We start from the raw sequence: 57,003 nt of genomic DNA, 5'->3' as shown, positions 1-57,003 counted from the left end.
ATACATCGACATCAACATCAAGGACACGCCGGAAATGAAAGGCGTGTTCTCCCGTGTGAAAATCGGCAGCGAAATGCCGCGTAAAGAAATGCTGCTGATTGCCCTGATGTCCTCGGAAAACCGCGCAGCTGCCAGCCTGGCTCACCACTACCCGGGCGGCTACCCCGCGTTTATCGCGGCAATGAACGCCAAGGCCAAGGCGCTGGGCATGACCAGCACCCACTATGTGGAACCCACCGGCCTGTCGATTCACAACGTGTCCACCGCCCGTGACTTGAGCAAGCTGCTGGCCTATGCACGCAAGTTTCCAATGCTCAGCCAGCTCAGCACCACCAAAGAAAAGACCGTGTCGTTCCGCAAACCCAACTACACCTTGGGCTTCTCCAACACCGACCACCTGATCAACCGCGCCAACTGGGATATCAAGCTGACCAAGACTGGCTTTACCAACCAGGCCGGCCACTGCCTGGTGCTGGTGACGAGCATGGGCAACCGCCCGGTTTCATTGGTGATCCTGGACGCCTTCGGCAAATTCACCCACTTCGCAGATGCCGGTCGTATTCGCAACTGGGTCGAGACCGGCAAGAGCACGTCGGTGCCGGACGTCGCGTTGCGCTACAAGGCCGACAAAAACCTCAAGAACCGCCCGATTGCCGCAGAGGTGCGCCGCTAAGCCCCCCGGTAACCACAACCGAACTCTTGTAGTGAGCGGGCTCGCCCCGCGCTGGGTGGCGCAGCCGCCCCCAACAAGAACGCCGCGGTGTTTCAGGAATACCGAGGTGACCGGATTTGGGGCGGCTGCGCCGCCCAGCGCGGGGCAAGCCCGATCACTACAATCGCGCCTTGGGCGCGGTTTTATTTGCGCTCCGCCAGCACCTTGAGCGCCTGCGCCGCCGCCCTCTCCTGCCCAGCCTGCGCCGTGGCGTTGGCCGCATCGCGCCAGCGCTGTGCGTCCACATTGGCGGGCAACTGGCTCGGACGCTGGGTCAGGATGGCCCAGTGGCCGGCGCTCTTCCACGCTGACTCAAAGTCGCTGAAGCTCATCGACAGCCGTCGTTCCATGCCCGAGCGCAGCAACACCGTGCTCTTTTGCTGATTGAACCCCACCACCACGACATAGCGGGTGCCCGACCAGAAACTCGGGTTGAGCCGCGCCATCACCGGGTAACCCGCGGCGACCTGCGCCAGCACCGCCGTCAGTTGGCTGTCCAGCGGATACACCATCAGCCCGTATTCGCGAGCCAGCACCTGCATGTTGCGCTCAAGGTCTGCCTCCGCGCCGGGTAGATGCAGTGGCTTATCCAGCAAGCCAGGTGTCATGACAATGCCTTGTTGCGACAGCATGCTGGCCAAAGCACTGGGGCCACTCAGGTAGGCCTCGCTGCGAAAGGTCGGCACACCATTGAGTTCGACGCGCTCCGGCAGGCCCGGCAGTTTCGACGGCTGCCCGGAACACGCCGCAAGCCCCAAGGTACATGCCAGCAACAGGGTGGTTTTAACGTTCGACCGTAACCGCAATTTTTTACTCTCTTGATCAACTGCCGGTGAGGCTCCAGATCATAGGGTGCTCTGCCACGTCGGTATAGCCTTGAGTCTCAGTAAAACGCCGGGGATAGAGCAAACAAGTTGGACAGACTCGACCATTGGTCAATAGCAGGCAACCGCCCGGTAGCTAGACTGTCCATAAAGAAGTGTGTGTGTGCCCCAAGGGGCGAAAGGAGGCCAGAATGAGCCTTGCAACAACGATTTTCCTGTTGATCTGCGGTTGGCTGGCTGTCGCCAGTGCCATGTTGTGGGGCGTGATGCGCGTAACCCGTCGCCATCATCACCCCCACGTCAAACCCGCCAAGCCACCAGAGGCGTCGGCGGCACGTCACGCTTAGCCTGGCATGCAATTGAAGTCCTGGGTCGCGGCAACTTCCTTGCCGTGACGATCCTTGAGCACGGCGCGCACGGTAGTGCCGAGGCTCGACTCCACCAGGGTGTAATGCTCACCCGCCTTGAAGTGCTTGTACTCGACCCGCCCCTGGCAGTCCTGCTGATTGTCGTCGCCTGGCTCTTCTTCAAACAGGGTCACATCCAGGCGATGGTCGCCTGGCGGTACTTCAAAAAAACGCCCGTCATCCACGCGCTTGCCGTCGACGCGTTCGGCCATCAGGTCATTCGGGGCTTCTTCTTTCAAACCAATCCACGCCTCGCTTGGGTCCGCCTTGGGGATCGGGCCGGCACACGCCGACAACAGCAGCACAGCACCGAGGGCAGGAATCAAAAGCACAGGTTTAAGTGACATGGCAGGGCTCCATAGGACATGAGTAAAAAGACGCAGCGAAAAGTGTCGCGTCCGATGGATGACAAGCTTGGGGAGCAGCCCTTTGTAGAACAAATGAATACACATGAAAGGTTCTTAAGCGCTTAACTAAATGTTCCTTCATTTGGCTGAAAGGTGCGTGTTAGGTGGGTCGGGCAAGACTGCCGGGGTTTGCAATCCTGCTCCCTCGGAGGTTCACGCATGCTCGGGCTGGTAAAGACCGCACTGCAAAAGCCGTATACGTTTATCGTGTTGGCCATATTCATTTGCATCATCGGGCCGATGGCGGCCCTGCGAACCCCTACGGATGTGTTTCCCGATATCGGCATCCCCGTAGTCGCCGTGGTCTGGCAGTACAACGGCCTGTCACCGGACGCCATGGCCGGCCGGGTGATCTACACCTACGAACGCTCCCTGAGCACCACCGTCAACGACATCGAACATATCGAATCGCAATCGCTGCCCGGCATGGGCATCGTGAAAATCTTCTTCCAGCCCGGCGTGGATATCCGTACCGCCAACGCCCAGGTGACCGCTGTTTCACAAACCGTGCTCAAGCAGATGCCGCCCGGCATCACGCCGCCACTGATCCTCAACTACAGCGCCTCCACGGTACCGATCCTGCAAATGGCGTTCTCCAGCCCCAGCCTCTCGGAAGCCAAGATCCGCGACCTGGTGCAGAACAACATTCGCCTGCCTTTAAGTGCCCTGCCCGGCCTGGCCATGCCTACGCCCATGGGCGGCAAGCAGCGGCAAATCACCCTCGACCTCGACCCCCAGGCACTCGCCGCCAAAGGCCTGTCGGCGCAGGACGTGGGCAATGCCCTGGCGCTGCAAAACCAGATCATCCCGGTGGGCACCGCCAAGCTCGGCCCCAACGAATACACGATCCTGCTCAACAACAGCCCCAAGGCCATCGATGAGCTTAACGACCTGCCGATCAAGACCGTCGACGGCGCGCTGATCACCATCGGCCAAGTCGCCCACGTGCGTGACGGCTCGCCACCGCAGACCAATATCGTGCGGGTCGACGGCCACCGCGCCGTACTGATGCCGGCGCTGAAAAACGGCAGCATTTCCACCCTGTCGATCATCGACGGTATTCGCCAGATGCTGCCGCGCATCAACGAAACCCTGCCACCTTCGCTGAAGACCTCGCTGCTCGGTGACGCCTCGGTGTTCGTCAAGCAATCGGTCGGTAGCGTAGCCCAGGAAGGCATCATCGCCGCGCTGCTGACCAGTGCAATGATACTGCTGTTCCTCGGCAGTTGGCGCTCCACCCTGATCATTGCCGCCTCGATCCCCCTGGCGGTGCTGTCAGCCATCGCGCTGCTGGCTGTCAGCGGGCAAACCCTCAACGTGATGACCCTCGGCGGGTTGGCGTTGGCGGTCGGGATCCTGGTGGACGACGCCACGGTGACCATCGAGAACATCAACTGGCACCTGGAACAAGGCAAGGCGGTGAAAACCGCGATCCTCGACGGCGCCGCGCAGATCGTCGGCCCCGCATTCGTCTCGCTGCTGTGTATCTGCATCGTGTTCGTGCCGATGTTCCTGCTGAACGGGATTGCCGGCTACCTGTTCCGGCCGATGGCCCTGGCGGTGATCTTTGCCATGGCCAGCTCGTTCATCCTCTCGCGCACACTGGTGCCGACCCTGGCAATGTTCCTGCTCAAGCCACATACGCCGGAGCAAGGCGCAGGGCATCACCCCGAAGATGAGTTCATCAACCACCATGAGGGCGAGCAGCACCAGAAACCGCGCAATCGCCTGCTGCAATCGGTGCTGAATTTTCAGCAAGGCTTCGAGCGTCACTTCTCGAACATCCGCGACACCTACCACGGCCTGCTGACCTTGGCGCTGGGCAACCGCAAACGCTTTATCGCAGGTTTCCTGGTGTGCGTGCTCGCCTCGTTCCTGCTGCTGCCGAGCCTGGGCCAGGATTTCTTTCCGGCCACCGACGCCGGCGCCCTGGCCCTGCACGTACGCTTGCCGCTGGGCACGCGTATCGAAGAAAGCGCGGCGGCGTTCGACCGCATTGAAGCGCGGATTCGCGAAGTGATCCCGGCGCAAGAACTGGACACCATCGTCGACAACATCGGCATTCCGCTGAGCGGCATCGACATGGCCTACAGCAGCAGCGGCACCATCGGTCCGCAGGATGGCGACATCCAGGTCAGCCTGAAAAAGGACCATGCGCCCACCGCCGACTACGTGAAAAAACTGCGTGAAGCCTTGCCGCAGAGTTTCCCCGGCAGCCACTTCGCGTTCCTGCCGGCCGACATCAGCAGCCAGATCCTCAACTTCGGCGCTCCTGCACCACTGGATGTGAAAATCTCCGGGCGCAGCGATGCAGAAAACCGCGCCTACGCCGTGGAACTGGAACGTCGCCTGTCGCACATCCCAGGCATCGCCGACTTGCGTATCCAGCAGTCCACCGGCTACCCGTCGCTGCAAGTCAACGTCGACCGCCTGCGTGCCAATGGCCTGGGGATTACCGAGAAGGACGTGACCAACAGCATGGTCGCCTCCCTCGCGGGCAGCTCGCAAACCGCGCCGACCTTCTGGCTGAACCCGGCGAATGGCGTGTCGTACTCCATCGTCGCTGCAACGCCGCAATACCGCCTGGACAGCTTGCCGTCACTCGAAGCCCTGCCGGTCACAGGGGCTGATGGGCAGTCGCAAATCCTCGGCGGCGTGGCAACCATCTCCCGCGTGCAAAGCCCGGCGGTGGTGACTCACTACAATATCCAACCGACCCTGGACCTGTACGCCAACGTGCAAGGCCGTGACCTGGGGGGCGTGGCCCGTGACGTGCAAAAAGTGCTCGACGACACCGCCTCCATGCGCCCCAAAGGCGCGGTGATCAGCCTGCATGGGCAAATCGACGCGTTGCACGAAGCCTTCAGCGGTTTGAGCTTCGGCCTGCTCGGTGCGGTCGTGCTGATCTACCTGCTGATCGTGGTCAACTTCCAGTCGTGGGTCGACCCGTTCGTGATCATCACCGCCCTGCCGGCTGCCTTGGCGGGCATCGTGTGGATGCTGTTCCTCAGCGGCACCTCGCTGTCGGTGCCGGCGCTCACCGGCGCCATCCTGTGCATGGGCGTGGCCACCGCCAACTCGATCCTGGTGGTGAGCTTCTGCCGCGAACGCCTGGCCGAACATGGCGATGCGCTAAAGGCAGCGCTGGAAGCCGGCTACACACGCTTTCGCCCGGTGTGCATGACCGCCCTGGCGATGATCATCGGCATGTTGCCGCTGGCCCTTTCCGAAGAGCAGAACGCGCCTCTGGGCCGGGCGGTGATCGGCGGCTTGATCCTCGCCACCACTGCCACTTTGTTGTTTGTTCCCGTGGTCTTCAGCCTGGTCCACGGTCGTCACTCTACTCGCGCTGTTGCTGGAGAAACTTCACATGTCGTCTGATCACAAACCCTCGCGCAAGCGCTTGATGCTCATGGGTGTCGGCGGCCTGACTGTGGCCGCCCTGTTGGTCGCCAACGGCCTGCACGCCCGCACACTGCACGAGCAATCGGTTACCGCCTGGACGGAAACCGCCGCCATCCCACAAGTGATGGTGTTCCAACCCCAACAGAACGCCGCCGGCGATACCCTGCGTTTGCCCGCACACCTGGAAGCCTGGAGCAAGGCACCGATCCACGCCCGGGTGAGTGGCTACTTGAAGGACTGGAAAGTCGACATCGGCAGCCCGGTGAAAGCCGGCCAGGTGCTCGCCGAAATCGACAGCCCGGACCTTGATCAGCAGGTGGCACAAGCCCACGCCCGGCTGATTCAGCAACAGGCTGATGCACGCCTGGCGCAAACCACCGCCACACGCTGGCAAAACCTGCTGGCCAGCCACTCGGTGTCGCGTCAGGAGGCCGATGAAAAAACCTCCAATGCCGCCGCCGCCAAGGCCAACGCCGAAGCCGCCGCTGCCGATTACGCACGCCTGTCGGCGCTGGAGAGCTACAAGACCCTGCGCGCGCCCTTCAACGGCACCATCACCGCACGCAACACCGATATCGGCCAGTTGATCAAGGCCGATACCGACAGCGACCCGGAACTGTTCGATATCGCCGACACGCATCAGTTGCGCCTCTACGTGCCGGTGCCACAGAACTATGCGGCGGTGATCCGCCCGGGCCTTGAAGCCGAGCTGACGGTGCCCGAGCATCCCGGCGAATACTTCAAGGCGCGCCTGATCGGCGACTCCACCGCCATCGATCGCCGCTCCGGCACCCTGCTCGCCCAGTTCGTCGCCGATAACCCCAAGGGCGAGTTGCTGCCGGGTGACTATGCCGAAGCCACCCTGCCGATTCCGGCAGACACCCACGGCGTCAGCATTCCGGCCAGCGCGTTGATCTTTCGCGCCCAGGGCACCCAAGTCGCGGTGCTGGATGCGCAGAACCACGTGCACCTGCGGGACATCCACATCGGCCTCGACCTCGGCGAGCGCCTGGTCGTCGACCAAGGTTTGAAACCCGCCGACCGCGTGGTCGACAACCCACCCGACGCCCTGCGCGAAGGTGACCCGGTACAACTGGCCGATGCCTCCGGAGGTGCGCATGCGCCCAAGGCTTAAACCCCTCGCCGCATTGATGCTGCTGATGCTGCAAGGCTGCTCGATGGCCCCCGCCTACCAGGTGCCGGCGGTGGACCTGCCGGCCGGCTACCGTGAACAGACCAGCGACGGTCCGTGGCACAGCGCGCAACCGTCCGATCACCTGGCTCCCCAATGGTGGACGCTCTACCACGACTCGCGCCTCAATGACCTGCAACAACAACTGCTCAAGGCCAACCCGGACCTGGCTGCGGCGCTGGCACACTTCGATGCGTCGCAGGCCTACGCCAGCCAACTGCACGCGGGACTGTTCCCGCAGATCACCGCCAGCGCGCAAACCTTGCGTCAGCGCCAGTCGGATTCACGGCCACTGCGCGGCGCCACGCAGCCGTCGGTGTACAACAGCAATAGCGCCGGGTTTGCCCTGAGCTACGACCTGGACCTATGGGGCAAGATCCGTAATCAGGTCGCCGCCGGGGATGCCCAGGCGCAGGCGTCCGGGGACGACCTGGCGGTGGCACGCCTGAGCCTGCAACACCAGTTGGCGACCCTGTATGTGCAACTCAATGGGCTGGATGCGCAAGCGCGGATCCTCAACCGCTCGCTGGATGATTTCACCCAGGCATTGCAACTGACCCGTAGCCGCTATGAAGGTCAGATTGCTTCTGAGCTGGACCTGACCCGCGCCCAAAACCAACTGGCCGAAGCCAAGGCACAATGGGATGAAGTGCGTGGACAACGCAACCTGACCGAACATGCCATCGGCGAATTGGTCGGCGTAGCGGCCAGCGACTTCACCTTGCCGGCAAGTCAGCAACTGATCGCCTTGCCAGGAATGCCTTCACAACTGCCCAGCCAGCTGCTGCAACGTCGCCCCGACATCGCGGCGGCGGAACGCCGAGTGTTTGCCGCCAATGCCAATATTGGCGTGGCCAAGGCGGCCTGGTATCCGGATTTCAGCCTGACCGGCTTGATTGGCGGGCAGACCCAAGGCGTCGGCAACCTGCTGTCGGCCGGCAACCGTTACTGGGCGCTGGGGCCGTTGGTAAACCTGCCGATCTTTGATGGCGGCCGCTTGAGCGCCAATGAGCGCCAGGCCAAAGCCGAGTTTGAAGAAGCCTCTGCGCAATACCGCAGCCAGGTGTTGAAGGCCGTGCGGGAGGTGGAAGATAACCTGGCGCAGCTAAGGGATTTGCAACAGGAGGCACAGGATGAACAGGCGGCGGCGGATGCGGCGCAACATACGCAAACCCTGGCAATGAACAGCTACCAGGCCGGGGCCGTGAGTTATCTGGATGTGGTGACCGCACAAACCGCCGCACTGCAGGCGCAGAGAACCTTGCAGGCGGTGCAGACACGGCAGTTACAGGCGAGCGTGGGATTGGTCACGGCGTTGGGGGGTGGATGGCAACCTGATGCATGAGCTGACGACCGCTATCGGGAGCAAGCCCCCTCCCACACTGGTCCTACGACCAGACACATTATGTATGCACGCCGCAGAGCCAATGTGGGAGGGGGCTTGCTCCCGATAGCGTCCGCCTGGACACATCCTGCCAAACCCCTGCCCATCAGCCTCTCACTCTCCAATCTAGCCTCTCTAAACCCATCTAGAGAGGCCCAGGGAATGGCAGATCTACCCGCTTCACACCGCCTGCGTATCGGTCGTTTCAGCGAACCGAACCGCATCTATCTCATCACCACCAACACCCACGAACGCTTACCCCTATTCAGCGACTTCCACCTCGGCCGCCTGGTGGTCTGGCAATTTCGGCTGGCCCAATACAAAGGGCTGGCGAACTCCATGGCCTGGGTCGTCATGCCGGACCATTTCCATTGGTTGCTCGAGCTGAAAAAAGGCTCGCTGGCGGATCTGATGTGCCAGGTGAAATCCAGAAGTACGCGAACCGTCAACGGTGCGAGTGGGCGCAAGGGACGACTGTGGCAGGAAAGCTTCCATGACCGTGCGCTGCGCAAGGAGGACGACTTGGTAAAAATGGCCAGATACGTGGTGGCCAACCCGCTGCGAGCGGGGTTGGTGAAACGCATAGGTGACTATCCGCTATGGGACGCAATCTGGATATAGCGCCAAACACGGCTCAATGTGAGTCCAATGTGGAAAGGGGCTTGCTCCCGATGGACTGCGTAGCAGGCCCATTTTTGAGGCCGCTGCGCGGCCTATCGGGAGCAAGCCCCTCCCACAGGTTATCCATCGTCCGCTCTGTCGCTTATTAACTGACTGGCATTAGGGCTCACCCCCCGCCCACATTCCTCAGCTGCTTTCAGGCAGCGAGTTTGCCGCTGGCGATGGCGGCTGAAGCAGCAACCATTGCGCGCAACAAGACTGCACAGCCTGCCGCCAGATCATCCGGGGCGGCGTTTTCGATTTCGTTGTGGCTGATGCCGCCTTCACACGGCACGAAGATCATCCCTGCCGGGCCGAGTTCAGCGACGAAAATCGCGTCGTGCCCTGCCCCGCTGACGATGTCCATGTTCGACAGGCCCAGGCCATTGGCCGCGTCGCGCACAGCTTTGACGCAGCCCTGGTCGAAATACAGCGGGGGGAAATCCGCCGTAGGCTCTATCTCGAAGCTCAGGCCATGCTTGGCACAGGTCTCATCGATGACCTTGCGCACTTGGGCGATCATCGAATCCAGTCGCGCCGGCTCCAGATGGCGGAAGTCCAGGGTCATGCGTACTTCACCCGGAATGACGTTGCGCGAGCCAGGATAGGCTTGCAGGCAACCCACGGTTCCACACGCATGGGGCTGGTGCCCCAACGCCGCTGCATTCACCGCCGTCACTACCGCTGCCGCGCCGACCAAAGCATCCTTGCGCAGGTGCATCGGCGTCGGTCCCGCATGGGCTTCAACGCCGCGCAGTTTCAGGTCGAACCACTTCTGCCCCAATGCCCCGAGCACCACACCGATGGTTTTTTTCTCGTCCTCGAGAATCGGCCCTTGCTCGATATGCGCCTCGAAATACGCGCCGACTTTGTGCCCGCTGACCGGACGCGTCCCCGCGTAGCCGATCGCATTCAACGCATCGCCCACGCTGACCCCCTCCGCATCGACCCTGGCCAGGGTATCGGCCAAGGTGAATTTCTCGGCGAACACCCCGGACCCCATCATGCACGGTGGAAAACGCGAGCCTTCTTCGTTGGTCCACACCACCACTTCCAACGGGGCCTCGGTTTCCAGCTTCAGGTCATTGAGCGTGCGCAGCACTTCCACGCCCGCCAGCACGCCAAAGCACCCGTCAAACTTGCCCCCGGTGGGCTGGGTGTCGATATGGCTGCCGGTCATGACCGGTGGCAGGTTGGGATTGCGCCCGGGGCGGCGCGCGAAGATATTGCCGATGCCGTCGATGGTGACCGTGCAACCCGCCTCCTCGCACCACTGCACGAACAGATCGCGGGCCTTGCGATCGAGGTCGGTCAGGGCCAGGCGGCATACGCCGCCCTTGGGCGTGGCGCCGAGCCTGGCCAGGTCCATCAGGGACTGCCACAAACGGTCGCGGTTGATGTGCTGATGGGTGGATTGCAGAACGTCCGTCACAGCGTTCATAGGGGATCTCCTCAGGCTACATTTCTTATGGGTTGACCCGATTCCAGTCATGGAATGAGGCCAAAAATGTGGGAGCGGGCTTGCCCCCACATTTGAATTGCATTTCAACCTCTCACAACGAGGATTTGGCCGTGACCGGGCTGATGCCGCGCTTGGCATTCAGGCCGTAATACAACACACCGCCCAGTGCCGAACCGGTAAACCAGCCGTAGCTGTAGAACCAACTGAACGCGTCGCTGCCCAGCGACAGCAAGGTCAGCACCACCGGCACGCCGAAGGCGATAAAGCCACTCCAGTTCCACGCGGGGTAAATGTCGTCGCGGTACAGGCCGGCAAGGTCCAATTGCTGTTTGCGGGTGATGAAGTAGTCCACCACCATGATCCCGGCGATAGGCCCCAGCAGACTTGAATAGCCGAGCAACCAGTTGGAATAGACCGTCTCCAGGCTCACATCGGAAACAATCAGCCCGAGCTTTTTCAGCAACTCGTGGCCCATCAATGCCAGCCCCACCAAGCCAGTCAGGATCACGGCGGTGGTGCGGTTGATCAGCTTGGGCGCAATGTTCTGAAAGTCGTTGGTGGGCGAGACGATGTTCGCCGCCGTGTTGGTGGACAACGTCGCGATAATGATCAACGCCATGGCGATCGCCACCCACACCGGGCTCTGGATATGCCCGATCAGGCTCACCGGGTCGGACACGCTGACACCCACCAGCTTGACCGACGCGGCCGTCATGATCACGCCGAGGGCGGCGAACAGGAACATGGTCAGCGGCAGGCCGAAAATCTGCCCCAGGATCTGGTCCTTCTGGCTCCTGGCGTAGCGGCTGAAGTCGGGAATATTCAGCGACAACGTGGCCCAGAAACCCACCATCGCAGTGAGCCCGGCCATGAAGTAACCGGTGAGGCTCGCGCCTTCAGGGCGCTTGGGTGGGATGGCCATGAGCTCGCTGAGCGACACATTCGGCATCGCCCACACCAGCAGACCGATCCCCACCGCCACCAGCAACGGTGCCGATAGGGTTTCCAGGCGCTTGATCGACTCGGCGCCACGCAATACCACCCACAGGTTCAGGGTCCAGAAGATCATGAAGCCGATTACTTCGCCAGTGCCGCCCAGGGACTTCCAGCCCTCGAAAATCGAGCCCAGGAACAGGTGGATCGCCAGCCCGCCAAACATCGTCTGGATCCCGAACCAACCGCACGCCACCAGCGCCCGGATCAGGCACGGCACATTGGAGCCGAGAATGCCGAAGGACGAACGCAACAACACCGGAAAGGGAATGCCGTACTTCGTGCCGGGAAATGCGTTAAGGGTCAGCGGGATCAGCACCACGATATTGGCCAGCAAGATCGCCATCAGCGCCTCGCCCACCGTCAGCCCGAAGTAGGCCGTCAGTACCCCGCCCAGGGTGTAGGTCGGCACGCAGATCGACATGCCGACCCACAGCGCGGTGATGTGCCATTTGTTCCAGGTGCGTTCATGCACCTTGGTCGGTGCCATGTCGTGGTTATAGCGAGGGCTGTCGAGGACGTCGGGGCCGGCGTCGAGTTCGTACAGGCCGTTGCGTTCAATGACTTGCGATCTGTTCTGTTGCATGGCCGCTCCACGGTTTTTTCGAATTATTGTTGCTCACCCAGGGTTTGAACCTGGGTGGCCGGAGTACCGCGTTAACAACATGACATCACGGGTCCGGCCAGCCGCCATTGCACTCAATAACCGTGCCGACCGCCCACCTCGAACCCACACCGCTTATATAACGTACTGATGTTTATCAACTTTCCGATTGAGCCTCAGGCACTCGCCGCGCTACTCAGGCTAAATAACGTGGAAGTTGCCAGAACCGTCAGGACTCAATCTGGTGCAACACAATTATTTTTATTTATCGGCCCCGTCAAGAGGCATCTCTCAAGCGTCTGATTTGCAATAAGAAATGTTGCTCAATTTAAGAACCTGTCAAGTGCGTCAAAATGGTGAGACATCGCTACATTTTGGTGATTTTTATTTTTTATTCTTATAAATCAATATATTAAAGACGATATAAGCTTATAAAAAATCTTCTTGCCCAATCGAAAATCTCGGGCTAGTTTCTATTCCTGTCACCGATGACAAGAATTAACCGAGCATCGGAAAGCAGCATTACAACACTTAGAACTGGCACAAGCCGGTCAAGCCTGTGAGGAACTCGACATGTCGCTGTTGATCCGTGGCGCCACCGTTATTACCCATGATGAAAGTTACCGCGCCGATGTTTTATGCGCAGACGGTCTAATCCGGGCCATAGGGACTCAGCTGGATATTCCCGCCGGCACTGAAATACTCGACGGCAGCGGCCAATACTTGATGCCTGGCGGCATCGACCCTCATACCCATATGCAACTGCCCTTCATGGGCACCGTGGCCAGCGAAGATTTTTTCACTGGCACGGCGGCGGGCCTGGCGGGAGGCACCACCTCGATCATTGACTTTGTGATTCCCAACCCCCAGCAGTCATTGCTTGAAGCCTTTCACCAGTGGCGCGGCTGGGCACAGAAGTCCGCGGCCGACTACGGTTTTCACGTGGCGATCACCTGGTGGAGCGAGCAGGTGCGCGAGGAAATGGCCGAACTGGTCAGCCATCACGGCATCAACAGCTTCAAGCACTTCATGGCCTACAAGAACGCGATCATGGCGGCCGATGACACGCTGGTCGCCAGCTTCGAACGCTGCCTGGAACTGGGCGCGGTGCCCACTGTGCATGCGGAAAACGGCGAGCTGGTGTATCACCTGCAACGCAAGCTGATGGCCCAGGGCATCACCGGGCCGGAAGCACACCCGCTGTCGCGGCCGTCCCAGGTGGAGGGTGAAGCGGCCAGCCGCGCAATCCGTATCGCCGAGACCCTGGGCACGCCGTTGTACCTGGTGCACGTATCGACCCAGGAAGCCCTCGACGAAATCACCTACGCCCGTGGCAAGGGCCAGCCGGTGTATGGCGAGGTCCTCGCCGGCCACCTGCTGCTGGACGACAGCGTCTACCAGCACCCCGACTGGCAAACCGCCGCCGGCTACGTGATGAGCCCGCCGTTCCGCCCACGCGGGCATCAGGAGGCGCTGTGGCACGGGCTGCAATCGGGCAACCTGCACACCACCGCTACCGACCATTGCTGCTTCTGCGCCGAACAAAAAGCCGCCGGCCGTGACGACTTCAGCAAGATCCCCAACGGCACCGCCGGTATCGAAGACCGCATGGCACTGCTGTGGGATGAGGGCGTCAACAGCGGGCGCCTGTCGATGCAGGATTTCGTCGCGCTGACCTCCACCAACACCGCGAAGATCTTCAACCTCTACCCGCGCAAGGGCGCGATTCGGGTGGGTGCGGATGCCGACCTGGTGCTGTGGGACCCGCAAGGCACGCGGACCATTTCCGCCAAGACCCACCACCAGAATGTCGACTTCAACATCTTCGAAGGCAAGACCGTACGCGGTGTGCCGAGCCACACCATCAGCCAGGGCAAGCTGGTCTGGGCCGATGGCGACCTGCGCGCCGAACGCGGCGCCGGGCGGTATGTGGAGCGGCCGGCGTATCCGCCGGTGTTCGAGCAATTGAGCAAACGGGCTGAGCATTCCAGGCCGGTGGCCGTGAACCGCTGACAGCGCATTCGCGAGCAAGCCCGCTTCCACGGTCGACTGTGGGAGGGGGCTTGCTCCCGATGAGGCCAGTACAGGCAACAACAATGCCCGCCAGAGGCAACCCACAAAACCGTGAGGCCAACCCCGTGATCCAGACCCTGACCCACCTCCCCCACCCCCAAGAAGACGGCGCAACGCTGGCCAGCCATTTCAGCGACCTGGCGCCGCCCCTCAATCGCCGACAAGCCCAGCTGGAAGCCTCGCGTTGCCTGTATTGCTACGACGCGCCGTGCGTGAATGCGTGCCCCAGCGAGATCGATATCCCCTCGTTCATCCGCAATATCCACACCGATAACGTGCAGGGTGCGGCGCAGAAAATCCTCTCGGCCAACATCCTCGGCGGCAGTTGCGCCCGGGTGTGCCCCACCGAGATCCTGTGCCAGCAAGCCTGCGTGCGTAACCACGCCGAGGAATGCGCCCCGGTGCTGATCGGCCTGTTGCAACGCTACGCGATCGACAATGCGCACTTCAGCGAACACCCGTTCCAGCGCGCCGCGCCCACCGGCAAACGCATCGCGGTGGTCGGCGCCGGGCCTGCGGGGCTGGCCTGCGCCCATCGCGCCGCCTTGCACGGGCATGACGTGGTGATTTTCGAGGCGCGGGAAAAAGCCGGCGGGCTGAATGAATACGGCATCGCCAAATACAAGTTGGTGGATGACTTTGCGCAAAAGGAGTTGGATTTCCTGCTGCAGGTCGGCGGTATCGAGATTCGCCACGGCCAGCGCCTGGGGGATAACCTGACCTTGAGCGAGCTGCACCAGCAATTTGACGCGGTGTTCCTCGGCCTCGGCCTGGCCGCCAGCAAACAACTCGGTCTGCCCCACGAAGAGGCTCCCGGCCTGCTGGCCGCTACCGACTACATCCGCGAACTGCGCCAGGCCGAGGACCTCACCCAACTGCCCCTGGCCGATCGCTGCATCGTGCTCGGCGCCGGCAACACCGCCATCGACATGGCCGTGCAAATGGCCCGCCTGGGTGCCCGCGATGTGAACCTGGTGTACCGCCGTGGCCTGGCGGACATGGGCGCAACCCAGCATGAGCAGGACATTGCCAAGGCCAATCAGGTGCGCCTGCTGACCTGGGCCCAGCCCGAAGCCGTGCTGCTGGATGATCAAGGTCGTGTGCGCGGCATGCGCTTCCTGCGCACGCACATGGAAAACGGGCGTCTGCACGCGATCGGCGAAACCTTCGAATTGGCCGCCGACGCCATCTTCAAGGCCATCGGCCAGGGCTTCGACAACGCCGCCCTGCACGACCCGCTGGCCCAGCAACTGCACCGCGTCGGCGAGCGGATCTTCGTCGACGAGCAGTTGCGCACCAGTATTCCAGGCGTCTATGCCGGCGGCGATTGCGTCAGCCTCGGCCAGGACCTCACCGTGCAGGCGGTGCAACACGGCAAGCTGGCCGCCGAGGCCATGCACGCCCAACTCATGCTGAACGTGGAGGCTGCGTAATGGCCGATCTTTCGATTGTGTTCGCCGGTATCAAGGCTCCCAACCCCTTCTGGCTGGCCTCCGCACCGCCCACCGACAAAGCCTACAACGTGGTCCGCGCCTTCGAGGCCGGCTGGGGTGGCGTGGTGTGGAAAACCCTGGGGGAAGACCCGGCGGCGGTCAATGTGTCGTCACGCTACTCGGCCCACTACGGCGCCAATCGTGAAGTGCTGGGCATCAACAATATCGAGCTGATCACCGACCGCTCCCTGGAGATCAACCTGCGGGAAATCACCCAGGTCAAAAAGGACTGGCCGGACCGTGCGCTGATCGTGTCGCTGATGGTGCCCTGCGTCGAACAGTCGTGGAAAAACATCCTGCCCTTGGTGGAGGCCACCGGCTGCGACGGTATCGAGCTGAATTTCGGCTGCCCCCACGGCATGCCCGAACGCGGCATGGGCGCGGCGGTAGGCCAGGTGCCGGAGTATGTCGAGCAAGTCACGCGCTGGTGCAAGACGTACTGCTCGCTGCCGGTGATCGTCAAGCTCACGCCGAATATCACCGACATTCGTGTGGCGGCGCGGGCGGCCTATCGCGGCGGCGCGGACGCGGTCTCGCTGATCAACACCATCAACTCCATCACCAGTGTGGACCTGGAACGCATGGTCGCCCTGCCGGTGGTCGGCACCCAGAGCACCCACGGCGGGTATTGCGGTTCGGCGGTCAAGCCGATTGCCTTGAACATGGTCGCGGAAATCGCCCGTGACCCGCAGACCCAGGGCCTGCCGATCTGCGGCATTGGTGGCATCGGCAACTGGCGCGATGCCGCCGAATTCGTCGCGCTGGGGTGCGGCACGGTGCAGGTGTGCACGGCGGCGATGTTGCATGGGTTTCGGATTGTGGACGAGATGAAGGATGGGCTGTCGCGTTGGATGGACAGCCAGGGCTACACCAGCCTGCAGGATTTTTCCGGGCGGGCGGTGGGCAATACCACGGATTGGAAGTACCTGGACATCAATTACCAGGTCATCGCCAAGATCGATCAGGCGGCGTGTATCGGCTGCGGGCGTTGTCACATAGCCTGTGAAGACACCTCGCACCAGGCGATCGCGAGTGTGAAACTGGCGGATGGCACGCATCAATACAGCGTGATCGATGATGAGTGCGTGGGCTGCAACCTGTGCCAGATCACCTGCCCGGTGGCGGATTGTATCGAGATGGTGCCGATGGAGACGGGCAAGCCGTTTTTGAATTGGACGCAGGATCCGCGCAACCCTTATCGGGAGGCGGTGTAGGGTTTCAGGCCGCTATCGGGAACAAGCCCCCTCCCACAGTTGATTGCATACCTCCAGGTAAATGCGGTCAACTGTGGGAGGGGGCTTGCTCCCGATGAGGCCACCACTCACAACACAAACCTCAAGGTTCCAAGCCGATCCCCCGCAAAATCACACTGGTCACCGTCTGAATGGCCTTCTCGAACTGCATGTCCGACAACGGCTGGTGATCATTCAGAATCGTCACCTGATGATCAAAGTCCGCATAGTGCTGGGTCGATGCCCAGATCATATACAGCAGGCTCGACGGCTCCACCGGCAGGATGCGTTTGTCTTCCACCCACTGGCGAATTTTCGCTTCCTTCATCTTGGCCCAGTCGTACAGGCTTTCATCCAGCGCCTGGCCCAGGGTCGGCGCGCCGTGGATGATTTCGTTGGCCCAGACTTTCGACCCATAGGGCCGCGTGCGCGAGCGCTGCATCTTGGCGCGGATGTAGCTGCTCAACACCACACGCGGATCGTCGAAGGTTTCGAAGCTCAGGGCGTCCTGTTTCCACACGTCCAGCAGGTCGAACAGCACCGCGCTGTACAGTTCGCACTTGGTGGTGAAGTAGTAATGCAGGTTGGAGCGCGGCAATTGCACTTCTTCGGCGATGTCGGCCATGGCGGTGCTGCCATAACCTTTCACCGCGAAGACTTTTTCCGCCGCCAATAGGATTTTTTCGACGTTGACTCGACGAATTCCGATCTTGTGATTGCCCATAAGGGCTCCCTGACAACAACATGGCCTCAAGACTACCATCGGCTCCAGGGCGCGGCGACACACCACAATGAAACTTCTGACGCGAACCTTTCCCCTGGAAAACGGATTGGTTAGCATCGCTCTCCCGATCAAGGACCCAGATCATGACTATCCGACCTCGTGTCGCCACTGACGACCCCGTGCTCGGCGCACTGTGGGAACGCTCGGTACGCGCCACCCATGACTTCCTGCCAGAGGACGACATCCAACGTCTGCTGCCCCTGGTGCGCGACACCTATTTGCCCATGCCCGCCCTGGATGTGTGGGTGTATGAAGACCCGCAGGGTATCGCCGGTTTCATCGGCACCGGCGGGCATAACGTCGAGATGCTGTTTATCGAACCCGACCGCCGTGGCCAAGGCATCGGCCGGCAATTGCTCGACCACGCGCGTGCGCGCCATGACACCCTGACGGTAGACGTCAACGAACAAAACCCACAGGCCGTGGGGTTTTATCTGCACTATGGCTTCATCCAGGTCGCACGCTCGCCGCTGGATGGCGAAGGCAAACCCTTTCCCTTGTTACATATGGCTCTACCGACTTCCCCACCTGAAGGTATCGAACAATGTTGATCAAGAAAGCCCTGACCACCGTCGCCCTCCTCGCATCGCTGCTGGGCGCCTCGGCCGCGTTTGCGCATGCCCACCTCAAGAGCTCGACGCCTGCGGCCGACAGCACCGTCGCGGCGCCTGCCGACCTGCGCCTGACGTTCAGCGAAGGCGTCGAAGCCGTCTTCACCAAGGTGTCGCTGAGCAAGGACGGCACCGAAGTCGCGATCAAGGGCCTGGAAACCCCCGACGCCGACAAGAAGACCCTGGTCGTCACGCCTGCCGCACCGCTGGCCGCCGGCAACTATCGAGTAGTGTGGAACGCGGTGTCGGTCGACACGCACAAGAGCAACGGCGAATACAGCTTCAAGGTCGGCCAATAACCCATGGCGACACTGCTGGTGCTGTGCCGCTTTGTGCACTTCATCGTCGTGCTGTTGATGTTCGGGGCCTGTGCCTTCAGGCCCTGGCTGTTAGGCACTGAACGGCAACCGGCACTTGACCGGCACCTGCTGCACATCACCCGCGTGCTCGCCGGCTTGGCGCTGTGCTCCGGCGTGGCCTGGTTGTTGTTGATCACCGCCAGCATGGCCGGCAGTTGGAGCGCGGCGCTGCAACCGGCGACCGTGCAGTTGGTGCTGGGCAAAACCTTCTTTGGCCAGGTGTGGGCCTGGCATCTGTTGTTGAACCTGCTGCTGGTGATCGCGCTGATCAAACCCTGGCCGGCCTTGCGCCTGCCGTTGATCAGCCTGCTGCTGGTCACGCTGGCACCGGTGGGCCATGGCGCCATGCTCAATGGGTTGAGCGGGCAACTGCTGATCCTCAACCAGGTGGTACACCTGGTGTGCGTCGGCGCCTGGCTCGGTGGCTTATTGCTGCTGGTGTTGATCCTGAGGCACCCGCGACAGGATGCGCTGGCAACCATCCTCAAGCGCTTCAGCGGCGTGGGTTATGGCTTGGTCAGCGGGTTGCTGGTGACGGGCATGATCAATGTGCGCGTGCTCACCGGGCAGCTATGGCCCACGCCGTTGTTCAATGGCTTTGCATTGATTCTGTTGATCAAGGTGCTGCTGGTGCTGGGCATGCTGGCGCTGGCGTTGCTGAACCGCCTGCGTATCGAGCGCTGTGAGGAACGCCTGGGCAGCTTGAAGGCCAGTGTGATGCTGGAGTGGTTACTGGGCGTAGCGGCGGTGGCGGCGGTGTCCCTGCTCGGCACGCTCCCGCCGATGCTCCTCGCCGACTGAGCCCCAACTTCCGACCACCTCATCATACAACCCTCAGCACACAGAAAATCCCCTGTGGGAGGGGGCTTGCTCCCGATAGCGGTGTGTCATCCACCGCAAGCATCGTTGATAGACCGCTATCGGGAGCAAGCCCCCTCCCACAGGTCGGGTTGACAAGCTGGGGGGAGCGTAAGGATACTCGAGACAAGTCATACGACAACCTACAACAATAATGGAATCCACATGACCACAATCACCTCGCCCACACCCTTCAACCGCTTGCTGCTCACCGGCGCCGCCGGAGGCTTGGGCAAAGTCCTGCGTGAACGCCTGCGCCCCTATGCCCGGGTGTTGCGCCTGTCGGACATCGCCCCGATGGCCCCGGCCGCCGACGCGTCTGAAGAAGTGCAACCCTGTGACCTCGCCGACAAACACGCCGTGCACCCGTTGGTCGAAGGTGTCGACGCGATCCTGCATTTTGGCGGCGTGTCGGTGGAGCGCGCCTTTGAAGAGGTACTCGGCGCCAACATCTGCGGGACTTTCCACATCTACGAAGCCGCCCGCCGCCACGGCGTGAAGCGCGTGATCTTCGCCAGTTCCAACCATGTGATCGGCTTCCACAAACAAGGCGAAATCCTCGACGCCCACTCCCCTCGCCGCCCGGACAGCTACTACGGTCTGTCCAAATCCTACGGCGAAGACCTGGCCAGTTTTTACTTCGACCGTTACGGCATCGAGACCGTGAGCATCCGTATCGGCTCCTCGTTCCCCGAACCGCAAAACCGCCGGATGATGCACACCTGGCTGAGCTTCGACGACCTCACGCAACTGCTGGAACGTGCGCTCTACACCCCCAACGTCGGCCATACCGTGGTGTACGGCATGTCGGCTAACCTCGACACCTGGTGGGACAACCGCTACGCCGCGCACCTGGGCTTTGTGCCCAAGGACAGCTCCGAAGTGTTCCGCGCCCAGGTCGAAACCCTGCCACCCGTGGCTGAAAACGACCCGGCCAAGGTCTACCAAGGCGGTGCGTTTTGCGCGGCCGGCCCCTTCGGTGACTGACCCATGCCCGCTGAATTGATCGTCGACGCCCGCAACACCGTGGGCGAATGCCCAGTCTGGGTACCCGAGGAACAGGCGCTGTACTGGGTCGACATTCCCAACGGCGGCCTGCAACGCTGGAGCGCCGCCACCGGCCACCTCGCGGCCTGGAAAGCCCCGCAAATGCTTGCCTGCATCGCACGTAGCAATGCCGGCAACTGGGTTGCCGGCATGCAAACCGGATTTTTCCAACTCACCCCGCACAACGACGGCAGCCTCGACACCACCCCCTTGGCGACCGTCGACCACCCGCGCGCGGACATGCGCCTGAACGATGGCCGCTGTGATCGCCAGGGCCGCTTCTGGGCCGGCAGCATGGTCTTGGACATGGGCCTTGGGGCCGCCGAGGGCACTCTTTATTGCTTCGCCGCAGGTGCAACGCCGCAGGCTCAGCTAAGCGGGTTTATCACCCTCAACGGCTTGGCCTTCAGCCCCGATGGGCGCACGATGTATGCCTCGGACTCGCACCCGTCGGTGCAGCAGGTCTGGGCGTTCGATTACGATCTGGAGAGCGGCACACCGTCCAATCGCCGCGTATTCATCGACATGCACGCGCACCCCGGCCGCCCCGACGGCGCGGCCGTCGATGCCGACGGCTGCTATTGGATCTGCGCCAACGACGCAGGCTTGGTCCACCGCTTCACCCCCGAGGGCCGCCTCGACCGCTCGCTCAGCGTGCCGGTGAAAAAACCCAGCATGTGCGCGTTCGGCGGCAGTCGCCTGGACACCTTGTTCGTCACCTCGATTCGGGACGACCACAGCGAGCAGTCCCTGGCCGGTGGCGTGTTCGCCCTCAACCCCGGTGCCCAGGGTTTACCCGAACCTGCCTTTGCGTGTCACAAGCCTGGGTGACGCTGACACCTGGTGAGCGGCGTGGCCTCAAGGCGGGCTGTTTTTCAAGCGCCCCGCGGTGTCGATACTGACGACCACCGACAACCCCGGCCGCAGCCGCTCGCTCTCGGCCTGGTCGGGGTCGACCGTAATCCGCACCGGCACGCGCTGGGCGATCTTGACGAAGTTGCCGGTGGCGTTATCGGCCTGCAACAGGCTGAACTCCGAACCGGTCGCCGGGGAAATATGCTGCACCGTGCCATGAAACTTGCGGTGGTTCAGCGCGTCCACGGTGAAGGTTACCGGCTGGCCGACCTGCACGTTGTCCATCTGGGTTTCTTTCATATTGGCGATCACCCACAACTGCGGGGGCACCAGGGCCATCAACTGCGCGCCGGAATTGACATAGGCGCCAAGGCGCACGCCAATCTGCCCCAACTGGCCGTCACGCGGCGCGGTGATGCGGGTGTTGGACAGGTCGATGCGCGCCAGCTCCACCGCCGCCTCGGCACTGGCCACGGCGGCCTCCAGGGAACCGCGATTGACGATCACGGTTTGCAGATCCTGCCGGGCAATTTCCAGGCTGGCCTGGGCTTGGGCCACCGAGGCGAGCGTCTGCGCGTTCGCTGCACGGGTCACGTCCAGCTCGCGCTTGGACACGGAACCGTCGCCAATCAGTTCTTCATTGCGACGCAGGTCGGCAAGGCTCTTGCGCGACTGCGCCTGGCTATCCGCCAACGCGGCCTGGCGCAGCTTGATGGTGGCTTCGGCGCTGTTGCGCTGCTGCACTACATTGGCCAACGCGGCTTTCTGTACCGCCAGTTGGGCCAGTGCCTGGTCGAGGCGCTGCTTGTAGATGCGGTCGTCCAGGCGCACCAGCAGGTCGCCGGCTTTCACGTACTGGAAGTCCTGCACCGGCACCTCAAACACATAACCGCTCAGTTGCGGGCCGATGATCGTCACCTGGCCGCGCACCAGCGCATTTTCAGTGGTCTCCACGGCGCTGCTGAACGGCGGCAATTGCCAGGCATACAACACGATCAGCACACCGACGATGGCAATCGCGGCAAAGCCCAGCGAAGAGACGATGCGCACCCGCAACGAGCGCGGTTCGGTAATGGTCGAGCCCGGTGGGGTGCTGCCTTCCGGGGTCGAGGCAATGGCGTTGGTGGTCGTAGTTGTCGATTCGGTCATGAAGAAACGCCGCTAGGTTGAACGGGAGGAGTGGCTGCTCGGGTGGTACTCATCAGCCATAGGCTGCGCAAAAAGATCCAGGTCATGGTCAGTATCGCGATGATCGCGATCAGCATGAAGACATCGTTGTAAGCCATTACGTTCGCCTCCCGGGTCGCGGCCGTGGCGAGGCTGCGGATGCCCATCAGGTTACGCAATTCCGGGTCGGCGACGATACCGCCATAGGCCGAACCGCCGCTCTGTACCCGTGCGGCCACGCGCGGGTCGAGCAAGGTCAAGTGCTCGACGATCATGCTTGAATGATATTTCTCGCGCACGATCTGGAAGGTGCCGAGCAACGCCGCGCCGATCAGGCCGCCGAGGTTCTGGCAAATGCCGAACATCACCGAAAAACTCACCAGGTTGCGCGGGTTGGTCAGCACGTTCTTCGTGCCCAGCACCATGGTCGGCCCCAGGAAGAACGTACCGCCAAAGCCCAGCAGGAACTGACTGATATACAGGTTCTGCGGCCGGGTCAGGTTGCTGGAAAAACTGTCCATCACCGACCCCGTGGCCATCAGCGCCAGGGAAATCACCAGGGGCATCAACAGGTGCGCGGGGTTGATGGTCAACGCGCTGACCACCAGCCCGGCGATCGCGCCGGCCAGCATGACCACGTACAGCGTGTGCATCTGTTGGTAGCTCATGTTCAACATCTGCATGAACCCCACCGCGCCGGTGGACTGCTCGGACAGCACCATGCGAATCAGGATCACCGCCAGCGCCAGGCGAATCATGGTGCCGCTGCCCAGCCAGCGGGTCATCAGCATCGGGTTGGCGCGGTTATGTTCGATGGCCAGGCCAGCCATGATCAGTATCAGCGAGGCGGCCGAGGCGATGCCGATCCACGGCGCTTCCAGCCACCAGTCGATACGGCCCAGGGACAACACCGCGCACAGCAGCGCCACGCCGCTGGCGAGGATGGCGAAGGTGAGGAAGTCGAGTTTTTCAAAGGTCTTGAAACGGTCGCCCGGCGGCAGCTTGAGCAGGAACACACAACCCAGGCAGATCAGCGCCAAGCCCAGCTCGAACAGGTACAGGCCGCGCCACTCGGCAATCTGCAGCAAGTCTTCGGAGAACAGTCGCGCCAGCGGCAAGGCCAGCTGCGCGGTGCCCAACCCCAGGACCAGGGCTTTGAGGCGCCACTTGGCCGGGAATGCCTGGATCATGTAGTACAACCCCAGGGAACTCAGCGCCGCACCCACCATGCCGTGCGCCGCCCGCACCGCAATGGCCGAACTGAGGTCGTTGACGAACAAGTGGCCGAAGGTCACCAGCGCATATAGCACCAGGAACACTTCGGTAAACGCGCGCAGGCCGAACTGCTGGCGGAACTTCACCAGGAGCAGGTTCATGCACACGTTGGTCATCACATAGGCGGCGGGCAGCCAGGCCATTTCGGCGGTGGTCGCCCCCAGTGCGCCTTGCAGGTATTGCAGGTTGGCGATGACCAGGGCATTCCCCAGCCCCCCGGTGATTGCCACCAGCACGCCCACCAGCGCGAACAGCCAGCGTTTGTGGGTGGGGTGCAGCGGTGTCGACGGCGAACCGGGCAGGCTCGGGCGCTCGTGGGGTTCCCAGGTGTGAGGGGTGTATTTGTCCATTCGATGACCTAGATGAACCGACGGTTGAGGTCGGTAAAAGCACGACTCAGGGATAGTAAACCTGAGAGCCGCTCATCTTGCCATCTTGGGGTGGGGTTCCAGCCAGTCTGTGGCTGCTCGATGCTTCTAAAGCGCACTCCTGATCAGATCCACCCCAGCCAACTCCAGTAAGTCGCCGCAAATACCAGCATCAATCCATATCCCACCAGCGTCACCCAGACCCCGACCTTGGCGAATTGCCTGGCCGTAAACGTCGCCGTGCCCAAGCACACCATGTTCTGCGGTGCATTGATCGGCAGGATGAACCCATAGCTCATGACAAACCCCAGCAGCATGGTCATCCCCAACCGGTTGAACTCCCCCGGCAAGGTCTGCAACACCGCAATCAGGATCGGCAACAACGCCGAGGTCAGGGCCGTGGCGCTGGCGAAGCCCAGATGGATCAGGATCAGGAACGCGCCAAGAATCGCAAACACGCCCAGCGGCCCCACCTGATCCAACCCGGTGTGCGCCACCACCTGCGAACCCAGCCATTGCCCGGCGTGGGTGGTCAGCAGCGCCGTGCCCAGGCTGATGCCCACGCCGAACACAATCACCGTGCCCCACGGAATGCGCGATTGCACATCTTTCCAGGTCATCACGCCCAGGCCCGGCAGCAGCAGGCACACCAGCCCGGCGTAGGTGGTCGACGTGGTGTCGAAATTGTGCAGGCGCCCTTCCGTGGCCCAGGCCAACAACAGCAATACCGACACGGCGAGCAGGCGTTTCTGCGGGCCGGTCATGGGGCCGATGTCCAGCAGCGACTGCGCCACCGCTTCTTTACCGCCGGGGATGCTGTCGGTTTCCGGCGGCAGCAGCTTGAGCACCAGGTACAACAACACGGCCGACATAATCAACGCCCACGGCGCCCCGGCGATCAGCCAGTCGATCCACGACACGCGCTGGCCGAGCATCTTGTCCATGAAGCCGACGCTCAGCAGGTTCTGCGCCGCGGCGGTCTGGATACCGACGTTCCAGATGCTGGTGCCCTGGGCCACCACGATCATGATGCCGGCGGCGATGTTCGAGCGTTTATCGACGCCAAAGGCGGCGATCACGCCCATCATGATCGGCACCACACAGGCACTGCGCGCCGTGGCACTGGGCACCACCAGGCTGAGCAGGATCGTCACGGCAATCGCGCCGAGCAGGATGCGCCGGGTACTGGTACCGACGCGGCTCAGGGTCACCAACGCAATGCGCCGGTCCAGGCCGGTGTGGGTCATCGCCGCCGCAATGAACAACGCGCCCGCCACCAGCGCCAGCGCCGGGTTGGAGAAGCCGGTCAGCGCCATGCTGATAGCCGGGCTGGAGCCGATCAGTTGCGTCGGGTCTTGCAACGAGGGTGCGGTGCCGAGCAAAAACGCCATGAGCGAGGTGATCATGATCGCGCTGGCCTCATAGGACACCGCTTCGCTGATCCACACCACCACGGCAAACGCGAGGATCGCCAGCATGCGCTGCCCAGCCACGGGCAGGTCGGCCGGCAACGGCAACCACAGCACGCCGACCATCACCAGTACGGCGACCACCAGGCCCAGGGGTAACTTGAAGGATGCAGCGGTTGTAGCAGGGGCGTTCATGGGCGGCTCCGGGCCTCTGGATCGGGCCTGGAGCATGAGGCAAAGCGTCGCGTGGCGTGTTGACAGGTATCAACACCCTAGGCCAATAACTGGCTCAACACTGCGCGCAACTTGCCCGGCTTGACCGGCTTGTTCAGCAACGGCGCATCCAGCCGGCGCAACGCGCGGCGGCATTGGTCGGTGCGGTCGGCGGTAATGATCACCGCCGCAATCTTCTGCCCGAAATGCTCGCGCAGGTGCTTGACCACCTCGCACCCCAGCACCCCATGGTCCAGGTGGTAGTCCGCCAGGATCAGCTCCGGCGCCCTGCCCTGCAACGCCAGCAATGCGCCCGCCTGGTCGGTGGCGGTCAGCACTTCGCAGCCCCATTGGCCGAGCAATGCACGCATGCTGTCGAGGATGCTCACTTCGTTGTCGATCACCAGTAAACGCCGCCCCGGCAGCGGGTTGCCGGTCGTCGCTTGCACCGGCAGTTGGCTGATTGCCGCAGGCATCTCGGCGCTCATCGGCACCTCAATACTGAACATCGAACCACGCCCTGGCCAGGACCGCACCGCCACCGGGTGGCCGAGGATTTCGGCGATCCGCTCGACAATCGCCAGGCCCAGCCCGACGCCCTTGCGGTCCGCCGCACGGCCGACGTCGAGCTGGTTGAACTCCAGGAAGATCGCCTCCAGCCGGTCCGCCGCAATACCACGCCCGGTATCCCACACCTCGAGGCGCAGGCGATCGCCCCGGCGACGTGCGCCGAGCAGGATGCACCCCTCATCGGTATAGCGGCAGGCATTGCTCAGGAAGTTACGCAAGATGCGCGTCAACAACCGCAAGTCGCTGCGGATCGCATAGCGGCCGGTGTGCACCCGCAGGTTCAGCCCCGACGCCTGGGCCACCGACTGAAACTCCGAAACCAGCGGCGCAAACAGCTCATCGAGCCGATACACGGCCATGTCCGGCTTGACCGCCGCCTGGTCCAGGCGCGAGATATCGAGCAAGTCCGTCAGCAGGTCCTCGGCGCCTTCCAGCGCCTGGTGCGTACGTTCCACCAGCACCTGCTCGACGCTGGGCAACTGCCGTTCGCGCAACGTGGCGATCAACAAACGGGCGGCATTCAGTGGCTGCAACAGGTCATGGCTGGCGGCGGCGAGGTATTTGTCCTTGCTGCGGTTGGCGGCTTCGGCGGCGTCGCGAGCGTCGCGCAGGTCCTGTTCGATCCGTTCGCGCTGGGCGATCTGCTGTTGCAGGTTGTGGTTGGCTTCCAGCAGTTCATCGGTACGTGCGGCGACCCGCTGCTCCAGCTCGTCGTTGAGACGGATGTAGCGCTTGCGTTCGGCCTCCAGCTCATCCAGGCGTGCAGTGAGTTCCGGGTAATGGCTCTTGCGCGCCGACTGGTCGCCAAGGCCCAGCAACCCGGCGAGGGCGCGCTGCTGGTCGTCAGAGAGCTTCGCCATAGACGACCTCGACGTCACGCTGGCTCGACTCCCGAGGGTTGGTGAGGATGCAGGGGTCGTGCATCGCATGGCGCGACAGGAACGGAATATCCGCCACACGCACCCCATGCAGGCCGAGGGTTTCGTGGAAGCCAATCGCATGTTTCAGCGCGATCAGATGGTCCACCAGGCGCCCGCAGATCTGTCGATGGTTGAGCCCCCGGCAGTCGATGCCGAATGTCTCGGCGATCACCTGGAAACGCTCCGGCGCCGAGTTGTAATTGAACGCCACCACATGCTCCACCAGCACCGCGTTGCACAGGCCATGGGGCAAATCGAGAAACCCGCCCAGGCTGTGGGACATGGCATGCACCGCACCGAGGATCGCATTGGAAAACGCCAGCCCGGCCTGCATGCTGCCGAGCATGATCTTCTCGCGCAGGGCGATATCGCCAGGGTTGGCGATCATCTGCACCAGGTTGCCGTTGATCAGGCGCATCGCTTCCAACGCGTGAGGGTCGGTGAGCGGGCCGTGGCCGGTGGAGACGAACGCTTCGATGGCATGCACCAACGCGTCAATGCCGGTACAGGCTGACAGGAACGGGTCCATGCTGGCAGTGGTTTCCGGGTCGATCAGCGACACATCCGGCACCACCGCCTTGCTGACGATGGAGAACTTCATGCGCTCCTGCTGATTGGAGATGATCACGAACTGCGAGACATCCGCCGAGGTGCCGGCAGTGGTCGGAATCAGGATCAGCGGCGGGCTGGGCACGCGGAGGGTATCCACGCCTTCGAAATCGAGGATGCTACGGCCGTGGGCGACCACAATGCCGATGGCCTTGCCGCAATCCATCGGGCTGCCGCCGCCGATGGCGACAATCACGTCACAGTGGTGTTCACGGTACACCTCGGCACCGAGCATCACTTCCTCGACACGGGGGTTGGGCGAGACGGCGCTGTACAGGCAGTAATCGATGCCGAGCGCTTGCAGGCTGGCTTCGACATCGGCCACCCAACCGGCGGCAATCACGCCGGGGTCGCTGACCACCAGCACCTTGCGTGCGCCGAAGGTCTTGGCGTAATTACCGACGTTGTGCCGGCAGCCGGCACCAAAGATGATTTCAGGAGAAACGAATTTACGCAGCGGGCTCAGAGTCTGGCTCATGGGTAAGCCTGTTTTTATTATTCTGGAAGATGCGCTCCACACTAACCCATCCGGCTGCGATTGCAATCAGACCAAAGGGGCATCCTCCACACAGCACCGGCCAGCACAAGGCTGGCCGGCGGTGAATCAACGGCTGGCGAAGTACATGGTCACTTCGAAGCCGATACGCAGGTCGGTAAACGCGGGTTTAGTCCACATGGGCATGTCCTCTTGTTGTGCCGGAAGATCCCGGTCGGGTTATTAATGCATGGGGGGTGTGGGCGGCGAATGCTACTTTCGAAGTAGCGGTTGCAGTGCATTAGTCGCGGATGCAGGCAAATCAAAATGGGAGATGCAGAACCCGCCATGACCCAATGCCACTACCTCGACCAATCCCAACATTGAAATACGGTCCATGTGGGAGGGGGCTTGCTCCCGATAGCAGTGTGTCAGTCAACACCTATGCCACTGACACACCGCTATCGGGAGCAAGCCCCCTCCCACAATGAATTGCATTGCAAGTTGAGGGTTAGAAGAAGCCCAGCGGATTGATGTCGTAGCTCACCAACAGGTTTTTGGTCTGCTGGTAGTGATCGAGCATCATCTTGTGGTTCTCACGCCCCACGCCCGACTTCTTGTAGCCGCCAAACGCCGCATGCGCCGGGTACAGGTGATAACAGTTGGTCCACACCCGCCCGGCCTTGATCGCGCGGCCCATGCGGTAGGCGCGGTTGATGTCGCGGGTCCACAGGCCGGCGCCCAGGCCGAATTCGCTGTCGTTGGCGATCGCCAGTGCTTCGGCCTCGTCCTTGAAAGTGGTCACGCCCACCACCGGGCCGAAGATTTCCTCCTGGAACACGCGCATCTTGTTGTGCCCCTTGAGCAAGGTCGGCTGGATGTAATAGCCGCTGGACAGGTCACCCTCCAGACGCTCGGCCGCGCCGCCGGTGAGCAGCACGGCGCCTTCTTGCTGGGCGATCTCCAGGTAGGACAGGATCTTGTCGTATTGCTGCTGCGACGCCTGGGCGCCGACCATGGTCTCGGTGTCCAGTGGGTTGCCGCGCTTGATCTTGACGATCTTCTTCATCACCTCGGCCATGAACGGCTCGTAGATCGACTCCTGCACCAGCGCCCGCGACGGGCAGGTGCACACCTCGCCCTGGTTGAAGAACGCCAGCACCAGACCTTCGGCGGCCTTTTCAATAAAGGCCGGCTCGGCGCGCATGATGTCTTCAAAGAAGATGTTCGGCGACTTGCCGCCCAGCTCGACGGTGGACGGAATGATGTTCTCGGCGGCGGCATGCATGATGTGCGCGCCCACCGGGGTGGAACCGGTGAAGGCGATCTTGGCGATACGCTTGCTGGTGGCCAGCGCCTCCCCCGCTTCTCGTCCAAAGCCCTGCACGATGTTGAGCGCGCCCGGCGGCAGCAGGTCGCCGATCAGCTCGGCGAACACCATGATCGAAAGCGGCGTCTGCTCGGCGGGTTTGAGCACAATGCAGTTACCGGCCGCCAATGCCGGTGCCAGTTTCCACGCGGCCATCAGCAGCGGGAAGTTCCATGGAATGATCTGCCCGACCACGCCCAGCGGCTCGTGGAAGTGATAGGCCGCAGTGTGCTCGTTGATCTCGGCGGCGCCGCCTTCCTGGGCGCGGATGCAACCGGCGAAGTAACGGAAGTGGTCGGCGGCCAGGGGCACGTCGGCGTTGAGGGTTTCGCGCACGGCCTTACCGTTGTCCCAGGTCTCGGCCACGGCCAGCACTTCGAGGTGTTGCTCAATACGGTCGGCGATTTTCAACAGCACCAAAGCACGATCCTGGGCCGAGGTTTTGCCCCAGGCATCGGCGGCGGCGTGGGCCGCGTCCAGGGCCTTGTCGACATCGGCGGCGCTGGAGCGCGGGAATTCGGCGATCACTTCACCGGTGACCGGCGAGGTGTTGGTGAAATACTCACCCTTGAGCGGCGCGACGAACTCGCCGCCGATGTAATTGCCGTAGCGCGGCTTGAACGTGACGATGGCGCCGGGGGTGCCAGGTTGTGCGTAGATCATGATGAGGCCTCTGTCGGGGTCCGAGCCTGTCGGTCAACAGGCGATGAGCCGATGGTAAAGAGCCCTCGCTGCCGGGCGAATGCGCCGTTGGCAGGAGGGCCCTGGTCATTTGGTCGTAGAACTAGTGCTTGGCCACCAGTTCCTTGGGGAGCTTGAAGGTCCAGAGCATGCCGCCCTGGTTGAAGTCCTTGACCCGCTTGGCCACCTCGCCGCCCCACAGCGGCACCGCGCCGCCCCAGCCGGAGAGCACCGACACGTACTGCTCGCCGTCCATCTCCCAGGTCACGGGTGAGCCGAGCACGCCGGAGCCGGTCTGGAACTCCCAGACTTTTTCCCCGGTCTTGGCGTTGAAGGCTTGCAGGAAGCCTTCCGGCGTACCGGTGAAGACCAGGTTGCCCTTGGTGGTCAGTACCCCGCCCCACAGCGGCGCGAAGTTCTTGTGGCGCCAGACTTCCTTGCCGGTTTTCGGATCGATGGCGCGCAGCACGCCGATATAGTCTTCATTCAGCGGTTTGATAGTGAAGCCCGCGCCGAGGAACGCCGCGCCTTTCTTGTAGGCGATGCCTTCGTTCCAGATGTCCATGCCCCACTCGTTGGACGGCACGTAGAACAGCCCGGTGTCGCGGTTGTAGGCCATCGGCATCCAGTTCTTCGCCCCCAGGAACGCCGGGGCGACAAACACCGAGGTGCCTTTGGTTTCGCTGCCGGGGGCGCCGGGGCGGCTGGCTTCGTTGTAGATCGGGCGGCCATCTTTATCCAGGCCGCTGGCCCAGGTGATCTTGTCGACAAACGGGAAGCCGCGGATGAACTTGCCGTTGGTGCGGTCGAGCACGTAGAAGAAGCCGTTGCGGTCGGCAGTAGCTGCCGCCTTGATTTCCTTGCCGCCTTCGCTGTAGTTGAAGGAAATCAACTCGTTGACGCCGTCAAAGTCCCAACCGTCGTGCGGCGTGCTCTGGAAATGCCACTTGATGCTGCCGTCATCCGGGTTCAGCGCCAGGCGCGAAGAGGAATAGAGGTTATCGCCAGGACGCAGGTGGGAGTTCCACGGTGCCGGGTTGCCGGTGCCGAACAACAACAGGTTGGTTTCCGGGTCGTAGTAACCGCCCAGCCAAGGCGCGGCGCCGCCGGTTTTCCATAGGTCGCCGGGCCAGGTCTTGCCCGGCGCTCCGCCGGAAATGCCGTTTTCCACGGCCTTGCCGTCCTTGTACACGTAGCCCATATGCCCTTCGACTGTGGGCCGGGTCCACAGCAGGTCGCCGTTTTTCGGGTCATACGCTTCGATCTTGCCCACCACGCCGAACTCGCCACCGGCCACGCCGGTAATCAGCTTGCCGTTGATCACCAAGGGCGCAGCGCTGATGGAGTAGCCTTCCTTGTGGTCGGCGACTTTTTTACTCCATACCACTTTGCCGGTGTCTTTGTTCAGCGCCACGAGTTTGGCGTCGAGCGTGCCGAAGAACACCAGGTCGCCATACAGTGCCACGCCCCGGTTGATCACGTCGCAGCACGGGCGAATGTCATCGGGCAGGCGCGCGTCGTATTGCCAGAGTTTCTTGCCGGTGCGCGCATCGACCGCGAATACCCGCGAGTAGGAGCCGGTGAGGTACATGACCCCGTCCTTGACCATCGGCTGCGCCTGCTGCCCGCGTTGTTTCTCGCCACCAAAGGAAAACGCCCAGGCCGGGCGCAGGTCTTTGACGTTGTCGACATTCAGCGTATCGAGCGGGCTGTAGCGCTGGCCCTGGACGCCCAGGCCATTGGTCACGATCTGGCCGGGGTTTTTCGGGTCCTGGAGAATATCCTGATCGGTCACGGCGGCATGGGCCTGGCCGGCCAGCAGAAGGGCACCGAGCAACACACTCAAGGCGAAGGGTTGGCGGCGTGCGGGTTGGGTCATGACGGCTACCTCTGCGGTTTTTTGTTATACCCGGGAAATTTTCCCGGTCTGCCGGCGATTCTTGAGCGCAGCGGCCGCCGTCACAATTGACCGCTGTATCGAGATTGCTAGTTCCTTAGTAGCGGGGCCGGCGTGTCGACCCGTTGCAATTGCTCGCGTTCGTAACGCGGGTACAGGTGGCTGACGCTGCGGATCAGTTCGTAGCGGTTCAGGCTGATCGCGGCGAAACGCTCGGGGATCGGGCTGCGGATCAGCTCGGCCATCTCGCTGCCCTGTGCGGCGCCGTCGCGCAGCAGCTGGTCGAGCCAGGTCAGGTAGTCGCGCATTTGCTCAAGGGGTCGCGTATCGCCGGCGACCGGGCCGTGGCCGGGTACCAGCAGGGTCCAGGGCAAGGCCTGCAGGCGTTCGATATCCGCCAGCCAGGCCGCCAGCCCCGGGCTGTTGGGAGTGGTGAGCGCACGTTGGTAGAACACCAGGTCGCCGGCGAACAGCACACCGGTCTTGCTGTCGAGGATCGCCAGGTCCGCGCCGGTATGCCCGGTGAACGCCAGCAAGCGCAGATCATGGCTGCCGACGCTCAGCACACCCGGTTCGAGCACTTGGGTAGGCAGCAGCACTTCGGTCCCGCGCATCCAGTCACCGACCAGACGGTAGAGGTTTTCAGCCATGCCATCGCCCTGCTCGTGGAGCAAGCGCGTGGTGTCGGCCAGGGCGCCGATCGGCACGGACTTGAACGCCTGGTTGCCCAAGGCATGGTCGGGGTGATGATGGGTCAGCAGCACCTGGATCACCGGTTTGGCGGTGACGCCGGCAATCGCCTGGCGCAGCGCTTCGCCGTAGCGCCTGGACGGCCCGGTGTCGATCACCACCACGCCGGCTTCGGTGACGATGAACGCAGTGTTGACGATGTTGCCGCCATTGGCCTTGTTGAAGTTGTCGGTGCTGCCTTCCAACAGCCAAGTGTCGTCGGCAATCAGACGGGGCTTGAGCGCGTAGTCGAGATCCGCCAGCGCGGGCAGGCTCAGGCACAGGCAACACAGCAGTATCCAGCGCATACCGCGCTCCTTGAGGTCAGGGGATGGCGGCGTCGATCTGGTTGCCGCTGTTGTCCCGTAGCAACAGGCGCGTCGGCCCCGCCCTTTGGATGTCAAATGCCAGGTTGGGGTTTTCGCTGACCGCCGGGAACAACTCAAGCTCAGCCAGTACCTGGTCCTGAGCGTCGCGCAGTTGGGCGTGGTTGAGATAAAACTCCGGGATACCGCTGACTAGGCCATTGTCCATCGGGTGCGCCACCTGCACGCGCACGCGGCTAAACTCACCACGCGGATAACGCCCGCCCAGTACCTCGCCGATATGCTCTTCCCAGCCCGGCTGGGTGCGCACCACACTGGGTGCGGTGCAACCGCCACCGGCCGCGTCGATCAGGGCCGAGCCGACATGCCACATGCCATCATCGGTGAGCACCGCCGCGCGCAGCGGCGTGGCTTGTTCGATACGGATGCGGATCGACAACCACGGCAATACGCCGGCCTTGGGGTGGAAGTCGACGATCTTCGGCAACGGGTTGAGTTCGGCCCAAGCCAGGATGTTCACCACGTGGCCATTTACGGCGCGGGCGTCGATCTCCAGCGGCACCTGCCGCGCATCTTCGGCAAACGGCGGTGCCAGCAGCTTGACCCGCTCGTCGAACACGAACGGTGCATCGCCCAAGAACTGCTGCTGATAAAACGCCCACATCACCGACGGCACCGGGTCCACCTGCGTGGCGTGGGCCGCAAGTGGCAGCCAGCACGCCAACATCAGCCTCAGGCGCCAGTTCATTGGTACATCTCGGGCACTTCATAGCGCAGGCCGTAATGCTGGTAGATGGCTTGCAGCGAGCCGTCGCGGATCAAGCCTTCCAACGCCTCCTCCACGGCATAGGCCAACTGGCGGTTGCTTTCATGCACCGCCATGCCGATCTCCCAGCGTTGTTTGCCCATATTGGGGTAGGCGTTTTCAGCCAAAGCCAGTTGCGGGTCGTGGGCCTCATGCACCTGCCAATCGATTTCACCGCGCATGGCCATCACCGCGTCGATTTTCCCGGCCTTCATCGCCGCAAAGGCCTGGGGTACGCCCGGGTAATGATGGGTCTTGCCGGCGAGCATGCCGTTGAACACCGAGGTGAGGTAGAACGACGGCACGCTGTCGACTTCGACGCCGATGGGGTGCTGTTCGAATACCGCCACACTGGCGACACTGTCCAAGCGCCGACGGTCATAGGCCACCTGCCATTGTTCATTCTGGTAGGGGCCGAACATCACCACCTGGCCGTTTTCCAGTTCGCCCTGGTCGTTGCGCCTTTGCGCATAGTCGTGATCGTAGGGCGCACGCAGCATCAGGTCGGCCAATTGATGATGGTGCAACGGGCTGCCGCGCCAGATGTAGTCGCGCAGGTCGTCGTCGAGCTTCTCCCCGGCGGGCGCCCAGATCAGCGTCAACCGTACGCCCAGGGCCTTGGCCAGCGCCTGCGCGAGCTCCACATCGACCCCGCGCGGCGTTGTGCCCTGTTCGAAGCTGTAGGGGGCGAAGTCCTTGTACACCGCCACTTTCAGCTCACCCGCGGCGATGATCCGGTCATAGCTGCGCACCTGCGCCTGGGCGATCTGGCCGCACAGCAAGCACAGGCCCAGCAGCGCTGCGAACAGGCGCATGGCTTACTCCTCGACGCGCACGGAGTCCAGGTAAGTGCGCACCGCCCACAAAGCCTCCTGGCTCAGGTAGTCGGCCATTTTCGGCATGTACACCCGCCCGTCACGCACTGCGCCATTGCGCACACGTTCCACAAACCACTCATCCCCCGCCTCGCCGGCGTCCAGCAGGCGCAGGTCAGGCGCGATACCACCGGACTTGGCTTCCAGCCCATGGCACGCGGCGCAGTTCTGGTTGTAGGCGGAGGCGCCGATCTCCACGGCTTTATCGTGCTCGGGCGAGGTGCGATAAGGGTTCACGGCAGCCCAGCCGTCAGCGTCGACCGCCACTCCGGCATCCTTGATCGACGTCAGGCCTTTGGTCTCCACCGCTTGCGGCACCACATTGCCATGGGCCAGCGCGGAACCGGCACCGATCACACCGACCAACAGCCCGGCCACGAGCACGGCATTGCGTTTTGTTGTCATTATTTTTGCCCTCAGGATTGCACGCAAAACCTCATGGTTCGAGGTTATGGCAGGCATCTTAAAAACCCTGGGCCACGGGCCGTATGCTGCTTTGGTGGCCGCGCCCTCCTCCCTTGGTAGTAGGGCTTGTGGGGCAGGTCTGAAACAGCGGCGCTGCGGGACGTCTTGCCGGCCTCGGCGGACTTGCGGGCTACTACCTTGGTACTGGCTCAGCGGTACTTTCTGCATATTTGCAGGGGGAACGGGGCTTTCTATGCTGGCGCTACCTGTCATGGAGTGCCTTATGCGCCAGCTTGCCCCCTACGCCGTGATCTGCCTGCTGGCGATGGTGTGTGCCCCTGGCAGCCAGGCCGCCGAGGCACCGTTGCCGGTGCCCATCGGTTACCTGGGGTATCGCCCCGACCCGGGGCCGTTGCTGTCCAATGTGATCGGCGAACCGGCCGACGCCGGGCAACGCGGCGCTGAATTGGCGATCATCGACAGCAACAGCACCGGCGCCTTTCTCAACCAGCATTACAGCCTCACCAGCGCCACGGTCGACACGCCCGAGGCCCTGCTCGCCGCCGCCAAGGCCCAGCATGACCAGGGCCTGCGCCTGTTCGTGGTCAACGCCCCCGCCGCCAGCCTGCGCCAACTCAGCGCCGCATTGCCCGACAGCCTGCTGTTCAACGCCGGCAGCCCCGATGACCGCCTGCGCAGCACCGACTGCCTGGGCAACGTGCTGCACAGCCTGGCGAGCCGCGCAATGCTGGCCGATGCGCTGATGCAGTTTCTGGTGGTGCGCAAATGGCAACGGGCGCTGCTGATCGTCGGCCCGACCGAGGATGACCAGGCCTATGCCGCCGCCCTGCGCCGCGCCGCCAAGCGTTTCGGCGTGCGCTGGGTCGCGGAAAAAGCCTGGCGTTTCGATAACGATCAACGCCGCAGCGCCCAGGCCGATATGCCGCTGTTCACCCAAGCGGATGACTATGACGTGGTACTGGTGGCCGACGAGCGCGGCGACTTCGGCGAATACGTGCCCTACCAGACCTGGTACCCGCGCCCGGTGGCCGGCACCCAGGGCCTGACTCCCACCGGCTGGCACAAAACCGTGGAGACCTACGGCGCCGCGCAATTGCAAAAGCGCTTCGAAGCCCTGGCCGGGCGCTGGATGAACGACCGCGACTTCGCCGCCTGGATGGCGGTGCGCAGCGTCGCCAGCGCCGTCAGCAAGCTGCGTCAGGCCGACCCCATGGCGATCCGCCAACTGGCGCTGGGCGAGCAACTGCCGCTGGATGGTTTCAAGGGCCGCAAGCTCAGTTATCGCCCCTGGAATGGCCAACTGCGCCAGCCGATCCCCATCGTGCAGCCGCGGGCGCTGGTCAGTACCTCGCCTCAAGAGGGTTTCCTGCATCCCTTCAACGAGATGGACAGCTTGGGCTATGACCAGCCCGAGGTGACCTGCCGCTATCCCTGAACACTTAAAACAATAAGGAATCCGCCATGCGCCGCACCCTGCTTTCATGCGCCCTGCTGCTTGCCGCCGGGCACGCCGTGGCCAGCACCGCCTGGGTCTCCAACGAGAAAGACAACAGCCTGAGCCTGATCGATATGCAGACCCTGCAAGTCACCGACACGCTCAAGGTCGGCCAGCGTCCACGCGGCCTGCTGCTGTCCCATGACAATAAGCTGTTGTACATCTGCGCCAGTGACTCGGACCGGGTGCAAGTGATGGACGTGGCCACCCGCAAGATCATCAAGGAGCTGCCCTCCGGCAAAGACCCCGAGCAATTTGCCCTGCACCCCAATAACCGCTGGCTGTATGTGTCCAACGAAGACGATGCACTGGTCACGGTGATCGACACCGAAACTGCCAAGGTGCTGGGCCAGATCAACGTCGGCGTCGAACCCGAAGGCATGGCGGTCAGCCCCGACGGCAAGTGGGCGGTGAACACCAGCGAAACCACGAACATGCTGCATTGGATCGACACCCGTACCCAGACGCTGGCCGACAGTACCCCGGTGGACCAGCGCCCGCGCTTTGTCGAATTCAGCCACGACGGTGCGCAGCTCTGGGCCTCGGCGGAAATCGGCGGCACCGTGACGATTCTCGACGTGGCCAGCCGGGCGATCCTCAAGACTCTGACCTTCAAGATCAAGGGCGTGCACCCGGACAAGGTGCAACCGGTGGGCATCAAGCTCAGCGCCGACGGCAAGTACGCGTTTGTCGCCCTGGGCCCGGCCAACCATGTGGCGGTGATTGACGCCAAGACGTTCGAGATCCTCGACTACCTGGTGGTCGGCCGCCGCGTCTGGCAACTGGCGTTCACGCCCGATGAGAAACAGTTGCTGGCCACCAACGGCGTGAGCGGCGATGTGTCGGTGATCGATGTGGACAGCCTCAAGGTGGTCAAGTCGATCAAGGTCGGGCGCTACCCATGGGGTGTGGTGGTGGCACCATGAACGCGTTGGACGTCAGCCAGCTCAGCTTCGCCTATGGCCCCCGGCAGGCGTTGCAAGCGGTGAGCTTCAGCCTGGCGCCGGGGCAGTTTGCAGCGTTGCTGGGGCCGAACGGGGCCGGCAAGTCGACCTTGATCGCCCTGCTCACGCGCTTGTACGACTTGCAGGCCGGCGCGATCCGGGTGGGCGGGCATTGCCTGGCGCAGGCGCCGCGTGCGGCATTGCAGCAACTGGGGGTGGTGTTCCAGCAAAGCACCCTGGACCTGGATTTGAGCGTGGAACAGAACCTGCGTTATCACGCCGCGCTGCACGGCCTGTCGCGTCGCGAGGCGGCCGCTCGGGTCGACGCCGAACTGGCCCGCCAGGCCCTTGGCGAACGCCGCCGGGAGCGGGTGCGCGAACTCAATGGCGGCCACCGGCGCCGGGTGGAAATCGCCCGCGCACTGCTGCACGGGCCGCGCCTGCTATTGCTCGACGAAGCCAGCGTGGGCCTCGACCCGGCCAGCCGGCTGGCGCTCAACCAGCACGTGCGCAGCCTGTGCCTGGACCAGGCAATCAGTGTGTTGTGGACCACCCACCTGCTCGATGAAGTGCGCGCCGAAGATGCGTTGCTGATCCTGCATCAAGGCCGCTTGGTGGCCAGCGGGCAGGTCGACACGCTGATACGCGAACAAGGCGGCGACCTGGGCAGCCTGTTCGCCCGCCTGACACGCCCCACGCCGACGGGAGCTGTGGCATGAACGCTTACTGGCAATGTCTGCGCGGCATCGTGCTGCGCGAGTGGCTGCGCTTTGTGCTGCAGCGCACGCGCTTTCTCAGCGCCCTGGTGCGCCCGCTGCTGTGGCTGCTCGTCTTCGCCGCCGGCTTTCGCGCCGCCCTGGGGATCTCGGTGATCGAACCCTACGACACCTACATCCCCTACGAGGTGTACATCATTCCGGGGCTGGTCTGCATGATCCTGCTGTTCAACGGCATGCAGGGGTCGCTGGCGATGGTGTACGACCGCGAAATGGGCAGCATGCGCGTGCTGCTCACCAGCCCGTTGCCGCGCACGTTCCTGCTGTGCAGCAAACTGATGGCGACCGCGTTGATTTCGTTATTGCAGGTGTATGGGTTCCTGGCGATTGCCTGGGTCTACGGCGTGCAACCGCCGGCCATGGGCCTGTTGCTGGCGTTGCCGGCGTTGCTGCTGGTGGCCCTGATGCTCAGTGCCCTGGGCCTGTTGTTGTCGAACGCGATCCGCCAGTTGGAGAACTTCGCCGGGGTGATGAATTTTGTGATTTTCCCGTTGTTCTTCCTGTCGTCGGCGCTGTACCCGCTGTGGAAGATGCGCGACTCCAGCGAGTGGCTGTATTGGTTGTGCGCAGTCAACCCGTTCACCCATGCGGTAGAACTGGTGCGTTTTGCCTTGTACGAACGCTTCGCCCCCCTGGCCCTGGCGGTGTGCCTGGGGCTGACCCTGACGTTCGCGCTGCTGGCGGTACTGACGTTCAACCCTCAGCATGCGGCCCTGCGCAGGAAAGGCTGAAAACTACTACTTTGGTACTGGTTTTCGTGTCTATCGTCGCATTCCCAAGGGCTCGGGACTGGCGTGTAATGGCGGCATAACGATAAGGACTACCCTGCCATGCTGCCCGCTCGATTGCCCCTGTTGGCCCTGTTGTGCCTGTTTGTCGCCCACGCCCAGGCCGACACGCCGCTGTTTTCCGCCGACGGCATGCGCATCAGCCTGTATCGCAGCCCGACTCCCGAGCAGGTGAACGGCGCAACGACCCTCGACACGCCGGCCCTGCAAGCCCTGCTCACCCAGACCCCGCCACCGGTGTTGATCGACGTTTACCGCCGCCCCTGGCTGCAAGGCCGCTTCATTGAAGACCAGCCTCACGCCAACCTGCCCGGCAGCCACTGGCTGGCCAATACCGGCGACGGCGACCTCACGCCTGAGTGGCAGGGATATTTCGTGCGCCACTTGTACCGCTACACCGCCGGCGACCTGACACGAGCGCTGGTGTTCTATTGCCGCTCCGATTGCTGGTTGAGTTGGAACGCGGTAAAACGAGCCGCCGACCTGGGCTATACCTCTGTGTACTGGTATCGCGATGGCCTGGACGCGTGGGAAGCGGCAAACCTGCCGGTGGCAACGGCACAACCAGAACCCTTCCAATAATCAGAATAAAAAGGTGAACGGCCATGTACAAAATCCTGATTGCCGACGATCACCCGCTGTTTCGCGAAGCGATCCACAACGTCATCAGCGATGGTTTCCCCGGCAGCGACATCATGGAAACCGCCGACCTGGACAGCGCCCTCGCCCTGACCCAGGACCACGATGACCTCGACCTGATCCTGCTGGACCTGAACATGCCGGGCATGCACGGCCTCAATGGGCTGATCAACCTGCGCAACGAGTCGCCGACCATCCCGGTGGTGATCGTCTCGGCCGAGCAAGACAAGCAGATCGTGCTGCAAGCCATCACCTATGGCGCGGTGGGCTTCATCACCAAGTCCTCGCCGCGCCAGCAAATGACCGAGGCGATCCAGCAGATCCTCAACGGCAACGTGTACCTGCCGTCGGACATCATCCGCACCCAGAAAAACACCGGGCAACGGCGCATGCACGACAACCCGGGCTTTGCCCCGGAATTGCTGCAGGCGCTGACACGCAAGCAATTGCTGGTGCTGGAGCGCATGACCAAGGGTGAGTCGAACAAGCAGATCGCCTATACCCTGGAGATCGCCGAGACCACGGTGAAGGCCCATGTGTCGGCAATCCTGCGCAAGCTGAATGTGCACAACCGCGTCCAGGCGATCCTCAGTGCCGGGGACATTGATTTCGGCTCATACCTGCGCCGCTGACCTTGTAGTGAGCGGGCTTGCCCTAATGCCAGTCAGTTAAGGATTAACGCGGTCACTGTGGGAGGGGGCTTGCTCCCGATGGCCGCGCAGCGGCCTCAAAAATGGGCCTGCTACGCAGGCCATCGGGAGCAAGCCCCCTCCCACAATTTATCCATCGTCCGCTTTATCGCTTAACTGACAGGCATTAGGGCTTGCCCCGCTCACTACAAGGCCGGGCCGAGCAGGTGGCTCATGGCGGTCTTGAGTTTCATGGGGCGCACAGGCTTGTGCATCAACGTGTACCCCAACTCACGGATCTGCAGCTTCAACTCATTGCTGTAGTTGGCGGTGATCATCATGGCCGGGATCGCACTGCCGCGCCGGGCGTTGATGCGGGCCACGGCGTCCACCCCGTTCTGATCGTCGTCCAGGTGGTAGTCGGCGATCAACAGGTCGGCCTCGGCGTGGTAGTTATCCACCTGCCGCGCCAGGTCCTGCTCCGACAAGGCCGTGATGACCCGGCAGCCCCACCCTTCCAGTAACGTGCGCATACCGGCGCAGATCGCCGCGTCGTTATCCAGCACCCACACCCGCGCGCCTTGCAGGCGCTCCAGCAACGGTTCGCTCATCGCCGCCATCGGCAGTGGCCTGGGCGCAGTAGCGCTGAGCGGCACCTCCACCGCAAACATCGAACCCTTGCCCGGCCAGGACCGGACGCTGATGCGATGGCCGAGTATCCCGGCGATCTTTTCCACGATCGCCAACCCCAGGCCCAACCCCCGGTCCTGATCCGGGCGCTGCACATCGCCGCGCTTGAACTCCTGGAAAATCTCTTCCAGGCGCTCCTCGGCGATCCCCATGCCGCTGTCCCACACCTGGATCGACAACCGTTGCGGATGGCGCCGGCAACCGAGCACTACGCGGCCTTTATAGGTGTAGCGAAGCGCATTGCTCAACAGGTTGCGCAAGATCCGCGCAAGCAACTGGATATCGCTGCGTACCAGCGCCGAGCAGCCGATAAAGCGCAGTTCCAACCCTTCGGCGCGGGCCAATTGGGTGTACTCGGCGGCCAGGTTATCCAGCAGTTCACTGAGGGCAAAAGGCGCGATGTCCGCCTTGATCACGCCGGCATCCAGCTTGGAAATATCCACCAGGGTCCCCAGCAGGTTTTCCACGTCTTCCAGCGAGTTGCTCACGTTGCGCACCAGGGTTTCGCTGGGGCGCTCGAGCAAGGCGCTGGTAAACAGCCGAGCGGCATTGAGCGGTTGCAGCAGGTCATGGCTGACGGCGGCGAGGAATTTGGTTTTCGACAGGTTGGCCTGCTCGGCCTCCAGCTTGGCTTCGCGCAGGCGGGTCTCCATGCGCCGACGCTCATCGATCTCCTTCAACAGCTGGTCGTTGAGTGCGGTCAGTTCCGAGGTGCGCTGGGCGACGCGCTGCTCCAGATGTTGATAGGCCTGGTGCAAGGCTTCGGCCGTGCGGCGGCGCTCGGTGATGTCGCGGATCAGCACAAAGATCCCGACCACTTCGCCCGTGGCCAACACGTTCGGCACATAGGAACGCAGCATGTAGCGTTCCTGGTTATTGATATTGGTTTCGGCGAATTCGAAGGTCACGCTCTCCCCGGCCAGGGCGCGGGCGACATACGCGTCCAGCCGCTGGCAATGCTGCTCGCTGTGCACTTCGCGCAGGCTTTGCCCGAGCATCATGCCGCGCGGCCAGCAGTACCACTCTTCATACACCTTGTTGGTGAATTCGTAGACCAGGTCGGCGTTCAGGTAGCCGATCAGGGCGGGCACGTTGTCGGTGATCAAGCGAATCCAGCGCTCGCTTTCCTGCGCCTTCTGCGCCGCGACCTGTTCGCCGCGCAAGGTTTCGGCGCGCAGCCGGGCGTTGATCAGCAAATGGTTGCTGGCCTTGAGTTCGGCCATCGCCTGGTTGAGTGCATCGGTGCGTTCGCGCACTTGCTCGGCCAACACCACCGAATGCTGGAAGGTGGTGTAAGGGCTGTTGCCCTGGGGCAGGCCCGACTCGATGCGCTCGATCAGCGCCGCATTGATGCGCGCCAGCTTGTGGTTGTCCTGTTGCAACCGGGCCACCTGGGCGAGCAGTTCAGCGTCGGCCTCGGGCAATGGCGACCCCGGTGAAGGTCTGGTTGATGTGCATGCCATTGAACTGTTCTCCGTAGGTGTTGAAGCCCATCACCCGGTGGTCGCGCAGGAACGTGCCGATCGGCTCCAGGTCGCCGTTGTCTTCCAGCTCCAGGCGGCGCAGGAAACAATCGCAGCCGATGGTCAGCAGCAGCTCGCCGAGACGCGATTGCAGGCCGTCGAACAAGGTTTCCAGGTTGGGCAGGATCGGCCCTGGTGTCATCGCGGTGAGCACGATGCCGTTTTCCACCGCGCAGTAGAAACTCAGGCTCAGGTCGTCATGCACCTGCTGGATCGCGCGCACGTAGTAATAGTCGTGGATACGCACCGCCAACGGGTGCGCAGCGAAGATGCGGTGGTCAAGGTCGGCCACCGCGACGCCGATATGGCGCGCGTACTCTTCGGCGGCGGGCTCGGCGTTGAGCTCGAACACACGACGCGACGGGCTGTCGGCGCCGGTCACCACCAGTTTCTCGGTACGCGGCTGGATGTGGTGGGTGGTGAACACCTCGAAATCCAGCCAGGTATTGACCAGCACCACCACCGCCGCTCCGCTGTGGAAGACGCCGTTGAAGTACACGTGGGTATGCAGGAAATTGTCATCGCCGGCCGAGCCGCCGAAGTGCGGGATATCGCCCAGGGCGGCGCTGAGGGCAGCCAGTACCATTTCTTCGCGGCTGGACAGGCCGTCGAGCAAGGTCAAGGCGAATGTATTGCCCTTGATCGGCGCCAGGGTGTTGCTGCGACAGCCGCCGACCAGACGCTCGACCATGTCCTGGGCGTTGATCAGGCTGAAGTGTTCCACCTGGTCGATCAGTTCGGTGGCGATGGAGAAATGCGCGTGGTTGAACCCTATCGCGGTGATGCAGTTACGGCCGTAGCCCTGGGTCGTGATCTCGCCCGCGCTGGTGCAACCGACCACGCGCACCGTGCCGAAGCATTGCTGCAAGGCGTTGCCCAACGCCTGCAGATCGTACGACGCCGAGCAAAAAAACAGCACAAACCCCAGGTACGGATGCAGCAGCTGTCGCGCCAACTCTTCGGCGGCCTGCCCGGCATCCATGGCCTGTGACATGGCACTGACTACGCCTTCACTGTTGTACATCGTGTGCTCCCCCTCTGAGGCATGAGTGTACGAAGGGTCGGGGGTGGCACCTATGCTACTTGGGTACTGGGTGGGGGGATGCGATGGGATAAGGCTTGCAAGCGCGCACGCTGCCTTTGGGGGCAAAGCGCGGGTGCTTTGGGCGGGCCACGGGTGCCCGGCAAGTTGGGTGTAAGACGGGCCCGGTCGCAGGCCCGCCACTCAGGACGTAAGACCGGCCTTGAACAACATGCCAACCGCGACCAGGACGCACAGGCCGGCAAAACCCACCTGCAAGGCGCGCGCCGGAACCCGCGCGCACAGGCGCCGACCGACCAGCATGCCGACGATACTGGCAGCGATGAACACCCAGCCCAGCGGCTCTATGCGCACACCCGCGTGGAACGCGCCCGCCACACCGATCAGCGAGATCAGGCTGATCACCATCAACGACGTGGCGACGATGCCGCGCATCTGCACATCGGTGAGTTGCTTGAAGGCCGGTACGATCAGAAAGCCACCGCCCACCCCCAGCAGGCCCGACACCGCCCCGGTCACAGCGCCCAGCGCAGCCAGCGTGGCGCTGCACTTGGCGGTCCAGGCCAGGCGCCCGGTCTGTTGGTTGAGCATGCAGTTTTTCTGGCCCCAGGAGGCGCTGCCATGATCACTCGGCCCGGCCGCGGTTTTTTCACGCTGCAACATGCGCCAGGCCACCAGCCCCATCAACCCGCTGAACAGCGCCATCAGCAGGTGTTCCGGCAGTTGATGGGCGAGGAACACCCCCAAGGGTGAAAACAGCCCGCCGAGCACCGCGATCAGCAACGCGGCGCGATAGCGCACCAGGCCATGGCGCAACCCATCGATCGCGCCGACGGCCGCAGCGGCGCCGACGGCGAGCAGCGATACCGGCGCGGCCTGGGTCATGCTCAAGCCCAGCCCCAGGACCAACGCCGGCACCCCGAGGATCCCGCCGCCCGCGCCGGTCAAGCCCATTACCAGGCCCATCAGCAAGCCCAACACACTGGCCAGCAGCATTCAGTCCACCTTGCTCAGGCGGGTCAGCCACTCACGGCCCTTGAGCATGCCGTTCCAGTAGAACCAAGGCAGCAGGGTCGCCTTGAGGAACCACATCGAGCGCCGCGCCCGGGTCGGGTCGAGGGCAAAGGTCGGCAGCAGCTTGCCGCCGTAGCCGAATTCGGCCAGCACCACCTTGCCCTTCTCCACCGTCAGCGGGCAGGAACCGTAGCCGTCATACTTGAGCGGCAGCGGTGCCTGCTTGCGCAGGGCCAGCAGGTTTTCGGCAACCACCACGATTTGCTTGCGCACCGCCGCGGCGGTCTTGGCGTTGGTGGTGGAGCACACATCGCCCAGGCCGAAGATATGCGGGTAACGCAGGTGTTGCAGGCTGTGCGGGTTCACTTCGCACCAGCCGGCGACATCGGCCAGGGCGCTGTGGCGGATAAAGTCCGGCGACACTTGCGGGGGTACCACATGCAGCAGGTCGAAGGTTTTTTCCTGGAGCGTGACGTTACCCTCGGCGTCTTTGACTTCGAACCAGGCCTTGCGAGCCGGGCCGTCGACTTTCACCAGGTTGGAATTGAACGCCAGCCGGGCGTTGTACTTTTCCACGTACTTCATCAACGGCGGAACAAAGGTCGCCACGCCGAACAACGCAGCGCCCGCCAGGTTGAACTCCACCTCCAGGCTGTTCAGGCGGCCCTGCTTGAGCCAGTGATCGCAGGACAGGTACATGGCCTTCTGCGGCGCACCCGCGCATTTGATCGGCATGGCCGGCTGGGTAAAGATCGCCTTGCCGCCCTTGAGTTGCTGCACCAATTGCCAGGTGTAGGCGGCATGTTCATAGCTGTAATTGGAGGTGACGCCGTTCTGGCCGAGGGTCGCTTGCAGGCCCTCGACCTTCTCCCAGGCCAGGCGCAGGCCGGGGCACACGATCAGGTTGTTCCAGGTCACGCGCTGGCCGCTGTCGAGCACCAGGGTCTGTGCGTCCGGCAGCAGTTCGGTGACGGCGGCCTGCACCCAGGTGACGCCATTGGGCAGCACGTCGGCCAGGGGGCGGCGGGTCTTTTTCACGTCATAGGCACCGCCGCCCACCAGGGTCCAGGCCGGCTGGTAGCTGTGGTGAGCGTGCGGTTCAATCAGGATGATGTTCAGCTGTGGGTCGCGCTTGAGCAGGCTGGCCAGCAGGCCGATGCCTGCCGAGCCGCCGCCGATGACTACGATATCGCCACTGATGGTTGGGCCACAGTGTTGGTCATTCATGGTCGATCGCCTTCTTGTTGCATGCACACAAGGGTCGCTGCCGGATGGCGTCACGCCCAGCTTTTTATGACCGCGCCGCAGTACAGCCCGGACAGGGTTTTCATCACTTGAATCACTTCGTGGCTGGCCAGGCCGTAGAAAATGTATTTGCCTTCCCGACGGGTAGCGACCAGCCCTTCATCACGCAGGATGCCCAACTGTTGCGACAGGGTGGGCTGGCGTACGCCGGTCATGGTTTCCAGCTCGCCGACGTTGCGTTCACCTTGGGTCAACTGGCAGAGAATCAACAAACGATCCTCGTTGGCCAGCGCCTTGAGCAACGTGCAGGCCTTGGACGCCGATGCACGCAACTGGGCGACTTCGCCTTCGCTCAACGTAGATTCCATTTGCCTCAGGTCCTTTGTGTCACTTAAGCTCAAAACATTATGTGTAAATGTAAAGTGATTGTAATCACTTTTTTTTCAGCATCAGGGACAGCCGTCATGTCAGCGTTGATTCAATCCTTTCTGGACGAGGCGTCGTCGACCTACACCTATGTCGTCTATGAAGCCGACGGCGGACCCTGCGCCATCGTCGACTCGGTGCTCAACTACGACCCCGCGTCCGGGCGCACCGATACGCGCCAGGCGGACAAAGTGATCAGCTTTGTACGGGAACACCAACTGCAGGTGCAGTGGCTGCTGGAAACCCATGCCCACGCCGATCACCTGTCCGCCGCGCCCTACCTGCGCCGGACCCTGGGCGGCAAGATCGCCATCGGCCAGTGCATCAGCAAAGTACAGGGCGTGTTCAAGAACCTGTTCAACCTGGAGCCGGAGTTTCGCGCCGATGGTTCACAGTTCGATCATCTGTTCGCGCCGGATGAAATCTTCTCTATCGGCGGGCTGAAAGCCCAGGCGCTGCATGTGCCCGGTCATACACCGGCCGATATGGCTTACCTGATCGACGAGCGCCTGATCCTGGTGGGCGACACCCTGTTCATGCCCGACGTGGGCACCGCCCGCTGCGACTTCCCCGGCGGCGATGCGCGGCAGTTGTATGCGTCGATGCGCAAGCTGCTGGCCTACCCAGCGGATACCCAACTGTATGTATGCCACGACTATCCGCCTGCCGGTCGGGAGGCCAAGTGCCTGACAACCGTGGCGGAACAACGCGCAGGGAATATCCATGTGCATGACGGCGTGGACGAAGCGGCGTTTGTAGCCATGCGCACCCAGCGCGATGCCGGGCTGGGCATGCCGACGCTGCTGTTGCCGGCGATCCAGGTGAATGTGCGGGCGGGCAACCTGCCGCCCGCAGAAGATAACGGTGTGGTGTACCTGAAGATTCCACTCAACCAGCTCTGAAGCGCACTTACTCGAAGTACGACGACCGGGAGGGTGCGAGCCCCGACCACAATTCGTCGACATGCTTGAAGCCCCAGTCTTCGGCGTTTTCACGGCCGATGATCTTGTCCGGTTGCTCAGCCAGGTTGACCACCGATTGAGGAATCGGCAAGCGTGAACGCACCGAAAAAAACACTTTGACCTTGGGCGCCAGCAGCGACTTGGAGCTTTGTTCGACCACCACGCCAATGCGACCACTTTCCAGGCGCACCAAGGCGCCAACGGGGTAAATGCCTACGCACCGAACAAATGCCTGGAACACCCGCGCATCAAAATGGCCCTTCCACTCCGCCATTCTCTGGATCGCTTCGGCGGGGCCCCAGCCTTGCTTGTAAGGGCGATCAGAGGTGACCGCGTCATAAACATCACATACCGCGCCCATCTGTGCGAACAGACTGATCTGGTCCTGCGCCAGCCCATTGGGGTAACCGCTGCCATCATGTTTTTCATGGTGATGCAGGCACACATCCAATACCAAGGCGCTGATCTGCGGGCATAACCGTAACATCCGAGCGCCTTCCTCCGGGTGCCGGCGTACCGTGCCGAATTCCGTCTCGGTCAATTGGGCGGGTTTGTTCAAAATATCTTCGGGAATCGCCATTTTCCCGACGTCATGAAACAACCCCGCCAGCCCCGCTTCCTGGACCAACTCGGGCGAAAGCTCCAACTGCCGCGCCAGTGCGATCATCAAGCCACTGACGGCGACGGAATGCATGTAGGTATATTCATTGGCCTTTTTCAGGCGCACCAGGCTAAGCAAGGCATGGGGGTGACGCAGCACGGAGTGGGAGATCTCCTCCACCAGGCTCGCCACCTGACGCACATCCACCGCCTGCCCCATGCGCAGGTCGCTGAACATACGGATGACGGCACGTTTGGCGACCGCGCACACCTTCACCGCACGGGCTATCTCGGCCTTCATGTCCACCGGAGTCGCCACCACCGGGCGCACTATCCTTGTGTTATTGAGGGTAACCGCAGCCGGTCGAACACGTGGTGGCTCATCGCAGCCCTTGGCCGTGTCGATCCAGACCCGCCGGACCTGCGACATCAGCAAACGCTGCAGGTCCTCCTCGCGCTCCAGTAAAAAGCTGCTTCTCCAGAACCCGTGATCAATCCATGGGCCCTCCAGCTTATGAATGTGCATGCCCAGAATCACCCGTGAGCACGGAATGCACTTCAACATTTGTCCATCCCCCAACGCCTGACTGCCCCCGCCATCAACTCACGGAGAACTTCGCCACGATCTGTTTCAGATCCACTGCCAGTCGCGACAGTTCCTGGCTGGCGATGGACGTCTGGCCGGCAGCCGACGAACTCTGGATGGACAGGTCGCGGATGCTGATCAGGTTCTGATCAACCGAACGCGCCACTTGGGCTTGCTGTTCCGAGGCGGTCGCGATCATCAGGTTGCGTTCGTTGATGTCGGTAATGGCTTGGGTGATCTGGGTAATGGCCACGCCGGCTTCATGGGCAACCTTCAAGGAATCCACCGCCTCATCGCGCACGGCCTTGACCTTCTCAAGGGAAGCGGGGTCCTTGGCGCCGTATTCCATGGCATAACGGCGCAAATCGAGACGTAGCTTGTAAAAAGCAGTGTCAATCTGGCCAGCCAGGCGAATGCTGGGAAGCCAGTTGGTATCTATTTCGACCGTCGACGAATAAACCTGATCGACTTTTATGAGAGTCATTGCGCCTTGTATCAACAGCAGGAAACAGACCACACCGAAGCACAGTGTGGTACGAAAATTCAGTTTCAAGGATCTCATGGACATGCGGCTCACCCTTCCCTCGGCCGCGTAGGACGCGGCCTGACGAGTACGACTGTGTACAAGTGAAGGTGAAAAAAGTGTGACTGTCCAAGTCGTTTTTTATTGAAACCGCCCAATAAAAAATTCGATTATTTACTTAGCTAAACATCAAAAAAACCGGCTTTTGCGGTTATTAACCGTCACACCATCAGCCCATCCCGTGGCAATGGCAGCGCCGTTTTATACCGCACTTGTTTGAGGGCGAAACTGGAGCGGATATTGGCCACACCCGGCACCTTGGTCAGAAAGTCCATCATGAAACGCTCCAATGACTGGATCGTCGGCACCAACACCCTGATCAGGTAGTCCGGATCACCGGCCATCAGGTAACACTCCATGACTTCCGGGCGGTCCGCAATCGCCCCTTCGAACTGCTGCAACGCCAGTTCATTCTGCTTTTCCAGGCTGACATGAATGAACACATTCACGTGCAGCCCCAGCAGGTCGGCGTCGAGCAACGTGACCTGCTCGCGAATCAGCCCCAACTCCTCCATCGCCTTCACCCGGTTGAAACACGGCGTGGGCGACAGGTTCACCGAACGCGCCAGGTCGGCGTTGGTGATGCGAGCGTTCTCCTGCAATGCGTTGAGAATGCCGATATCGGTACGGTCCAGTTTGCGCATGAGACAAAATCACCTGTTTATTATGTTTATGTAGTTTTTTTATCCGCAAATGATCTCGGGTGCAATGAAACAGAGATAAATATTCTTCTACGCCACGCCTATGATTGTTGTAGGACAAGATTTCTCCTACCCGGAGTCTGACTGTCAGCTAGCGCGCCCACTACAAGAAATTCACAAGATAGAGCGTAGAAAGCCATGACCCAGCAGTACGAACCGCTGCGCCTGCACGTTCCCGAACCCTCGGGCCGCCCAGGCTGCAAGACCGACTTTACCTACCTGCGCCTGAATGACGCCGGCCTGGTGCGCAAACCCGCCATCGACGTAGAACCCGCTGACACCGCCGACCTGGCCAAGGGCCTGATCCGTGTGCTCGACGACCAGGGCCAGGCGCTTGGCCCGTGGGCCGAAGACGTCTCGGTCGAGATCATGCGCCGCGGCATGCGCGCCATGCTCAAGACGCGGATTTTCGACAACCGCATGGTGGTCGCCCAGCGTCAGAAGAAAATGTCGTTCTACATGCAAAGCCTTGGTGAAGAAGCCATCGGCAGTGCCCAGGCCCTGGCCTTGAACATCGACGACATGTGCTTTCCCACCTACCGTCAGCAAAGCATCCTGATGGCCCGCGAAGTGCCGCTGGTGGACCTGATCTGCCAACTGCTGTCCAACGAGCGCGACCCACTCAAGGGCCGCCAGCTGCCGATCATGTATTCGGTAAAAGATGCCGGTTTCTTCACTATTTCCGGCAACCTCGCCACCCAATTCGTACAAGGCGTGGGCTGGGGCATGGCCTCGGCGATCAAGGGCGATACCAAGATCGCGTCGGCCTGGATCGGCGACGGCGCCACCGCCGAGGCCGACTTCCACACTGCTCTCACCTTCGCTCACGTGTACCGTGCGCCCGTGATCCTCAATGTGGTCAACAACCAGTGGGCCATCTCCACCTTCCAGGCCATCGCCGGCGGTGAAGCCACGACCTTCGCCGGACGCGGCGTCGGCTGCGGCATCGCCTCGCTGCGCGTGGACGGCAACGACTTCATCGCGGTGTACGCCGCCTCCGCCTGGGCCGCCGAGCGTGCGCGGCGCAACCTGGGGCCGACCCTGATCGAATGGGTCACCTACCGCGCCGGCCCGCACTCGACCTCCGATGATCCGTCGAAATACCGCCCTGCCGACGACTGGAGCCACTTCCCCCTGGGTGATCCGATTGCGCGCCTCAAGCAGCACCTGATCCGGATTGGCCAGTGGTCCGAAGAGGAACATGCGGCGGTCAGCGCCGAACTTGAAGCCGAAGTGATCGCCGCGCAAAAACAGGCCGAACAGTACGGCACCCTCGCCGGCGGCCAGATTCCAAGCGCCGCGACCATGTTCGAAGACGTCTACAAAGAGATGCCGGAGCACTTGAAGCGCCAGCGTCAAGAGTTGGGGATCTGACATGAACGATCACAACAACAGCATCGAATTGGAAACCGCCATGACCACCACCACCATGACCATGATCCAGGCCCTGCGCTCGGCCATGGATGTGATGCTTGAACGTGACGACAACGTGGTGGTGTTCGGCCAGGACGTGGGTTACTTCGGCGGCGTGTTCCGTTGCACCGAAGGCTTGCAGAACAAGTACGGCAGTTCGCGGGTGTTCGACGCGCCGATCTCGGAAAGCGGAATTATCGGGGTGGCCGTGGGCATGGGTGCCTATGGCCTGCGCCCGGTGGCCGAGATCCAGTTCGCCGACTACGTCTACCCCGCCACCGACCAGATCATCTCGGAAGCTGCGCGCCTGCGTTATCGCTCGGCCGGCCAGTTCACGGCGCCGCTGACCATGCGCATGCCCTGCGGCGGTGGCATTTACGGTGGCCAGACCCACAGCCAGAGTATCGAAGCGGTGTTCACCCAAGTCTGCGGCCTGCGCACGGTGATGCCTTCCAACCCTTATGACGCCAAGGGCCTGCTGATCGCCTCGATCGAAAACGATGACCCGGTGATCTTCCTGGAGCCCAAGCGCCTGTACAACGGCCCGTTCGATGGCCATCACGATCGTCCGGTCACGCCGTGGTCGAAACACCCGCAAGCACAAGTGCCGGATGGTTACTACACCGTGCCGCTGGACGTGGCCGCCATCGTGCGTCCGGGCTCTGCGGTGACCGTGCTGACCTACGGCACCACCGTGTATGTGTCCCAGGTCGCCGCCGAAGAAACCGGTATCGACGCCGAGGTCATCGACCTGCGCAGCCTGTGGCCGCTGGACCTGGACACCATCGTCAAGTCGGTGAAAAAAACCGGCCGTTGTGTGGTGGTGCATGAAGCCACGCGCACCTGCGGTTTTGGTGCCGAGTTGGTGTCGCTGGTGCAAGAGCATTGCTTCCATCACCTGGAAGCGCCGATCGAACGCGTCACCGGTTGGGACACCCCCTACCCGCACGCGCAGGAGTGGGCGTATTTCCCAGGGCCGTCCCGAGTGGGCGCGGCGTTGAAACGGGTCATGGAGGTCTGAATGGGCACGCACGTTATCAAGATGCCGGACATTGGCGAAGGCATCGCAGAAGTTGAACTGTCGGTCTGGCATGTGAAGGTCGGCGACCTGGTGGTTGAAGACCAGGTGCTGGCGGATGTGATGACCGACAAGGCGATGGTGGACATTCCCTCGCCGGTACACGGCAGGGTGATTTCCCTCGGTGGCGAACCGGGCGAGGTCATGGCGGTGGGCAGTATCCTGATCAGCATTGAAGTGGAAGGTGCGGGGAACGCCAAGGACGCGCCGGCAGCGGCGGAGCCGGTCAAGCCGGCGCCCGCCCCCGTTGTCGAGGCCAAGCCGGCACCCGCTGCCGCTGAAACCAGGGCGGCGGCCAAGCCTGCGGCCGCGCCCGTCGCCCGCGAAGCCGGTGAGCGCCCCCTGGCCTCCCCTGCCGTGCGCAAACATGCGCTGGATGCGGGTATCCAGCTGCGTCTGGTGCAGGGCACGGGCCCGGCCGGCCGGATCCTGCACGAAGACCTCGACGCCTACCTGCAACAAGGCACGGCAAAGGCATCGACAGCCGCCAACCCCTACGCCGAACGCCACGACGAAGCACAGATCCCGGTGATCGGCATGCGCCGCAAGATCGCCCAGCGCATGCAGGATGCGACCCGCCGCGCCGCGCATTTCAGCTATGTGGAAGAAATCGACGTCACGGCTCTGGAGGAGCTGCGCGTGCACCTCAATGAGAAGCACGGCGCGACTCGCGGCAAGCTGACCCTGCTGCCGTTTATCGTGCGTGCGATGGTGGTGGCACTGCGCGACTTCCCGCAGATCAACGCACGCTACGACGACGAAGCCCAGGTCATCACCCGCCTTGGCGCGGTGCATGTGGGCGTCGCCACGCAGAGCGACGTGGGTTTGATGGTGCCGGTGGTGCGTCACGCCGAGGCGCGCAGCCTGTGGAGCACCGCCGAAGAAATCGCGCGCTTGGCCACCGCCGCACGCAACGGCAAGGCCAGCCGCGATGAGCTGTCCGGTTCGAGCATTACCCTGACCAGCCTGGGCGCATTGGGCGGCATCGTCAGCACCCCGGTGCTGAACCTGCCGGAGGTGGCGATTGTCGGCGTCAACCGCATGGTCGAACGGCCGATGGTGATCAAGGGCCAGATCGTGGTGCGCAAGATGATGAACCTTTCCAGTTCCTTCGATCACCGTGTGGTCGATGGCATGGACGCGGCGCAATTCATCCAGGCCATTCGCGGCCTGCTCGAACAACCCGCCAGCCTGTTCCTGGAGTAAGGGCATGACTCAGACATTGAACACCACGCTGCTGATCATTGGCGGCGGCCCCGGCGGTTATGTGGCGGCGATCCGCGCCGGCCAACTGGGCATCCCGACCATTCTGGTGGAAGGCCAGGCCCTGGGCGGCACTTGCCTGAACATCGGCTGCATCCCGTCCAAGGCGCTGATCCATGTGGCCGAGCAGTTCCAGCAAACCGTGCACCACAGCCAGGGTTCGCCGTTGGGTATCGAAGTGGATGTGCCGACCCTGGACATCCGCAAAAGCGTGGAATGGAAAGACGGCATCGTCGACCGCCTGACCACCGGCGTCGCTGCACTGCTGAAGAAGCACAAAGTGCAGGTGATCCACGGTTGGGCCAAGGTGGTGGACGGCAAGACCGTCGAGGTGGGCGAGCAGCGTATCCACTGCGAACACCTGCTGCTGGCCACCGGCTCGAAAAGCGTCAACCTGCCGATGCTGCCGATTGGCGGCCCGGTCATCTCCTCCACCGAAGCCTTGGCGCCCACCCGTGTGCCCAAGCGCTTGATCGTGGTCGGTGGCGGGTACATCGGCCTGGAGCTGGGGATTGCCTACCGCAAGCTCGGCGCCGAGGTCAGTGTGGTCGAGGCGCAAGAGCGCATTCTGCCGGCCTACGACGCCGAGCTGACGCAACCGGTGCACGAATCCCTCAGGCAGTTGGGCGTGAAGCTGTACCTCAAGCACAGCGTCACCGGTTTCGAGCACAACCGCCTGCAAGTGCGTGATCCGAATGGCGACACGGTGTCGCTGGAGACGGATCAGGTGCTGGTGGCCGTAGGTCGCAAACCCAACACCCAAGGCTGGAACCTCGAAGCGCTGAACCTGGACATGAACGGCGCAGCGATCAAGGTCGACCAGCATTGCCAGACCAGCATGCGCAACGTGTGGGCCATCGGCGACCTGAGCGGCGAGCCGATGCTGGCGCACCGGGCCATGGCCCAGGGTGAAATGGTCGCCGAACTGATCAGCGGCAAACACCGCGAATTCAACCCGGCGGCGATCCCTGCGGTGTGCTTTACCGATCCTGAATTGGTGGTGGTCGGCAAGACCCCGGATGAGGCCAAGGCGGCGGGCCTGGATTGCATCGTGTCGAGCTTCCCGTTCGCGGCCAATGGCCGGGCCATGACCCTGGAGTCGAAAACCGGCTTCGTACGGGTGGTGGCACGGCGTGACAATCACCTGATTGTCGGTTGGCAAGCGGTGGGGGTCGGTGTGTCCGAACTGTCCACGGCCTTCGGCCTGAGCCTGGAAATGGGGGCGCGCCTGGAAGACGTGGCCGGCACCATCCATGCTCACCCGACCCTGGGTGAAGCGGTGCAGGAAGCGGCGCTGCGGGCCTTGGGGCATGCCTTGCACCTTTGACCGGAACGGTTTCCGTGGCGAGGGAGCTTGCTCCCGCTGGGGTGCGAAGCGCCCCCAAAAGCTGGCGACTGCTACGCAGTCGAGCGGGAGCAAGCTCCCTCGCCACCATCAGCCCGCTCCCACACACAGCCAGAATGCAGTATTGTTGTGCCCATTCAGAAAAAAACCGACTTGACCAGAGATTAGAGGGTGTCATGGGTAACGAGAGCATCAATTGGGACAAGCTGGGTTTTGACTACATCAAGACCGACAAGCGGTTTCTCCAGGTCTGGAAAAACGGCGAGTGGCAAGAAGGCACCCTGACCGACGACAACGTGCTGCACATCAGCGAGGGCTCCACCGCCCTGCACTATGGCCAGCAGTGCTTCGAGGGCCTCAAGGCCTACCGTTGCAAGGACGGCTCGATCAACCTGTTCCGCCCGGACCAGAACGCCGCCCGCATGCAACGCAGCTGCGCACGCCTGCTGATGCCGCATGTACCGACCGACGTGTTCATCGAAGCCTGCAAGCAAGTGGTCAAGGCCAACGAGCGGTTCATCCCGCCGTATGGCAGCGGCGGCGCGCTGTACCTGCGCCCGTTCGTGATCGGCACCGGTGACAACATCGGCGTGCGCACCGCACCGGAGTTCATCTTCTCGGTGTTCTGCATCCCGGTCGGCGCCTACTTCAAAGGCGGCCTGGTACCCCACAACTTCCAGATCTCCAGCTTCGACCGCGCCGCGCCACAAGGCACCGGTGCCGCCAAGGTCGGTGGCAACTACGCCGCCAGCCTGATGCCAGGTTCCGAAGCGAAGAAATCCGGCTTCGCCGACGCGATCTACCTGGACCCGATGACCCATTCGAAAATCGAAGAAGTCGGTTCGGCGAACTTCTTCGGGATCACCCACGACAATCAGTTCATCACGCCGAAGTCGCCTTCGGTATTGCCGGGCATCACCCGCCTGTCACTGATCGAACTGGCCAAGACCCGCCTGGGCCTGGAAGTGGTCGAGGGCGAGGTGTTCATCGACAAGCTGGATCAGTTCAAGGAAGCCGGTGCCTGCGGTACCGCCGCCGTGATCTCGCCCATCGGCGGTATCCAGTACAACGGCAAGCTGCATGTGTTCCACAGCGAGACCGAAGTCGGCCCGATCACCCAGAAGCTCTACAAAGAGCTGACCGGTGTGCAGACCGGTGATGTTGAAGCGCCAGAAGGTTGGATCGTCAAGGTCTAAGCTGCGCTGCAAAATAAATGTGGGAGGGGGCAAACAAACCCCCTCCCACATTTTTGATCTCCAAGGTCTTCAGGATTGGGGAATATTCCCGGCAATCTTCTTGCCCATGCTGATCCTCGGTTCCACCCCATACCCCAACGCCTCGTAGAACCCCACCACCGCATCATTACCGCCGGTGATCTGCAGGTTGATCTTCATGCAGCCCAACGCCGTCAACGCCTGCTCCGCATGGCGCACCAGCGACGATCCCAGGCCATGACGCCGATAGTCCGCGTGCACCGCCACCGAATACAGCCAACCACGATGGCCGTCGTAGCCGGCAAGCACAGTCCCAATCACGGCCTTTTTGTCTGTCGCGACGAAGAACAACCCATCATTGACCGCCAGCTTCTTATCGATCGCCAGGCTCGGCAGGTTATGCGCAGTGTCATAGCCAAACGCCTCCTGCCACAACGCGATCACCTGTGCGCGGTGCTGACGGTCACGGTACGGCCCGATGGGGTGGCGTGATAACAGGGTTTTCTCCATCACCAGCGTGCGCTCGTTGCCGTGGTAAACGTCGCGCACCGTATGAAACCCCAGCTTGGTG

Annotated in this window: 51 protein-coding genes and 1 pseudogene (2 of these 52 cut by a window edge); 26 read left to right on the top strand and 26 right to left on the bottom strand. The window is 62.5% G+C overall.

Annotation, left to right across the window (positions count from 1 at the left end; all coding sequences use genetic code 11):
- Positions 1 to 673, top strand: partial view of a D-alanyl-D-alanine endopeptidase gene (gene pbpG / locus JBE38_RS03705; protein ID WP_060756764.1) — the 3' portion only. Its footprint begins 251 nt before the window's first position; the window shows 673 of its 924 coding nt (coding positions 252–924); the start codon falls outside the window, past its left edge; it ends in the stop codon at positions 671 to 673.
- A 182-nt stretch (positions 674 to 855) separates the two neighbouring features.
- Here the strand turns inward: pbpG and JBE38_RS03700 are convergent, their stop codons facing one another.
- Complete coding sequence (locus tag JBE38_RS03700; protein ID WP_104994203.1) at positions 856 to 1,518, bottom strand: peptidase C39 family protein; 663 nt, start codon at positions 1,516 to 1,518, stop codon at positions 856 to 858.
- A 209-nt stretch (positions 1,519 to 1,727) separates the two neighbouring features.
- Here JBE38_RS03700 and JBE38_RS03695 point away from each other — a divergent pair, with 209 nt between their 5' ends.
- Entirely contained in the window at positions 1,728 to 1,883 is a 156-nt protein-coding gene (locus tag JBE38_RS03695; protein ID WP_162843524.1) for a hypothetical protein, read from the top strand.
- On the opposite strand, the gene JBE38_RS03690 is transcribed toward JBE38_RS03695, so the two are convergent.
- The gene (locus JBE38_RS03690; RefSeq protein WP_205343601.1) at positions 1,880 to 2,290 is read right to left on the bottom strand and encodes a PA0061/PA0062 family lipoprotein; all 411 of its coding nucleotides are present in this window, start codon (positions 2,288 to 2,290) and stop codon (positions 1,880 to 1,882) included. The genes JBE38_RS03695 and JBE38_RS03690 overlap by 4 nt on opposite strands.
- Positions 2,291 to 2,509: 219 nt before the next feature.
- On the opposite strand from JBE38_RS03690, the gene JBE38_RS03685 reads away from it, so the two are divergent.
- From JBE38_RS03685 to JBE38_RS03670, 4 genes are all read left to right on the top strand, one after another.
- On the top strand, positions 2,510 to 5,731 hold the full coding sequence (locus JBE38_RS03685) for an efflux RND transporter permease subunit (RefSeq protein ID WP_205343600.1): 3,222 nt from the start codon (positions 2,510 to 2,512) through the stop codon (positions 5,729 to 5,731).
- The gene (locus JBE38_RS03680) at positions 5,721 to 6,890 is read left to right on the top strand and encodes an efflux RND transporter periplasmic adaptor subunit (RefSeq protein WP_205343599.1); all 1,170 of its coding nucleotides are present in this window, start codon (positions 5,721 to 5,723) and stop codon (positions 6,888 to 6,890) included. Before JBE38_RS03685 ends, JBE38_RS03680 begins: the two co-directional genes overlap by 11 nt.
- Positions 6,874 to 8,292 carry an efflux transporter outer membrane subunit gene (locus JBE38_RS03675; RefSeq protein WP_205343598.1) on the top strand — a complete coding sequence of 473 codons (1,419 nt, stop codon included), beginning with the start codon at positions 6,874 to 6,876 and terminating at the stop codon, positions 8,290 to 8,292. Before JBE38_RS03680 ends, JBE38_RS03675 begins: the two co-directional genes overlap by 17 nt.
- Before the next feature lie 201 nt (positions 8,293 to 8,493).
- Entirely contained in the window at positions 8,494 to 8,952 is a 459-nt protein-coding gene (locus JBE38_RS03670; protein WP_090370075.1) for an REP-associated tyrosine transposase, read from the top strand.
- A 196-nt stretch (positions 8,953 to 9,148) separates the two neighbouring features.
- Here the strand turns inward: JBE38_RS03670 and JBE38_RS03665 are convergent, their stop codons facing one another.
- Entirely contained in the window at positions 9,149 to 10,432 is a 1,284-nt protein-coding gene (locus tag JBE38_RS03665; RefSeq protein ID WP_205343597.1) for a Zn-dependent hydrolase, read from the bottom strand.
- A 112-nt stretch (positions 10,433 to 10,544) separates the two neighbouring features.
- Positions 10,545 to 12,032 (bottom strand): NCS1 family nucleobase:cation symporter-1, encoded by a 1,488-nt coding sequence (locus JBE38_RS03660; protein WP_090370071.1) that lies wholly within the window; start codon positions 12,030 to 12,032, stop codon positions 10,545 to 10,547.
- Positions 12,033 to 12,623: 591 nt separating this feature from the next.
- On the opposite strand from JBE38_RS03660, the gene hydA reads away from it, so the two are divergent.
- From hydA to preA, 3 genes are all read left to right on the top strand, one after another.
- On the top strand, positions 12,624 to 14,063 hold the full coding sequence (gene hydA, locus JBE38_RS03655) for a dihydropyrimidinase (RefSeq protein WP_205343596.1): 1,440 nt from the start codon (positions 12,624 to 12,626) through the stop codon (positions 14,061 to 14,063).
- A 125-nt stretch (positions 14,064 to 14,188) separates the two neighbouring features.
- Positions 14,189 to 15,556: an FAD-dependent oxidoreductase gene (locus tag JBE38_RS03650; protein WP_205343640.1), complete on the top strand. Its 1,368-nt coding sequence runs from the start codon at positions 14,189 to 14,191 to the stop codon at positions 15,554 to 15,556.
- Positions 15,556 to 16,830 carry an NAD-dependent dihydropyrimidine dehydrogenase subunit PreA gene (gene preA / locus JBE38_RS03645; protein WP_205343595.1) on the top strand — a complete coding sequence of 425 codons (1,275 nt, stop codon included), beginning with the start codon at positions 15,556 to 15,558 and terminating at the stop codon, positions 16,828 to 16,830. Before JBE38_RS03650 ends, preA begins: the two co-directional genes overlap by 1 nt.
- A 121-nt stretch (positions 16,831 to 16,951) precedes the next feature.
- Here preA and JBE38_RS03640 read toward each other — a convergent pair whose 3' ends face one another.
- Positions 16,952 to 17,572 (bottom strand): TetR/AcrR family transcriptional regulator, encoded by a 621-nt coding sequence (locus JBE38_RS03640; RefSeq protein ID WP_205343594.1) that lies wholly within the window; start codon positions 17,570 to 17,572, stop codon positions 16,952 to 16,954.
- A 143-nt stretch (positions 17,573 to 17,715) separates the two neighbouring features.
- On the opposite strand from JBE38_RS03640, the gene JBE38_RS03635 reads away from it, so the two are divergent.
- From JBE38_RS03635 to JBE38_RS03615, 5 genes are all read left to right on the top strand, one after another.
- Positions 17,716 to 18,183 carry a GNAT family N-acetyltransferase gene (locus tag JBE38_RS03635; RefSeq protein WP_198761840.1) on the top strand — a complete coding sequence of 156 codons (468 nt, stop codon included), beginning with the start codon at positions 17,716 to 17,718 and terminating at the stop codon, positions 18,181 to 18,183.
- Positions 18,177 to 18,542: a copper homeostasis periplasmic binding protein CopC gene (gene copC, locus JBE38_RS03630; protein WP_060756777.1), complete on the top strand. Its 366-nt coding sequence runs from the start codon at positions 18,177 to 18,179 to the stop codon at positions 18,540 to 18,542. Before JBE38_RS03635 ends, copC begins: the two co-directional genes overlap by 7 nt.
- 3 nt (positions 18,543 to 18,545) lie before the next feature.
- The gene (gene copD / locus JBE38_RS03625; RefSeq protein ID WP_126870623.1) at positions 18,546 to 19,403 is read left to right on the top strand and encodes a copper homeostasis membrane protein CopD; all 858 of its coding nucleotides are present in this window, start codon (positions 18,546 to 18,548) and stop codon (positions 19,401 to 19,403) included.
- Positions 19,404 to 19,625: 222 nt separating this feature from the next.
- On the top strand, positions 19,626 to 20,447 hold the full coding sequence (locus tag JBE38_RS03620; protein WP_205343593.1) for an NAD-dependent epimerase/dehydratase family protein: 822 nt from the start codon (positions 19,626 to 19,628) through the stop codon (positions 20,445 to 20,447).
- A 3-nt stretch (positions 20,448 to 20,450) separates the two neighbouring features.
- Positions 20,451 to 21,338 (top strand): SMP-30/gluconolactonase/LRE family protein, encoded by an 888-nt coding sequence (locus tag JBE38_RS03615; RefSeq protein ID WP_205343592.1) that lies wholly within the window; start codon positions 20,451 to 20,453, stop codon positions 21,336 to 21,338.
- A 27-nt stretch (positions 21,339 to 21,365) separates the two neighbouring features.
- Here the strand turns inward: JBE38_RS03615 and JBE38_RS03610 are convergent, their stop codons facing one another.
- From JBE38_RS03610 to pedF, 12 genes are all read right to left on the bottom strand, one after another.
- Positions 21,366 to 22,511, bottom strand: a complete 1,146-nt coding sequence (locus JBE38_RS03610) for an HlyD family secretion protein (RefSeq protein ID WP_205343591.1) — start codon at positions 22,509 to 22,511, stop codon at positions 21,366 to 21,368.
- Positions 22,508 to 24,154, bottom strand: a complete 1,647-nt coding sequence (locus JBE38_RS03605) for an MFS transporter (RefSeq protein ID WP_060756782.1) — start codon at positions 24,152 to 24,154, stop codon at positions 22,508 to 22,510. The genes JBE38_RS03610 and JBE38_RS03605 overlap by 4 nt, the downstream gene beginning before the upstream one ends.
- A 143-nt stretch (positions 24,155 to 24,297) precedes the next feature.
- Positions 24,298 to 25,776, bottom strand: coding sequence for a DASS family sodium-coupled anion symporter (locus JBE38_RS03600; RefSeq protein WP_205343590.1), 1,479 nt, complete (start codon positions 25,774 to 25,776; stop codon positions 24,298 to 24,300).
- 77 nt (positions 25,777 to 25,853) lie between these two features.
- Entirely contained in the window at positions 25,854 to 27,224 is a 1,371-nt protein-coding gene (locus tag JBE38_RS03595) for an ATP-binding response regulator (RefSeq protein ID WP_060756784.1), read from the bottom strand.
- Positions 27,208 to 28,371, bottom strand: a complete 1,164-nt coding sequence (ercA, locus tag JBE38_RS03590; RefSeq protein WP_104994217.1) for an alcohol dehydrogenase-like regulatory protein ErcA — start codon at positions 28,369 to 28,371, stop codon at positions 27,208 to 27,210. The genes JBE38_RS03595 and ercA overlap by 17 nt, the downstream gene beginning before the upstream one ends.
- 126 nt (positions 28,372 to 28,497) lie before the next feature.
- Positions 28,498 to 28,569, bottom strand: a complete 72-nt coding sequence (gene pqqA, locus JBE38_RS03585) for a pyrroloquinoline quinone precursor peptide PqqA (RefSeq protein WP_010209364.1) — start codon at positions 28,567 to 28,569, stop codon at positions 28,498 to 28,500.
- 310 nt (positions 28,570 to 28,879) lie between these two features.
- Entirely contained in the window at positions 28,880 to 30,400 is a 1,521-nt protein-coding gene (gene exaC, locus JBE38_RS03580; protein ID WP_205343589.1) for an acetaldehyde dehydrogenase ExaC, read from the bottom strand.
- Between the two features lie 121 nt (positions 30,401 to 30,521).
- Entirely contained in the window at positions 30,522 to 32,297 is a 1,776-nt protein-coding gene (locus JBE38_RS03575) for a PQQ-dependent methanol/ethanol family dehydrogenase (protein ID WP_060756787.1), read from the bottom strand.
- Positions 32,298 to 32,404: 107 nt separating this feature from the next.
- Entirely contained in the window at positions 32,405 to 33,352 is a 948-nt protein-coding gene (locus tag JBE38_RS03570) for a quinoprotein relay system zinc metallohydrolase 1 (protein ID WP_205343588.1), read from the bottom strand.
- A gap of 16 nt (positions 33,353 to 33,368) precedes the next feature.
- Positions 33,369 to 34,118 (bottom strand): quinoprotein dehydrogenase-associated SoxYZ-like carrier, encoded by a 750-nt coding sequence (locus tag JBE38_RS03565; RefSeq protein WP_205343587.1) that lies wholly within the window; start codon positions 34,116 to 34,118, stop codon positions 33,369 to 33,371.
- On the bottom strand, positions 34,115 to 34,990 hold the full coding sequence (locus tag JBE38_RS03560) for a substrate-binding periplasmic protein (RefSeq protein WP_205343586.1): 876 nt from the start codon (positions 34,988 to 34,990) through the stop codon (positions 34,115 to 34,117). The genes JBE38_RS03565 and JBE38_RS03560 overlap by 4 nt, the downstream gene beginning before the upstream one ends.
- 3 nt (positions 34,991 to 34,993) lie before the next feature.
- Entirely contained in the window at positions 34,994 to 35,455 is a 462-nt protein-coding gene (pedF, locus tag JBE38_RS03555) for a cytochrome c-550 PedF (protein ID WP_161549218.1), read from the bottom strand.
- A gap of 283 nt (positions 35,456 to 35,738) precedes the next feature.
- On the opposite strand from pedF, the gene JBE38_RS03550 reads away from it, so the two are divergent.
- From JBE38_RS03550 to JBE38_RS03525, 6 genes are all read left to right on the top strand, one after another.
- On the top strand, positions 35,739 to 36,911 hold the full coding sequence (locus JBE38_RS03550; protein ID WP_205343585.1) for an ABC transporter substrate-binding protein: 1,173 nt from the start codon (positions 35,739 to 35,741) through the stop codon (positions 36,909 to 36,911).
- 26 nt (positions 36,912 to 36,937) lie between these two features.
- A complete protein-coding gene (locus JBE38_RS03545; RefSeq protein ID WP_205343584.1) occupies positions 36,938 to 37,897 on the top strand; it encodes a YVTN family beta-propeller repeat protein in 960 nt (319 codons plus the stop codon).
- Positions 37,894 to 38,634: an ATP-binding cassette domain-containing protein gene (locus JBE38_RS03540; RefSeq protein WP_205343583.1), complete on the top strand. Its 741-nt coding sequence runs from the start codon at positions 37,894 to 37,896 to the stop codon at positions 38,632 to 38,634. The genes JBE38_RS03545 and JBE38_RS03540 overlap by 4 nt, the downstream gene beginning before the upstream one ends.
- A complete protein-coding gene (locus tag JBE38_RS03535) occupies positions 38,631 to 39,422 on the top strand; it encodes an ABC transporter permease (protein ID WP_205343582.1) in 792 nt (263 codons plus the stop codon). Before JBE38_RS03540 ends, JBE38_RS03535 begins: the two co-directional genes overlap by 4 nt.
- 99 nt (positions 39,423 to 39,521) lie before the next feature.
- Positions 39,522 to 40,061, top strand: coding sequence for a PQQ-dependent catabolism-associated CXXCW motif protein (locus tag JBE38_RS03530; protein WP_205343581.1), 540 nt, complete (start codon positions 39,522 to 39,524; stop codon positions 40,059 to 40,061).
- 23 nt (positions 40,062 to 40,084) lie between these two features.
- Complete coding sequence (locus JBE38_RS03525) at positions 40,085 to 40,750, top strand: response regulator transcription factor (RefSeq protein WP_060756797.1); 666 nt, start codon at positions 40,085 to 40,087, stop codon at positions 40,748 to 40,750.
- Between the two features lie 203 nt (positions 40,751 to 40,953).
- On the opposite strand, the gene JBE38_RS03520 is transcribed toward JBE38_RS03525, so the two are convergent.
- From JBE38_RS03520 to JBE38_RS03500, 5 genes are all read right to left on the bottom strand, one after another.
- The gene (locus tag JBE38_RS03520) at positions 40,954 to 42,900 is read right to left on the bottom strand and encodes a hybrid sensor histidine kinase/response regulator (RefSeq protein ID WP_205343580.1); all 1,947 of its coding nucleotides are present in this window, start codon (positions 42,898 to 42,900) and stop codon (positions 40,954 to 40,956) included.
- On the bottom strand, positions 42,842 to 43,984 hold the full coding sequence (gene nosP / locus JBE38_RS03515) for a nitric oxide-sensing protein NosP (protein WP_205343579.1): 1,143 nt from the start codon (positions 43,982 to 43,984) through the stop codon (positions 42,842 to 42,844). The genes JBE38_RS03520 and nosP overlap by 59 nt, the downstream gene beginning before the upstream one ends.
- A 201-nt stretch (positions 43,985 to 44,185) precedes the next feature.
- Positions 44,186 to 44,998 carry a sulfite exporter TauE/SafE family protein gene (locus JBE38_RS03510; protein WP_205343578.1) on the bottom strand — a complete coding sequence of 271 codons (813 nt, stop codon included), beginning with the start codon at positions 44,996 to 44,998 and terminating at the stop codon, positions 44,186 to 44,188.
- A complete protein-coding gene (locus JBE38_RS03505; RefSeq protein WP_205343577.1) occupies positions 44,999 to 46,243 on the bottom strand; it encodes an NAD(P)/FAD-dependent oxidoreductase in 1,245 nt (414 codons plus the stop codon).
- Positions 46,244 to 46,293: 50 nt separating this feature from the next.
- The gene (locus JBE38_RS03500) at positions 46,294 to 46,629 is read right to left on the bottom strand and encodes an ArsR/SmtB family transcription factor (RefSeq protein ID WP_090370020.1); all 336 of its coding nucleotides are present in this window, start codon (positions 46,627 to 46,629) and stop codon (positions 46,294 to 46,296) included.
- Between the two features lie 96 nt (positions 46,630 to 46,725).
- On the opposite strand from JBE38_RS03500, the gene JBE38_RS03495 reads away from it, so the two are divergent.
- The gene (locus JBE38_RS03495; protein WP_090370018.1) at positions 46,726 to 47,589 is read left to right on the top strand and encodes an MBL fold metallo-hydrolase; all 864 of its coding nucleotides are present in this window, start codon (positions 46,726 to 46,728) and stop codon (positions 47,587 to 47,589) included.
- 7 nt (positions 47,590 to 47,596) lie between these two features.
- Here JBE38_RS03495 and JBE38_RS03490 read toward each other — a convergent pair whose 3' ends face one another.
- The 3 genes and pseudogenes from JBE38_RS03490 to bkdR all read right to left on the bottom strand — a co-directional run bounded on the left by JBE38_RS03490 (position 47,597) and on the right by bkdR (position 50,062).
- The gene (locus JBE38_RS03490; RefSeq protein ID WP_205343576.1) at positions 47,597 to 48,814 is read right to left on the bottom strand and encodes an HD-GYP domain-containing protein; all 1,218 of its coding nucleotides are present in this window, start codon (positions 48,812 to 48,814) and stop codon (positions 47,597 to 47,599) included.
- A gap of 34 nt (positions 48,815 to 48,848) precedes the next feature.
- Positions 48,849 to 49,112 (bottom strand): annotated as a pseudogene (locus JBE38_RS27865) (methyl-accepting chemotaxis protein); the annotation flags it as partial.
- Between the two features lie 467 nt (positions 49,113 to 49,579).
- Positions 49,580 to 50,062 (bottom strand): Bkd operon transcriptional regulator BkdR, encoded by a 483-nt coding sequence (bkdR, locus tag JBE38_RS03480; RefSeq protein WP_060756806.1) that lies wholly within the window; start codon positions 50,060 to 50,062, stop codon positions 49,580 to 49,582.
- Positions 50,063 to 50,257: 195 nt separating this feature from the next.
- On the opposite strand from bkdR, the gene JBE38_RS03475 reads away from it, so the two are divergent.
- The 5 genes from JBE38_RS03475 to JBE38_RS03455 all read left to right on the top strand — a co-directional run bounded on the left by JBE38_RS03475 (position 50,258) and on the right by JBE38_RS03455 (position 56,414).
- Positions 50,258 to 51,493 carry a 3-methyl-2-oxobutanoate dehydrogenase (2-methylpropanoyl-transferring) subunit alpha gene (locus JBE38_RS03475; RefSeq protein ID WP_205343574.1) on the top strand — a complete coding sequence of 412 codons (1,236 nt, stop codon included), beginning with the start codon at positions 50,258 to 50,260 and terminating at the stop codon, positions 51,491 to 51,493.
- 1 nt (position 51,494) lies between these two features.
- Positions 51,495 to 52,553, top strand: coding sequence for an alpha-ketoacid dehydrogenase subunit beta (locus tag JBE38_RS03470; RefSeq protein WP_090370010.1), 1,059 nt, complete (start codon positions 51,495 to 51,497; stop codon positions 52,551 to 52,553).
- Positions 52,554 to 53,816 carry a dihydrolipoamide acetyltransferase family protein gene (locus tag JBE38_RS03465; RefSeq protein WP_205343573.1) on the top strand — a complete coding sequence of 421 codons (1,263 nt, stop codon included), beginning with the start codon at positions 52,554 to 52,556 and terminating at the stop codon, positions 53,814 to 53,816.
- Positions 53,817 to 53,820: 4 nt separating this feature from the next.
- The gene (gene lpdA / locus JBE38_RS03460; RefSeq protein WP_205343572.1) at positions 53,821 to 55,200 is read left to right on the top strand and encodes a dihydrolipoyl dehydrogenase; all 1,380 of its coding nucleotides are present in this window, start codon (positions 53,821 to 53,823) and stop codon (positions 55,198 to 55,200) included.
- A gap of 194 nt (positions 55,201 to 55,394) precedes the next feature.
- Positions 55,395 to 56,414, top strand: a complete 1,020-nt coding sequence (locus tag JBE38_RS03455) for a branched-chain amino acid aminotransferase (RefSeq protein ID WP_198761867.1) — start codon at positions 55,395 to 55,397, stop codon at positions 56,412 to 56,414.
- Between the two features lie 69 nt (positions 56,415 to 56,483).
- Here the strand turns inward: JBE38_RS03455 and JBE38_RS03450 are convergent, their stop codons facing one another.
- Positions 56,484 to 57,003, bottom strand: the 3' portion of a protein-coding gene (locus tag JBE38_RS03450) for a GNAT family acetyltransferase (RefSeq protein ID WP_205343571.1). Its footprint extends 371 nt past the window's final position; the window shows 520 of its 891 coding nt (coding positions 372–891); its start codon lies off the right edge, out of view — the gene reads right to left on this strand; it ends in the stop codon at positions 56,484 to 56,486.

The organism is Pseudomonas sp. ICBG1301, from assembly GCF_016918385.1.
Classification (GTDB): domain Bacteria; phylum Pseudomonadota; class Gammaproteobacteria; order Pseudomonadales; family Pseudomonadaceae; genus Aquipseudomonas; species Aquipseudomonas palleroniana.
This window is presented reverse-complemented; position numbering and strand designations above follow the sequence as displayed.

Bases quoted from the DNA above. Each gene is read 5' to 3' on its own strand.
- JBE38_RS03695 (WP_162843524.1), top strand. From the start codon at position 1,728: ATGAGCCTTGCAACAACGATTTTCCTGTTGATCTGCGGTTGGCTGGCT.
- JBE38_RS03690 (WP_205343601.1), bottom strand. From the start codon at position 2,290: ATGTCACTTAAACCTGTGCTTTTGATTCCTGCCCTCGGTGCTGTGCTG.
- JBE38_RS03685 (WP_205343600.1), top strand. From the start codon at position 2,510: ATGCTCGGGCTGGTAAAGACCGCACTGCAAAAGCCGTATACGTTTATC.
- JBE38_RS03680 (WP_205343599.1), top strand. From the start codon at position 5,721: ATGTCGTCTGATCACAAACCCTCGCGCAAGCGCTTGATGCTCATGGGT.
- JBE38_RS03675 (WP_205343598.1), top strand. From the start codon at position 6,874: ATGCGCCCAAGGCTTAAACCCCTCGCCGCATTGATGCTGCTGATGCTG.
- JBE38_RS03670 (WP_090370075.1), top strand. From the start codon at position 8,494: ATGGCAGATCTACCCGCTTCACACCGCCTGCGTATCGGTCGTTTCAGC.
- JBE38_RS03665 (WP_205343597.1), bottom strand. From the start codon at position 10,432: ATGAACGCTGTGACGGACGTTCTGCAATCCACCCATCAGCACATCAAC.
- JBE38_RS03660 (WP_090370071.1), bottom strand. From the start codon at position 12,032: ATGCAACAGAACAGATCGCAAGTCATTGAACGCAACGGCCTGTACGAA.
- hydA (WP_205343596.1), top strand. From the start codon at position 12,624: ATGTCGCTGTTGATCCGTGGCGCCACCGTTATTACCCATGATGAAAGT.
- preA (WP_205343595.1), top strand. From the start codon at position 15,556: ATGGCCGATCTTTCGATTGTGTTCGCCGGTATCAAGGCTCCCAACCCC.
- JBE38_RS03640 (WP_205343594.1), bottom strand. From the start codon at position 17,572: ATGGGCAATCACAAGATCGGAATTCGTCGAGTCAACGTCGAAAAAATC.
- JBE38_RS03635 (WP_198761840.1), top strand. From the start codon at position 17,716: ATGACTATCCGACCTCGTGTCGCCACTGACGACCCCGTGCTCGGCGCA.
- copC (WP_060756777.1), top strand. From the start codon at position 18,177: ATGTTGATCAAGAAAGCCCTGACCACCGTCGCCCTCCTCGCATCGCTG.
- copD (WP_126870623.1), top strand. From the start codon at position 18,546: ATGGCGACACTGCTGGTGCTGTGCCGCTTTGTGCACTTCATCGTCGTG.
- JBE38_RS03620 (WP_205343593.1), top strand. From the start codon at position 19,626: ATGACCACAATCACCTCGCCCACACCCTTCAACCGCTTGCTGCTCACC.
- JBE38_RS03615 (WP_205343592.1), top strand. From the start codon at position 20,451: ATGCCCGCTGAATTGATCGTCGACGCCCGCAACACCGTGGGCGAATGC.
- JBE38_RS03610 (WP_205343591.1), bottom strand. From the start codon at position 22,511: ATGACCGAATCGACAACTACGACCACCAACGCCATTGCCTCGACCCCG.
- JBE38_RS03605 (WP_060756782.1), bottom strand. From the start codon at position 24,154: ATGGACAAATACACCCCTCACACCTGGGAACCCCACGAGCGCCCGAGC.
- JBE38_RS03600 (WP_205343590.1), bottom strand. From the start codon at position 25,776: ATGAACGCCCCTGCTACAACCGCTGCATCCTTCAAGTTACCCCTGGGC.
- JBE38_RS03595 (WP_060756784.1), bottom strand. From the start codon at position 27,224: ATGGCGAAGCTCTCTGACGACCAGCAGCGCGCCCTCGCCGGGTTGCTG.
- ercA (WP_104994217.1), bottom strand. From the start codon at position 28,371: ATGAGCCAGACTCTGAGCCCGCTGCGTAAATTCGTTTCTCCTGAAATC.
- exaC (WP_205343589.1), bottom strand. From the start codon at position 30,400: ATGATCTACGCACAACCTGGCACCCCCGGCGCCATCGTCACGTTCAAG.
- JBE38_RS03575 (WP_060756787.1), bottom strand. From the start codon at position 32,297: ATGACCCAACCCGCACGCCGCCAACCCTTCGCCTTGAGTGTGTTGCTC.
- JBE38_RS03570 (WP_205343588.1), bottom strand. From the start codon at position 33,352: ATGCGCTGGATACTGCTGTGTTGCCTGTGCCTGAGCCTGCCCGCGCTG.
- JBE38_RS03565 (WP_205343587.1), bottom strand. From the start codon at position 34,118: ATGAACTGGCGCCTGAGGCTGATGTTGGCGTGCTGGCTGCCACTTGCG.
- JBE38_RS03560 (WP_205343586.1), bottom strand. From the start codon at position 34,990: ATGCGCCTGTTCGCAGCGCTGCTGGGCCTGTGCTTGCTGTGCGGCCAG.
- pedF (WP_161549218.1), bottom strand. From the start codon at position 35,455: ATGACAACAAAACGCAATGCCGTGCTCGTGGCCGGGCTGTTGGTCGGT.
- JBE38_RS03550 (WP_205343585.1), top strand. From the start codon at position 35,739: ATGCGCCAGCTTGCCCCCTACGCCGTGATCTGCCTGCTGGCGATGGTG.
- JBE38_RS03545 (WP_205343584.1), top strand. From the start codon at position 36,938: ATGCGCCGCACCCTGCTTTCATGCGCCCTGCTGCTTGCCGCCGGGCAC.
- JBE38_RS03540 (WP_205343583.1), top strand. From the start codon at position 37,894: ATGAACGCGTTGGACGTCAGCCAGCTCAGCTTCGCCTATGGCCCCCGG.
- JBE38_RS03535 (WP_205343582.1), top strand. From the start codon at position 38,631: ATGAACGCTTACTGGCAATGTCTGCGCGGCATCGTGCTGCGCGAGTGG.
- JBE38_RS03530 (WP_205343581.1), top strand. From the start codon at position 39,522: ATGCTGCCCGCTCGATTGCCCCTGTTGGCCCTGTTGTGCCTGTTTGTC.
- JBE38_RS03525 (WP_060756797.1), top strand. From the start codon at position 40,085: ATGTACAAAATCCTGATTGCCGACGATCACCCGCTGTTTCGCGAAGCG.
- JBE38_RS03520 (WP_205343580.1), bottom strand. From the start codon at position 42,900: ATGGCATGCACATCAACCAGACCTTCACCGGGGTCGCCATTGCCCGAG.
- nosP (WP_205343579.1), bottom strand. From the start codon at position 43,984: ATGTACAACAGTGAAGGCGTAGTCAGTGCCATGTCACAGGCCATGGAT.
- JBE38_RS03510 (WP_205343578.1), bottom strand. From the start codon at position 44,998: ATGCTGCTGGCCAGTGTGTTGGGCTTGCTGATGGGCCTGGTAATGGGC.
- JBE38_RS03505 (WP_205343577.1), bottom strand. From the start codon at position 46,243: ATGAATGACCAACACTGTGGCCCAACCATCAGTGGCGATATCGTAGTC.
- JBE38_RS03500 (WP_090370020.1), bottom strand. From the start codon at position 46,629: ATGGAATCTACGTTGAGCGAAGGCGAAGTCGCCCAGTTGCGTGCATCG.
- JBE38_RS03495 (WP_090370018.1), top strand. From the start codon at position 46,726: ATGTCAGCGTTGATTCAATCCTTTCTGGACGAGGCGTCGTCGACCTAC.
- JBE38_RS03490 (WP_205343576.1), bottom strand. From the start codon at position 48,814: ATGTTGAAGTGCATTCCGTGCTCACGGGTGATTCTGGGCATGCACATT.
- bkdR (WP_060756806.1), bottom strand. From the start codon at position 50,062: ATGCGCAAACTGGACCGTACCGATATCGGCATTCTCAACGCATTGCAG.
- JBE38_RS03475 (WP_205343574.1), top strand. From the start codon at position 50,258: ATGACCCAGCAGTACGAACCGCTGCGCCTGCACGTTCCCGAACCCTCG.
- JBE38_RS03470 (WP_090370010.1), top strand. From the start codon at position 51,495: ATGAACGATCACAACAACAGCATCGAATTGGAAACCGCCATGACCACC.
- JBE38_RS03465 (WP_205343573.1), top strand. From the start codon at position 52,554: ATGGGCACGCACGTTATCAAGATGCCGGACATTGGCGAAGGCATCGCA.
- lpdA (WP_205343572.1), top strand. From the start codon at position 53,821: ATGACTCAGACATTGAACACCACGCTGCTGATCATTGGCGGCGGCCCC.
- JBE38_RS03455 (WP_198761867.1), top strand. From the start codon at position 55,395: ATGGGTAACGAGAGCATCAATTGGGACAAGCTGGGTTTTGACTACATC.